Source organism: Methanoregula sp. (assembly GCF_041663825.1).
Classification (GTDB): Archaea; Halobacteriota; Methanomicrobia; order Methanomicrobiales; family Methanospirillaceae; genus Methanoregula.
This window is the reverse complement of sequence record NZ_JBAYLY010000001.1, coordinates 1-55386: the sequence shown is the minus strand read 5'-3', so window position 1 is coordinate 55386 and position 55386 is coordinate 1. Positions and strand designations below refer to the sequence as shown.

The following is a 55386-nucleotide window of genomic DNA, read 5'->3' as shown; positions in this document are numbered from 1 at the left end:
CCTGAATCCCTGCAAGTTCCTGATGGTCACCGTCATCATCGCGCTCCTCATGATCATATCCCCGGCCAGCGCTGATACTATTCACGCGCTTACGGTCCCTGCCGGGAAATACCCCCTCCCGCCATTGCAGGTCAATGACTCGATGGAGCCGGTGATCCTGAATCAGGAACTCAGTACCGTAAACGATACTGGCATCTATGTAATCCCGGCTGGTTCCATCATCCTCATGTCAGATGACGGGATCAACAGGGTCTTCGATGCAAACGGCACGCAGTTTTTGGCCGTGTACGATACCGGGGCACACCACACGCACACCGTCCCAAACGGCGCCTTTGTCGATAGCGAAGGAAATATCACATACATTCTCTCCGGTAATCAGCTTGTGATGACGATCATCGATGCGACCGCGACGGGCATCGCACAGCCCACACCTCAGACGGTGACCGCATCGTTCTCGCCGATGTCGGCAACCCAAGGAGATGCTCCGCTGAAAGTTACGTTTTCGGATTATTCACAGGGAGCGATCACGGACTGGAACTGGTCGTTTGGCGACGGGAGCCTGTCCAGCGAACGAAGTCCTGTCCACACGTATCGGGCCAACGGTACCTACAATGTGACACTTGCTGTCAGCGGACCGTCCGGACACAATACGTTCACCTACCCGGATTGTATTACGGTCGGCCCCCTCCCCCCGCTGGCCCGGATTGGCGTTGATCCCCAACGTGCTGATTATGCACCGCTCACCGTTATCCTCACCGACACGTCCATGGGCGACATCACAGGATGGTCATGGGATTTCGGTGACGGAAGTACCTCAACGGAGCAAAACCCGGTGCATACCTATTCAAAGACGGGGAATTATTCCGTGCTCTTGACCGTTACCGGGCCGGCCGGGAAAAACACCCTGGAAGAGCCGGTCTTCATTCTTGTCGGCCCGTTTGAACCTGTTGCATACTTTGAAGCGATCTACACATCGCAGCATGCACCGTGCAGTGTCGAATTCCTGCAATACTCTGAGGGTACGATCACCCAATGGTTATGGGATTTCGGCGACGGGACAACATCCACGCAGGAAAAACCGTTCCATACCTACCTGCATGACGGAAACTATACCGTGAACCTGACCGTCACCGGTCCGGCCGGGACGAGCACCAGAAGCCGGCCATCGTTTATCCATGTCGGAGAACCGTTTTTTATCCAGGCAGATCCTGTCGGCATCCATTCGGTGGGGGACACATTTGCTATCACCGGGACAACAAATCTTCCTTTGGGGGAAGACCTGGAATATGCTGTTCTTACCAGTACTTTTAACCCGGGCGGTCCGCAGTTCGGGAACCCGAGCAACCAGACCGGGACAACCCGGGTTGTCCGGGGAAATGCCTCAAATGGCAGTTGGTCGTTTGTGGTAGATTCCGCAGGATTCCGACCCGACGAATATCTTGTGAATCTTCATTCGTCCACGTACACGGATGTAGAAGGAAACACCTTGGTCACACTTGTCAAGGGAAAATACTCTGCCCCTGCTCCCTCAGCCACGCCCCGGCAGACCCCCGGTGAGGATGTAACGGAACCTGTCAATGTGACACCCTCCCCCTCCGGAACGCACCCGGTACCACTCTTCCCGACACAGGTACTGTTCTCTGTGCCCTGCGCCGCGGTACTTTTCCTTGCAGGAAATGGGAGGAGAGGCTGATGACGGCGGCCGGATCGAACAGGTACGCAGCGGGCCCCGGATATTTTCCTCTCATGCTTATCGTTGTGTGCGTCGCAGCACTCGTTGCAATTGCTCCGGTCACCGGTGCGCCGCTTGCAAACCTGACGCTGGTGCCCTTAAACGCTACGTGGGACCCAACCGTTTCGCTCCCGGTGTACGTTTCCGGTGAACCCCTCGTGGTAAATGTCACGCTGGTCAATACCGGTCCCGACCCGATCACCGTCATGGGATACCCTCCGAAAGCCGGCATACATTACCGGAATGCCAACCCGTTCCGGACATTTGGCCGTTCGCACCAGACCCTCGTGCTGGAACCGGGGCAGTCGTTATCATCACAGGTTACCTGGGATCAAAAAGATGCCGGTGGTTCCCCGGTCGATCCGGGGCGCTATACGGTTGCGATATATTACCTGTTCAGCGAGAACGCGAGCGGCTCGTGGGATGCATCGCACCTGAATACCGTATCTTCTTCGACCGATGTTATGATCCTGCCCCGGGGCGGGGCATATCAGGGAATGGTTGCCGTGAATGAATCCCTGACCCAGGAAAATGTTACGGCCATATTTGAATCGGTCTCGTTCTCCAATGTTTCGTGGACAGCGAGCGTACTTATCCAGTTTCCCGATAATGAAACGTACGACCGGCTGTCGACGTGTAACCGTTCGTGGCTTGAGTATTGGTTCATCGCACGATATGGGTCAGATTACTCCCTCGATGCCACGACACCCCGGACGTTTTTTGACACAAGCGCCGACTGCGGGCTGCCCGGCGCGGAACGATTTGTTTTCACGGGAGAACCTGTACCGGCAGATGTACAGAATATCTCCCTCAATATTACTACTGAATGGATAGATCCCTCCCTCACTACCTTCTCCACCAATACCTGGAACTATCGCGTGAACCTGTCCGCGCCACAATCTTCCCCGGATTTGACGTCCACGCGGCATCCCTCGCCTCTTCCTGCGATCCTCCCCATCCTTTCCGCAGGGCTGGCGGTTGCAATGTATGCAGCGATGCGTTCACGCAGGAGGCCGTAACATGGCACAAAAAAGCCTGCAGGAAACTATCCTGGCTGTCCTCTCCGCGTACCTGGCGCTCTTCCTCTTCCTTGACGCGCTGATGTCCTCCTTTGCCTTTCTCATCAACTGGGAGGCATGGTTTTTTGGGATCAAACTCGACGGGTGGCCGGCGGGGCTGTATCTGGCCGCAACTGCGCTTGCTGCAGTATTTCTTGTCGTCCTGCTCCTGAAATACCCGCACAGGTCGTTTGCGATCTGCACGGTATCCGTCCTGTATTTTGCCTTCGTGTACATCATGCCGGTCTTTTCCCGGCAGAAAAACCTGAAGAGCGATCTTGGCTGGACGGTCTTCTGGATAGAACTAGTCCTCTATATTGTCATCCCGTCGGTTATTCTCGGGGTCTCTGCGTTACTGGGTCGGACAAAAAGCGGTGAGTCTACATGAAAGTGTCTGGCCGGGAAGATACCCTTACGTGGGTTGTTCTCATCATCGGGATCGTCATGTTCCTCGCACTGGCGTATGCAACAGCGATTCTGTGGAATGGGGCAAACCCAGTACCGTAGATAAAAAAACTGGCAGATTCCCCGGCTCATGAGACCTTACGTCCCGGGGGATCGTTTCTCCGACGGAGGGCCGAAACACAGCGATCCCGTATGACCGGTCTCCAGTGGAAGCGCCGTCCACGCCACTCAAAAAGTTTTGTTTAATCGCGTATTTTTCCAAAATATCCATTTTAATCTGGATTCAGACCTGCACTATAGCGGGCTTCTGTTGGCAGGGTTTTTTGAGAGGTCCTGGGGGTCATCTGAGCGGGAGATCGGCCGCCCGGAGGCCGCTATGAGCGTTTTTTAATTTTACGTCGGAAAAATTGATCTGGCTGTCGTTGGATCGACGGTGACCCTTTGGTGGGAGACGCTTCTGGGGGTTCTGCCCTCTGTCAGCGTGGGCGTCCCCCGGCTAGCGATGATGCCGTATTACCTGTATTCAGATATCCCCGGCACAGGTAATTCCGAGGCATCGCATACGCCCCCGCTCCCTTTGGGGGCAGGGCTGGCGTAAGGGGGGTTCGCATGAAACGAGAAAACCTGCCGAGTGCAGGCTGTCCGGGCCTCCATCCCATCAGAATCAGATTGCTCCAAAAATTTTCCGGCAATTTGGATTTTTGTCCGGAAAAATACGGGCGTACAAACTTTCGTCCGGAATTTTTTTGGATTTTTCAGATTTCGAACCGGAAAAAATCTGGCCGAAAAAATTTCACGCCAAATTTTTTTGTGATTTTCAACTTTCGAGCCGAAAATTTTTGGCCGAAAAAAATTTCAAACCGTGCGGGCGGGACGTGATCGACCGAAAAAATTTTCGGGCATAGCGCACGCTCTGTCGGAAAGATCTCCTAAAAGGTTTTTTTTTCCGGATTTCGCGGAGATTATTTGGTCGTTTCCGGTAAACAAACGGACGAGAGATCGTAAATACCATAAGGGCCCCAGAGAGTTTCATATGCGGATGCCCAAGACCTACGGGAGATGAGATGCAGCTACAACCGGTATTTTGCGGAGCGGGCCTTGCTGGGATCGACTCTCTTCATCGTCCCTGAGCCATGGCAGACTGCTGCTGAAAATGACACCACGGTGTAACGGGAATCATACAGAGAAAATGTATCCGGGGGAATGAAATGGAGAAGAAATGGATGATGGCAGGAATTGCTCTGGCATGCGTTGTTGCAGGTGCCGCAATCATTCTGGTATCTTTGATGAATACTGCGACACCCGCGGTTCCGACATCGGCTCAACCAACCTCTACGGCTGCTGTATCGGTAACCGGTTCCCCGCAGGATCCCGGATCCGTATGCAACCTTTCCGCTTCCGGTCCCCGGATTCTTGTCCCGACCAATACCTCCGTCCCGATCCGGGACCCGATGCCCGGCAACAGGTACTCCTTTGACAGGGACGATTCAGGTAAAACGATCGTGCTCGGGACCGGAGATGTGGTTGAAATTAACCTTGGGTTTGCCCCGTCACTTGCCATGCGCTGGGTCGTCCCGGTCTCCGGGTGCGGGATCGAGCTGGTAAATGACGGTGTCTGGTACACAGGCGGCGATTTTTGGAATAACACCGGCTTTTACCGGGCCCGGTACCGGGCGGTCAGCCCCGGGACATCCGTTATAAACGGGAAATTAGTCCTCAAACCCGATGAAGCCGGGGATCTCCGGTTCAATCTTACCATGATCGTGAAGTAGGGGCGGTGCAGCATGATGATATTGTCTGGAATGAATGGAATCCGTTTATCATGAAAACGTTTGCACTTGTTTTCATTCTCGTCATCGTAACCGCGGTAATTTTCGGAACGGTATCTGCGGCAAACACTACGCCAATCTATCCCGGCATGGGCGGGGCGCCAAAAGAAATTCTCACGAACATGTACCCGACCGTGAAGGACAATACCGAAATCATGGGATTTATCCGGGAATGCGGTGTCGGTTCCTGGCATGAAGAACAGATGGATGCAGAGTATAAATCCGCCCATCTTGCCCCGGCAAATTCCTGCGGGAAACAACTGGTCTTCTCGATCCGGAAGTCCGTGGGGCGCGGAGATCCGTTGCAAATTGCCAGCGTCTGGATCATCGGGGCCAACGAGACCTGGTCGCATTCGATGGAGCCGGTGTATCATTCCCAGTTTACCGGAGATCGCACTGCCCCGCTGCCCCCGGGAGGTACCGGTGATGTGACGAATATTTTTGTGGCGGGTATCGTCATTGCCTTTGCAATTATTGGCGTTGGATATATCGCGATACACCACAGGAGGTCATAAGATGGAGAAGAAACGTGTCCGGGAAATCCTGATGGGGATACTCTCCACGTACATGGTGCTCTTCCTCTTCCTTGACGCACTGATAACCTCCTTTGCATTTCTCATCAACAGGGAGGCATGGTTTTTCGGGATCAAACTCGACGGCTGGCCGGCAGGGTTGTACCTGGCCGCAACTGCGCTTGCTGCAGTATTTCTTGTCGTCCTGATTATCGGGATCCTCCTGTTCCTCGCTCTGGCATATGCAACGGTGATCCTTTGGAATGCGGCAAATCCCATACCGAAAATTCCCACGCACATTTCGACCGGAACCACGGGCGAACACACTATCCGGAACAATCCGGAAACGATCTTTTTGACTCTCCGGCCGGAGGATCCAGCGGCTCCGATACTTCAGGAAAATTTTGGAGGAATATGATGAAACAAAACAAACAGTTGTTACTTGTCATCGTGCTGCTGCTTATCGCAAGTCTCTTCGTAGTCATGATCCTTGCACCGTCACTCCAGGGATACAGAGGGAAAGTCACTGCTGTATCGTGCTCAGATAAACCCCTCAATATCACCGTATGGCGGTGCCAGGGATTTTTCGACCAGCTCGAAAACCCGGTGGTCCTGTATGAGAACGGCCGGTGGTCACTTGAGGATGCGGGAACCATCAACAGTCCCATCAGGTTTACCGATAAACAGGAATGCCGTAACATTCCGCCCCGCGAAGTCGAATATACCCCGAATGTCAGTATCGAGGGGGAGAACATCAGTTTCGACCTGCTCGTTTCAAACCCCATGGGAACGGACCTTGCAGAAGTCCCGTACACGGTCGAGACCCGGGTTGAACCGAGAACCAGTTCGTGGGACCGGGCATATCACGGGCGCGATGCCTTTGTTGCTATGGAAAACTTTACGCTCTATAATTTTTCCTCCGGCGAGATCCGGGAAGTCCGCGTACACGCCCGGCTCGCGGTACCTCCCATAAACCAGTCCGTGAAAGAACTGATCGTCGTCATCCCCGGCCCGGAAGCAAGAGCAGCCGATGGCTCCGTCATCCGGAAGGATATGGACCACGAAGGGGACCTCATGGTAGTTATCCAGTCACCGGATACCGTTTTACAGGATCCGTCACCTGTCCGCACACAACGCCCGCTCACCGATGCGCCCGGGGCCCCGGCATGGGTGGAAGAGGACAGGAGGATCGTGCAGGCATTCCTTGAAAACCCGGATGCAACAGTGGTATACGAACGCAACGAAACGGACAGCCGTATCGGGAATTACCACATCTACCAGACGGATGAGGGCGAAATATACGTGAATGATCAATCCCGCCGGGTCGACCGGGCAGGATTCTACGAATCGGTATCTCCCACAAAAAAAGTAATGATCGATCAGGACCGGGCAGAAACCATTGCACGATCGTACGCGGTAAAGAACTACCCGGGTTTTTCCACGCGGAACATGGTACTGACCGAAGCAAAGCTGCTGGATCACGGTGACGCAGGAAAAGAGTATTCGTTTGCCTGGCAGGAGCAGGTCTTTGGGGTATCCAACGGCAACTTTGTTTTGATCAGCGTCTCACCGGGGCACGGCGAAATCCTCTCCTACCTCTCGCGGGACCGGACCGCCCCGGAAATAACGGAGCCGAAGATCGCAAAAGAACAGGCAATCGACACGGCCGTGAAGTATTTCACGAACGTTAACGAACTTTCCGACACAACTGGCCTGGAGGTCTCTGCAAAAGTTTCGGTGGTGCCGTTCCTGCAGGACCGGGTGATGTGGATCGTGGATCTCCATATCGATCTGCCCGACGACCTCCGCGGCCACCGGGGCGGGCAGGTCTATCTCGATGCAGAAACCGGCGATGTGGCACTGTATAATCCCTGCCAGTAAAGGTCGCTTCCATGGATGAAAAAACAAAAAATGGCGACACCCGGTATCCCCAGATGATCCCTGTTACATTCGTTTCTGGTCCGCCGGGGGATTCCAGCTGCGGTACCCGGTCATGCAGGATCCGGATCGAGGCTCCCGGATCGATCCAGACCCTGTCTGGGGAAAGAGACTCCCCCTGAGCGACATTCCATAAAAGAGAGCACGCGGGTTCGCCTGCAGCTCGCAACGTCAGATTCGTTGACCCTAAACCACCCTTGCGCCGCTGTTATTTTCCCCGCACGAAACGGCAGGAGATTCCTCTCTAAAACTCCCCGTCCTGCTCAAGCTCCTTCCGTACCGTATCGCCAGTTCCGCCTTGTACAGTTCCCGGCCAAGATATCCCGCATGATCGAGCAGCGAAACATGCCCCTGCGATAAAAGAGTAAAGAGCACGTCCTGCCACCGGGTCCCCCGCACCGCCTTCCCGTTGATCACCGCGACGATCTGGTCCCCCTCGATCCCGATCCGGAAGTTCCCTTTCGGGTCGTAGATGATCTCGTCCGGCATCCGCCCGGCAGTAATCGCCGTTTCATACTCGAGCGGCGGTTCGCGCCGGCGCCGCTTTTCTTTGAGCACCAGCAGGTCGATCCCGAGATCCTTGGGATACGGCCGGTCCCGGGCGAGCACCATCATCTCGGTTGACTTCCGCATCTCCCGGATCGAGCCCTGGGTCTTGTCCGAATGCTCGCTTGAGAAGATCACGGACGCCCCGACTTCTTTTGCCATGCCGGCAAGCAGGGCATTTGTCCCGACCGAGTCCGCATCGAGGAGTTCGACCACGTTTCCCGCGCCAAAGAAAAGCGGGCAGCCATAGTCTTTGAACTGCCCAAGCGAAGTGACGAGACCCGAACCGACCGGCTGGAGGAGGGGATCGGCGACGATGCAGTTGATCCCGGCCCGGCGTGCCTTTGCGATATTGGCGTTGAGGGTTTTCCCGCCCGGCACCACGACCGCCGCCGCCCCGGCCCGAGCCACATCCTTTCCCACCTTCGGGATATTGGTCTCCTGGAGCGAGAGCACGAGATCGGCCCGGGAGAGTGCCGCCCGGATCAGGTCAGGATCCTGCGTGTCCACCGCGAGCGGGCCGTCGATCTCCTCAAGTCCGGAGAACACCCGTTTCACGTCATCGGGTGTCGCATCGAAGCCAAAGCCAAGGTCGACTATATCCGCTCCCTCGGAAAAATACTGCTCGACACGGCCCCCGATATCCTCCACCCGGTGGGCGTCCATGATCTCGGCGAGCACTTTCATCCGGGAGTTCCCGCCGATCTTTGTCCCCCGGATCACAAACTCCGGCTCTGCATCCCTTTCCGCGGCCACAACAAGGGCCATCGCATCCTTTGCCTTTCCTGCACGAAGGAAATCCTCGGCAGGTACCGTGCGCGAGAGCGGGGTTTTCCCCACGAGCGGGAGGATCCATGCAAGGTCTGCTGCGTGCCGGGGCCCCCGGTACACGGGCACCCCGGTCTCGCGCTCGACTGCTTCAAACGAGACGGTACACATCCCGGACACGACGACTGCATCATACGCGCCCTTCGCGATCAGCTCCCGGAGCGCCCGGGGTGTAAGAAACGAGGCGATCTTCCCGGTCACCACCACGTCGGCGTCGAAGCCGGCGGCCGTCCGGCGCACCGTTTCTGCGGTCGCGGCACCGGTGGGGAGGAGGATACGCATAAGCTCCCTTAATACCAGAGAGATAAAAATACTAGTGATCAGATGCTGACCTGCGACCTGCACGTACATACCAATTTTTCCAAAGACGGCGAGAGCAGTGTCGAAGATATTCTCCGGCAGGCAGAGGCGGTGGGATTAGACGCGATCGCGATCACCGACCACGACTGCGTGGACGGGGCAAAGAAAGCGCTCACGATCAAGACGTCCGTGCTCGTGATCCCGGGGATCGAGGTCTCGACCCTCCAGGGGCACCTGCTGGTCCTGGGCGTGACCGAAGTGATTCCCGCAGGACTTGACGTCCGCGAGACGGTCAGGATCGCAAAAACCATGGGCGCACTCGTGATCCTCCCCCACCCGTACCACATGTGGCGTCACGGGGTTGCCCGGAAGATCAAGGCCGCAATTACTATCGTGGACGCGGTCGAGGCATTCAACAGCCGGTACATTGTCGGCTCGGCCAACCGGAAGGCAGGACGGATCGCACAACGGCTGGCGAAGCCCTGTGTCGGGGGAAGCGATGCGCACAACGTGCGCTTCGTGGGATACGGGAGAACGTTTGTCGAAGCAGAGCCGGAGATGCAGGCCATCTTTACGGCCATCCGGGAGGGGCGGGTTTCCTGCGGCGGGAGAAAGACGCCCCTGCGCACCTACACCCGCCAGTCGCTGAACAACACATGGAGAAAACTCAAACGGCTGACCCGGCGGTTCCGCGTCCGGTAAGGCTTGCATTCCGGGTCTCGTATCTCGGCACCCGGTTCTATGGCTCCCAGCAGCAGGAGTCCAGCCGCACGGTCGAAGGTGAGTTTATCGCCGCGTGCCGGCGCCTCGATCTTTTTTCCGACTGGCGGACGGCCGGTTTCTGTTCTGCCGGACGGACCGACCGGGGGGTGCATGCCTGCGGGCAGGTCATCGCATTCTCCACGTCGTACCCGGACCGGGCACGCCGGGCCATCAACCAGCAGCTCCCGCTCGATGTCTGGTGTACGGCAGCGGCTGAAGTCGGGGAGACCTTCCACCCCCGGTTCGATGCCCGGTCGCGCACGTACCGGTACTATTATGCCGGGCCGCCAGAAGATCCGCAGGCAATGGCAGTGGCTGCCCGGGAGTTTTTGGGCGAGCACAACTTCTCGAACCTTGCCCGGGTGGGTGACAAGAACCCGTGGCGGAAGATCCTTGACATCAAGATCGGGACCGAAGGCCGGTTCACGTACCTCGAAGTGAAAGCCGAGAGTTTCCTCTGGCACCAGGTGCGGTGCATGGCGGCGGCGCTCTATTCTGTTGGCAGTGGCGAGCAGGATAAGGACGGGATCCGGTTACTGCTGAGTGAGAGCGTGAGCCGGCCGATCCAGCCGGCGCCGGCGGAAGGGCTTGTGCTCTGGGACACCGACTGCGGACTCTCGTGGGTGCCGATCGAAAAAAGCGACCGCAGCGGCACGTACTGCGCCGAGCTCCGGCGCCACCACGCGCTCATGGAGCAGGTGTGCCGGGTGCTCAGGCCGGATCAGCCGTAGACAATTACGGATTTTTAAATTCCCGGGCACATCCGCTTGCGACGGCCGCCTCGCTCACGGCCCCGGCGACAGCCTTGACCACACCCCGGTTTAAGACCCGGGGCAGGATGCAGTCCTTCCGGGGGCGCTTCACGTAATTTGCGAGGGCGTGGGCAGCCGCGAATTTCATCTCATCGGAGATCCGGGTCGCACACACGTCAAGAGCGCCCCGGAAGATGCCGGGGAAGGCGAGCGCGTAGTTGATCTGGTTCGGGTAATCGCTCCGTGCCGTGCCGACCACGGCCGCCCCGGCGAGGAGTGCGTCTTTTGGCAGGATCTCCGGGATCGGGCTCGCGAGCGCAAAGATGATCGGGTCGTCTGCCATCGTGCGGATCATGGCCGGCGTCACGATCCCCGGCACCGAGACGCCGATGCAGACATCCGCACCTTCCATCGCATCGGCAAGCGTGCCGGTCCGCCCGGTTTTATTCGTCTCGTCCCCGATGATGAACTTGTACTTGTTGGCGTACAGCCCTTCGCGGTCCCGGTGGACAATCCCCTGCGTGTCGCAGACGATGATGTCGTTTACGCTCGGGAAGAGGTCAGGGTCGTAGCCGATGTGCCGGAGCATGCGGGTGATGGCAAAGCCGGCCGCCCCGGCCCCGCAGATGACGACGTTCAAATCCCCGAACTGTTTTTTTGTCACCCGGCAGGCGTTTAAGAGTGCGGCGAGCACGACCACGGCCGTCCCGTGCTGGTCGTCGTGCATCACCGGGATCCCGATACCCTGGAGTGCCTCCTCGATCTCGAAGCACCGGGGGGCCGCGATGTCTTCGAGCGCGATCCCGCCAAAGACCGGCGCGATGTTTTTTATGTCGTCGGCAAGGCCCGGGTGGGATTTCTCAAAACAGATCGGAAAGGCATCGATGCCGGCGAGTTTCTTGAAAAGGAGTGCCTTTCCTTCCATCGCGGGGATCGCGGCGTAGCCCCCGATGTTCCCGAGCGAGAGGACGCGGGAGCCGTCCGAGACGATCGCGATCGTGTTTGCCTTGAGCGTGTATTTCCAGGCCAGTTCCTTGTCTTTTGCGATCTCCCGTGAGACCGCCCCGACCCCGGGGGTATAGGCAAGCGAGAGGTCGTGCCGGTTTTTCAGACGGACTTTTGAATGGACCTCGATCTTGCCGTGATATTTCTCGTGGAACGCGAGCGAGTCCGCGTAGATGTTCTCCCGCTTCTTTTTTGGTCCGGTCATTATTGCCACGTCCCGAATAGTTCAATGGTGGGAGCGGGGCATGATGAATGTTTTGAAAAAAGTATCTTTGCCCATGAATGCAACCGTAATAAAAAAAGTGTGTGCTTCTTCACGGGTAGTGATGTGAAGAAACCCAGGTGCTTGCATTGCAGGTCCGGCTGTCTGCATCGATGACCATGCCGGATCGAATGGAGACGATCTCGCCGCTCATGATGCCGGCGTACAGTTTACCGGTCGGGTCGGGAACATACTGGTCGTTCTCATCAAAGATTTTGGGGCCGGGTGTAACCTCTTTGGGAGGATACCGTTCTCCCCAGTAATAGGGTTGGCTCCAGACTTGTTTGAGTAGTTTGGGATCTACGTTTGCTTTGATCAGATCCAGATTCTCTTGTGTATAGGCAATTTGTTCAAGTTGCCCGATAGTGATGTTCTCTCCCCAGTGTTCATTGAGCCATTTCTGGCCTTCCTCCGTGTACGTGCCGGAGATTTCAAATGCGTTTACGGAAGGTGCGACAACTACCAGCAGGACAAGGAGTCCGGCCAGTACCGGTAGGTTCAGGTAAGGTTTCATTCGTTTTCTTCCCTAGAGCCGATTGGGGGTCAGATCAATCGGCGTTTTTGCGTGTTCATTTCGGGGACCCGTGCAGAGGTTGATGCGTATAGTCCACCGATCTGAACGGGGGAGTATCAGCAGGGCGGTAAATACGTTTTATTCCAAAACTGTCTACACAGCGTGCATCGTATGCATGGGTAAAGTAAGAACAACCGGTCGTGTACTTCAATCACAAAAAATCGGAAAATAAAATGAAGGCCGGTCACTGCCTCTTCTTCATGACGGCATAACCGGCAACACCGGTTGCAAGGGCCGATACGATCGCGACCGGATCCACCGGACTGCCCGGGGGAGTGGTGGCTGCCTGCTTCGCGGTACCCGGGATCTGCGTAGTGCTCTGCACAGGTGTCGTCGGCGTCACAATCGGCAGCGTGCCATTGAGCGTGGTCGCAAAGAATGACATCGGGCTGTACCGGCCCCAGATGACGAGATCCCCTTTCACATCGGTGATAAAGGCGATCTTTGAACCGAATTCGTTGAAAGAACCGGTTTTGATGTTGTAGGTCCGGATCACGCCGGTATCTGTTGTATTGTAATCTACAGAGGGTTGTTTCAGGTATACAACCATATCCCCGGAAATAAACGGGCTGTCGGGAGCTCCGATCGATTCGATCGCTGTCGTTTTGCCGGTCGAAAGGCTGGTCAGCTGGATGGTATCCCCTACAGATATAAGATCGGGATGCCCTGTTGAGGTATCGGGATCGTTTGTGGCGATGTCCCAGACAACCCTATCGCCGGAGATATCACCGTATCCCCATGTTTTTATTGATTTGCTCTCCGGGATAATGTAATCGGTTCCCTTGGAGATCGTGTACACATGGATCTCTCGCCCGGGTTCCTTATCGACCCGTTCGCACCCCCACATGATCCGGTCGCCGTCAATGGCAAGGCCATGGATCCAGTCGCGGGAGGTGAAGAGGGTCGTAACCGAACCTGTGGACTTCGTATAGAGAATGAGTTTCCTGTCGCTTACGCCTCCCCTCATCACGACACGGTCCCCGTAGGCAACAATTTTTGTAACCTGTTGCTGCGGGCCATCGGTTACGTAGATAAGCCGTTTTTCCCCTGTAGTAAGATTATATTCATAAACGGTTTCATTCCGGAAATATCCCGGTTCTGCCGGGTCATAGAGTGAGTAGTAGAGGGAGCCCTCGGACAGTGTGAGGGCATCGTACTGTCGCTGGTCGTTTGTGACAGAAACACTTTTGTAAAAGGATCCATCTGTGTTATACAACTTCAGATCTGTGGAACCGCTCGCTGCTGTTGCAATGAGGTGTCCGTCCGTGACAACAAACCCCGGATACATCACCGATCCGCTGGTGGGGATCTTTATATCCGTTGATGCGGCACTGACGGGAGTCAGGATGGAAACCATAAGGAGTATAAAAACCATTACAATCAAAAAGTGCGATTCATTCATTTCATTCAACGATAAATTCATGGTGTTTCACTTCCATTCCTGCCGGTCAGGGCTTCCGCCCGGTCGGCAGACTTTGTTGTCCGGGTCTGTGAAGCATCCCGGATCATGATCCCCGGGATTTCCCGACCTGAACGGATAACCCTCATCATCTCATTAAATACGTTTTATTCCAAAACCGTCTACACATCGCGCATCATTTTTTTGGTGAGCCTGCATGAAAGGAACGGGATAACGGAACCCCGATAAACCGGATCACTGGAATTTCCCGGCACGTGCGATGAAAAAAGTGATACGTAGACGATTTTGGAACAATCTTTTTATAAAGATATACTAAATGGAGGATTGTCTGTAGTGATCCCGGGGATAACCGGCAAATGGATCGTGGCCCGATGAAAAAGCATCATGTTACCTGCGGTGTGTTCATTCTTGCAGCATTCTTAATAACCACAGCCATGGCGTTTGAGATATCCGGGACGTACACGGAGGAAGGCCAGAAATGGCTCAACGATCACTGGGGCGAGAATATCACCATCGGGCAGGTTGAACAAATTGCCTATACACAAGAGAATCTGGATCTGATCAAAGCAAACGTCGATCCAAAACTGCTCGAACACATCTGGAGCCAGCCCTACTACTGGGGCAGCCGGACTCCCTGGGGGACGGATGACTATCCTGAATGCCCTCACGGTGCCAATGTCTGGGACGAAACCGACCGACCGGTAAATATCAGGAACCTGAATGTATCGCAGAAACTGGACATGGGTCTGGAAAATGCAGTTACGGATAAAAGCGGGTGCAGGATCGTCGGGTACATGGATCAATCCGTAACGCAGGGAGAGATGAAATCCTTCCACCGGGTGATGCCCAAAGATCTCGACCGGTTCACGTACGATCTGTACTGGCAGGACCAGAACAGCTCCATGAAACTGACAATCTTTGCACCCGACGGGAAGATGGGGCCGTACTACGATGAGAGCGACGGTCGGAAAAACGGCAGGATCTATGTCCAGATCTCCCGGCTGAATGGTATCTCAGCCGGAGACTGGTATGCGGTGGTCGAAGGAGAGCACGTTAAAGGGACGCAGCAGTTCATGCTGCTCGCGGTGTGATTGATGGAGAGGAGACCGTAAATGAGAAAATTGTATGGATCCAGTATCGTCCTGCTGGTGTTCCTGCTGATTATAACAGAAGGCGTGGGAGCTGTCGAAACCGGTGGCTATGTTGTCCAGCCGGCCTACGGACTCTACCCGGAGTACAGCGAGCTCTATTTCACACCGCATTCAGCGGACACGGTGCTCCTCAACGATCCGGCCCCGACGCCGATCAGCCTTGCCGATCTGCCGCCCGGCGTGCTTCTCCTTCTTGGGATCGCGGCGCTGACCCCGTGCGTCATCTGCCTTGGCAAGTACCTGTCGGCCACACAATTCACTCTTGTCGGCGGTTTCAGGCGCGTGACAAAGAAAAATATCTTAACAACCCGGTCGCGCGAGACGATCTTCCAGTACGTCAGGGAACACCCGGGCGCGCACCTGCACGACATAAAAGAAGCAACCGGTTTCACGTACAAGAATCTTATTTACCATATCAGAGTCCTGATGAATTTTGGGGCGGTCACTTCAGTTGAATGCAAAAAATCGGAGGGATATTTTGAAAATTCCGGTAAATTCACAAGGGATGAGCAGGCTATAATGCTCCACCTTAAACAACCCCGTGAGAGAAAGATCCTGGAGATTATCGATCAGCACCCGGGAATCTCCAGAAAAGAGATTGGCCTGCTTGCGGGGATCTCCGGTCCTTCGGTGAGCTGGCATATGGCAGGCCTGTTGAACGACCGGATCATCGAACAACGGCGGGAAGGAACTATTACCCGGCATTATATCCCAGATGCGATGCGGAACCTCTACGAGGCACGGATTACAGGGGCTGCTGCGAACTAGAAAATCTCACGGTTCCTAACAATTTTCTCTCTTCTTCCAATACCCGTTTTTGTGCCAGTCTGAACTACAGTCCGGTTTTATCCCGGCATCCCCATCCCGAATGTCATATCGATCCACGAGCAGATCGCGTCCCTGACCCGCCGGTACCCGTCAAGGATCTCCTCATCGGTGCCCGGGGTGAGGTGAGGGTCAGGAAATCCGTGGTGGATTGTTTTTTTCGCGGACGGGACGACCGGGCAGACCGCACGGGCGTTGTCGCAGAGCGTGACCGCGAGATCGAGCGTGACGCCGTCAAATGTTGCGAGCGACTTTGGCTGGTGACCGGAGATATCGATCCCGACCTCCTTCATTGCCTCGATCGCACGGGTGCTCACCCTCCCGGCGGGGCGGAAGCCGGCCGAGAACGCCTCGTATTTGTCGCCATACTTTGCCCGCAGGTAGCCCTCCGCCATCTGGGAGCGGGCCGCGTTTGCGGTGCAGACAAAAAGGATGCGGGGCCTGTTCATGTTCCTCACTCTCAAAATGGACTGCCGCCCTTAAACAGTTTCTCCCGGGAACTGGGGAGTAAAAAAGGACTGCCGAACGGTAATCCCGGCTCATTCCCGCTTTGTGCCGGTCACCAGGTAGAAGGTCAGCGAGGAAAAGAACCGCCCGGCTGCACCGGCCTGTGCCTGCTCTCCTGCCCAGAATTCTGCCTCGCGGGAATCAAGGACACCGGCCTCGACCGCCAGCGTGAGGGTCGTCTCAAGATCAAAGACCCTCCTCGCCAGCGCGAGGTCGGTGATGACAAGACAACGGGGTGTGACAGTGACCCCTTCGAGCCCTGCATCCGAGAACGCCGCAGGAAGCGTACGGCCCGCCCATCCGTTCGGGATATGGTCGCACCAGAAGTTGAGGATCTTCCGGGCAACCTCGCGTTTCCCGGGCCAGAGAACAAACGTCTCCCAGTCGGGCTCGAACACAACAATCTTTCCGGAGGGCCGGGTCACCCGGGCCATCTCCTTTAAGACCGCAAAGATATCGCTGGTATGCTGGAGCACCCGGTCTGTCCGGACCGCATCAAACGATCCGTCCGCAAAGGCAAGGTGGGATGCATCCGAGAGTACGTAGCCGGGGCGGGGACTTTTCGGGCTGTTTTTTTCCTGCGCTGATGCAAGCATGGTGCGGCTGACATCAATCCCTATCACCCTGCCTCCCGGCCCGGCGATGCCTGCTAGTGCTGTTGCATCGACACCGTTCCCGCAGCCGATCTCAAGGACCGCGGAACCCGGGCGGATCCCCAGTGCCTCGTAACTGCGGCGCTTGCAGTCCTTAAAAAACGGCATCGAATGGATGAGGTCGAGGTAGGTCACAAAGGAGCCGGAGTCCCCGGCAGCATCAACACCGGCAAATCCTGAGGCAAATGAGTCCATGGTATTCACGACGAATTATTTTGACTGCAACTGTTGTCGTTTTGGCATTTCAAAATTTGGAGAGCCCCTGTTTTTTCCGTAACTGTTCGATCCTCAGAAGAGCCTTCTGTTTTGCTACCCGCTCGCTGTCATCGCCGGGTTCAGCCCAGGGCTGCGTGACATTCCAGGTGAGTTTACCGCTGAAAGGCGGTTCCGGGAATGCACCCGGATCAGAGAGTTTCTGCCCCCGGAATTCTACCGGGTTTTCCTGGATGCAGGACCAGACTGCTTTTTTTAAGACGGTCTCTTCCTGGAACTGGCAGTCTACGAGAGTGACCTGGCTGCGGAAACGGTCGATGTACTCCTGCGGGACATTGTACAGCGTCGGGCTTAAGGCATCGGTACCAACGATGCGTTTCTTTTTGTCAACGCCGTTTTTCATGAAAGCCTTAATCGCAGCACCGGTATGGTGCCCGTCAGATTCCGGTCCTCCAAGGATAAGATACCGGATGTTTGTGTCCGCAACAATGTTGCAGATGATCTTTTCAATCCCAATGTTTGCGGTCTGGACGGTGCCGGAGATCGCCGCCCCGGACTCCACACCTGCTCGGACCAGCTGGACGATCCACGGTGGAATATTCTCCGCTTCCGTGTTCAGGATGATCGCAACTGCCACCGGTGAGAAATCATTTCCCCTCAGATACCTGCCTTCTTCCGGGGGATAGTCCGGATGCGGTTGTACTTTAAGCATGGAATCCCCCGAAGGTCCGGTCAGTCCTGTGCATGATTTCGTCCCGTACCTGACGGAACCGGGCGGGGTTGTGGGCACAGAGAAAAAGGACGCTCTCTTTTTTGTCATGGTGCGTTACCTGTGCAGGTATCATCCCGGCCGTTGTACCAGCGGTTCTTCAGCCACAACGCCACGTTGACAAGCCCGATCATCACCGGCACTTCAACGAGCGGGCCGATCACCGTTGCAAATGCGACAAGAGACCCGATCCCGAATACCCCGATGGCGACCGCAATCGCGAGCTCGAAGTTGTTGGACGCTGCGGTAAACGAGAGCGTCGTGGATTTTTTGTAATCCACGCCCATGCGGTGCGCCATCCAGAAACTCACCATGAACATAATGATAAAGTAGCAGACAAGCGGGATTGCCACGCGGACAACGTCGAAGGGGACGCTCACGATGTATTCGCCTTTGAGCGCGAACATGACGATGATCGTAAAGAGCAGGGCGACAAGCGTGATCGGCGAAATTTTCGGGATGAACGTCTGCTCGTACCATGCCTTTGATTTTACCCGGAGCAGTGCGAAGCGGGTAGAGATCCCGGCGATAAACGGGATGCCGAGGTAGATGAACACGCTCACCGCGATCTCTGCCATGGTCACATTTACCACGGTGCCGGAAGCGACGCCGAGAATCTGCGGAAGGAGCGTGACAAAGAAGTACGCGTAGACCGCGTAGAAGAAGACCTGGAAGATCGAGTTCAGGCCCACAATTGCCGCACAGTACTCGCAGTCGCCGCCGGCGAGATCGTTCCAGACGATCACCATCGCGATGCACCGGGCGATCCCGACAAGGATGAGGCCGTACATCAGGAGCGGCTGGTCGCGCAAGAAGATCACGGCGAGCGCGAACATGAGCACCGGCCCGACGATCCAGTTCTGCACGAGCGAGAGGCCGAGGACTTTTGTGTCCCGGAACACGTTCCTTAATTCCTCGTACCGGACTTTTGCGAGCGGCGGGTACATCATGAGGATGAGTCCTAGGGCTATCGGGATCGAGGTCGTTCCTACCGAGAGGCCGGTGATCAGGACCGGTACTGCGGGCAGGAAGTACCCGAGTGCAATCCCCACGGCCATCGCAAGGAAGATCCAGAGTGTCAGGTAGGAATCAAGAAAGGAGAGGTGTTTAATTTCAGCCATCGTCATCCCGGCCCTTTCCTTTCCCTTCGCAGGAGCAGTGCTCTTCTTCGTGCGACTCCCCGCCGCAGCACGAGCCGGACTCTCCCCCGCAGCTGCACTCTGTATCCATATCCTTTCCCCGGAGCGCAGCCCCGATCATCGCCCATGCGCACCCGACACCGCTCTGGACTTCGATGGCCTGCACCGGGCAGTTCTTCGCGCACGCTCCGCATTCCATGCAGGCCCGGGGGCTTACGAGCTCCGCATGATCTTTTCCTTCGGCAAAGACCCGGTGCGGGCAGACCTGCGTGCAGCGCCGGCAGTTGATGCATTTTTCCGGGAAATACCGGAGCGAGTTTACCGTGTACGCGTCAAACATCAGGCCACCCCTGTGAGCCGGAGGACGCCAAGCGTGATCCCGAGGATTGTCCCGGCGCCGGCCATGAGTACCATCACTGGAACGTACCGGAAGATCTCTTTTTTCACGCCCGTGCGGGATGTGAACGTGGTCGAGCCGGTGAAGTTGAGGGCGAGGTACGCGACAACGGCCGGGATGATGAGGAACGGGACGAGCACCGCGATGACCTGTGCGATGCCGGAGAAGCCGGGTGCCCGGACAAACGTCACCGCGAACGGGATCGCGACAAGGGCTCCGAGGATGAAGCCTTTCATGGAGAAATCCTGCGTCGGGATATATGGGAGGAGCGCCGGGAAGAGCACGGTCCCTGCGAGCACGGCGGCAATCGCAGCGAGCCCCGCGACCGGGCCGGCAAGGAAGTACAGCACGACTGTCACGGCAATCATGGGCAGGAGCGTGTGCACCAGTTCCATGGGGCAGAGGACGAGCCGGTCGGCAAGCGGGAACCGGACGGTACGCATCTCTGGTGTTGCCGTGTGGGTGGCGAGGTATGCCGGGAGATCCCGGGCCCGGACCGGGCCGTACTCGACCGAGAAGCCGGAGTAACGGGCAACCTCATGGGCCGAAACCCCAGGTGCGCCGAGCTGGGGGAGGATGATTTTGCGGTGCGCAACAACTTCGGAAAGCCCGGTCACCGCAATACGCCGGATCAGTTCCCCGGTGCCGAACGTGCCTTTCCCGGCAGCGCACCAGACATTGATGCCCTTTGTATCCAGCACGAGGATCCATGCGTCCCTGCCGGCAAGCGCCGACCGGAGCGCGTCGAAACTGAGCGTATAGTTTGCGGAGGCAAAGACCGGTGAATCCTTGTCCGGGTTGCCGAGCCGGTACAGGCCCGGCGGAACGATCCGGCCCATCCGGTTGACGCCCCACCGGGCAAGGAAGTGGCCCCACCGGTCTTTTCCGGTGATTGCGGATGTGGTGGTGCGGATCGCCGGCGCTGGTGCCGGGCCGTTATTCCCGGAGCAGCAGCATGGCGCAGCCGGTTTTTGTGCGGTGTTCCCGCAGCAGGATTTCTCTGGTTGTTCCATGTCAGGCACTTCATTTCAAATTTTATTGAAACATTATCCGCGGGTCAATGGTATATATGTTGGCATTTCATAATAATTTGAAATGAAATCTTCCGGAAGATCCTGCTGCGGTACGGGAAAACCCCTCAATAAGAAACGGGCAGCCACATCCGATATCGGCTTTGAAGCGATCGAGCGCCTCGGCGGTGAGGAGGTGCTCTCGCGGGCGGTTCCGGGTGAAGACGAACTGGCCGCGATGAGCCGGCGGTACCATGCCCTCTCCGACCCGTTGCGGCTCACGATCCTTTTCCTTCTCCGGGACCAGCCGCTCTGCGTCTGCGTTATCAACCGGTTCATGCACATTTCTGATTCAAAACTTTCCTACCATCTCACGGTTTTAAAAGAGAGCGGGCTTATCGAAGGCGAGTGCAGGGGGAACTGGATCTTCTACAGCATCACCGATCATGGGAACAAGGCGCTGAAGTACACGGAACGCATGGGAAAATGATGTGAGCAAATCAATAAGTTTATTTCTTATTGTCTTCCAAATGTGTTTCACATGTGTTTGCGGAGACACAAATGAATGACAAAAAACGAGTCCAAGTTGTATTTACTCCGGGGCAGTGGGAGTTAATTTCACAATTGAGAGGAGAATTTGGCGAGGGTGATGCAGATATTGTCAGGAATATTGTATTAGCCTGGCTCGCAGAGAAATCCCTTATCTCAACAACCGTCAAACAACGCATGGGAAATAATGGGAATAATGAGGAAAAATTATGAAATCTATCCCAAATCAGAACCAATCATTAGACCGTTTTATTGGTGATACGATTTCGGAAAAGATCACTCCCTCGATAAATGGAAACAATCATTCAAGTTTTTCTGATCCTGCTTTCGCCAGTAATAAGACACAACCAATTCATCGCTGGGTTCCATGGATTGCAGGTTTTTCGAAAGAATTTGTCAATGACTCCATTAACAGGTACATCGATGGCACCGGTACAATATTAGATCCTTTTGCAGGGGTCGGAACTACTCTCGTTGAATCACACATAACGGGAAACGACTCGATTGGGTTTGAGATTAATCCCTATGCATTCTTCTCTTGCAAAACAAAAATCAACAGTCTCCAGATCGATGAAGGAAAGTTCAATGATGAGATTGAAAAGTTTTCATCGTTTTATCTGAAAAATCTAAATTCAAAATATCAGGTCCGCAGCAAAGTGCCGCAGGGATTTAAGACAAAAATTGATTTCTATAGCCCGAAGGTTCTTCACAAAGTCCTGATTTTAATGGACTTTGTCGAGACCATTGAAGACCAGAATATCGCGGATTTGTTTAAACTGGCTTTTACCTCGACTATGGTGAAATATTCAAATTATTCATATGAGCCAAGTTTAGGTACCCGCAGAGGTTCAGGTAAAGCGGATATCGAAGATTATGATGTCCGAGCAGTTACCGTACAAAAACTTATGGAATTTTTAAAGGATATCGCATGGATTAAGAAAACCGTCTCCAACCAGAGAGTTCCAACGTCGAGGATAATTAATGACTCATTTTTTAATTATAAAGATCATCTCTCAAAGAAAACTGTTGATCTAATCATTACATCACCGCCTTATCTGAACAATTACCACTACAACAGGAATACACGGCCCCAAATATTCTGGCTCGGATTCGCACATGGTCCGGCTGATCTGAAACCACTTGAAGAATCAAATTTCGGGAATTTTTGGCAGACCGTGAGAGGCAAAGAGAAAATAGACCTCATCTTTGATGTCCCCGATATCGATTTGGTTGAAAAAGTTGAACTGATTAGGAAAATTAACCCCGAGAAAGGAGTTTACGGGGGAAGTGGCTGGGCAAATTACGCTGTGTCGTATTTCAATGACTGCTATAAATTTTCGAAGGGAATTGAATATACCTTGAAAAAAGGTGGGACTGCTCTTGTCGTAATAGGGAACAGCATATTACAGGGTGTAACGATTCCGACTGACGAGTATTTTGCAAAAATCGCAGAAACCGTCGGCCTCGAAATTGTTGAAATTCATATCCCACGATCCAAAAGAATCGGTAATAGCATTATCCAGTCAAACGTCAGGGTGTCAAAACCGACAAAAGGGCACCAGCTGTACGAGGCTATTGTTGAATTGAAAAAATCATAGATTTTTAGTATAGTCTGAAATTTTTTCCTTGATCTCTTCGAGATTCAATTCCTCTCCCGTCAGTTTATCGGCAAAATATCTGCCCGTATGAAGAGTGTCCCATTCAGATCTGCTTTGTCCATACCTTCCGGATCCTGGGTGATGGATGCCGAATCCTGATACGCACGAATTCCAGAGTGGCGCATACTGACGAATCAAAGCGGATTCGAGCGGAACGATCAAATCCACCTCATTATCTCTGAGAATCGCAAATCGGCACTTGAAATCTTTAATGTCCAAATTTGAAGCGCATCCGATACTTTTCGTATGCTCTTCCAATCTTTTGAACAGAGTTTGCTCAACCGATGTTTTCGTTCTCGCGGTCCTGGATCCTTTTGGTACTGCTTTCCCGACGTAAATAGGAAAATACTTTTTCACGGATTTCGCTTTTTTATTGATATTTGCGATCGGCCGATACTCTTTGAAAGTACCAAAATAATACAAGGCATAGACTCCGGCATCACTGAAATGTTCAGTGAGGGGCAAATCGATCATCTGTCTTGTTGTGAAAAAATCAATCGCTTCTTGAATAACGCTTGTTTCCAAAATATTGGGGAGGATGTAATCCTTATAATCAAGCATAATATTCTTAGAATATCTTGTTCTTAATTAGGTTTTCATGATTGTTTTTAGTACCCTATTGGTTTTGTTCATAGTGGGATACCAACTAATCCAGATGGAGATTACCGGTCATCGTGATCACATGCCCGTCCGTCGGATGCACACCAAATCTGTCGGGTGGTTGCGGATAATAAGGCGCAATAAAACCGGGGTCGGGAACTATCCTTGCTGTTTTTTTGTTGCCCGGTGATATTCGGCCAGCACCGCGGCAGCGTACTCGTCCGCGATAGCCGGTGGGATGTAATTGTTCTCCCGGATCCGGCGCATGAGTTCTGCACATAATCCCGTTCAATCGTTGACGTGGGCACGCCCAACTCACGGGCCCGTTCCTTGATCTCGCGTTCGGGAATCATTTAAAGGGACTCCGGCAGGACGATATCGTGATTGATGACGAGCCGCCATTTCGGATCGTTCGTTCCCTTCGCTGGCATCGTCGGGTCGAGCAGCAGGTATTTTTTTGACGGGGGGAGCGGGAGATTGACCGGGATATCCATCCTCTCGCACAGGTACCCGAGCCTGCGGATCACGGCGAAATTGTCAATTTTAAGCGCATAGTTTCTGAGCTGGTTGTAATCAAGTGACCCGGTTTTTAACGCCTTGGCTGTTTCGATGATCCCCCCGGCATAATGAGGCTTGTCCAGGCAGTCGATGATAGTCTTCTCCCTGTCCGTGATGCTGATGGGCGTTTCTTCGATCCATTCCTTACGGACGCCGAAAAACTTCTCTTCCTTTACCCGCACTATCTGGTAATTCACGCCAAAGATCTCCCTATGGCTCTTCTTCTTGCGTGCCGGGGTCTGGACAAAGACCGTGCCGGGGATCTGCTCGGTGAGCCCGTAGTGGTGCAGGGCGCTCCAGTACGATATGGCAAAGGGCTCGACAAGATAGGAGGCGATAACAAATTCGTGGAGTGTGTATTTCCCCTTCTCGCTTCCGAGCGGGATGATCAGATATTTGCCTTTCTCAATCCGCTCGATGAACCCTTTCTCCTCCATGCGGGAGAGGATGACCGAGAGGATCTCTTTTTTGATATGGGTTTTCTGGTATACCTGGGCAAATGAAAATACCGGGTTCTCCTTTGCCATGGCCTTCAGGATCTCGATTGTCATAACCCGCTCCTTCTCCCAAATTCCTCATTAGGTACACCAACCTTAACGTTTATGTTAATTTTGGTGTACGGGAGGGGGATTCTGGCAGGGCAGGACTGTTAACTTCGCAGCGGATCTGGTGAGATCCTCTTGTGAGACAATCCTGCCTTATCCCCCATTATCCTCACGTCTCACAATAAACCTCATCAGGCAACGGCAGGTTTTTTTTAAGGCGGCTCCCCCCTCTTTTTACCTCACCTCCGTCGGAGAAAACGAGCCTCATATTCGCGTTCCGGTGGCCTTTTTCCAGGCCGGATGACCTGGAATACGTGGCAAAAACCGGGGCTGTAGAAAGGCCATTAATGGCCGTTTGGCGAGGGGCAAACCTGCCGTATTTTGGCAAAACAAGCAAGAATATGGTGTATTCTCCACAGGAACTGAAAAGAGCGGATTATCGGAGTTTTTTTGGTAGGGGCCGACATGCCGGGAACGGAAACGGAGCCCGTATAGGGCTTATTTTCATCCCTTCGAGAATACCCCCCATAAAGGAGGGCGATTTATCCTCACGTGTATATGCTCCCTGTATCTCCTGCATATTTTTGAGGAAACTGGGCAGTGAAACGGGTATTTATTCGTGAGAAAAGGATTCCTGTTTTTTTGTTGCCCGGTGGTACTCGGCCAGCAGCGCCGCAGCGTACTCATCCGCAATGGCCGGCGGGATGTAATTGTTCTCCCGGATCCGGCGCATGAGTTCTGCACTGATCTCCGCATCACCGACAAGCCCCCGGGCCTGAACCGCTGCAAAGGCCGCATCGAGGCCGGTGATTCCGACCGTTTTTCCCGCGACCGTGAGCTGCCGGGTGCCAAAGAGAGCGTCGGCCACACAGGGACAAAGCGTGTTGTTGTCCATCGTTTACTGCCGTCCTGTCGATCTCTTGTACGCCGCCGCAGCCGCTACGAATTTTTTGCAGAACGCGTCGGTGAAATACGCGTGAGTGTATGCCCCGATGGTGGAATATTCAGTCATCCCGTCATTGCCATCCCCTATGCCGGTGCCATGTCCGAGCCGTATCGCAAAGCGTGCCTCCGGATCGCACTCGACCTTCGAGTAATGGAACTCGTGGCCCCGGATCGCTACCGTGCCGGTCCAGAGACCGGGCCGGCTCCCGAACGCGCCATTCACGTACCCGAGAGCCGCCAGTTTTTTTGTCATGACGGCCCGGCCGGGGAGGACACCGGCCATTGTGTATTCCTTTCCCTCGGTTTCAAGCGATCCGCAGAGGTACATGAGCCCGCCGCACTCGCCATAGATCGGCATGCCCGCCGCTGCCTGTTCGCGGATGAACTGCCGGCACCGTGAGTGTTCGAGCGCTTCTGCGTGCAGCTCGGGATACCCGCCGCCGATATAGATTGCATCCACATCCGGCTTCGTATCTGCCATCGGTGAAAAGAACCGGAGTTCTGCCCCGGCCCGGGCGAGCCGGTCGAGGTTGTCCTGGTAGTAGAAGCAGAACGCAGCGTCGCGTGCGACCCCGATCACCGGCCGGTGCCGGGCCGCAGGTTTGTTTTTTGCGGGACTCGCCGGGACACTGAGCGGCGGGGCGGCCCTGGCGATCCCGAGGATCCGGTCGATGTCGCACGTTTCGGCGAGCACCCGGCCATAGGTCTGCATCGCCGGCGACTCGGACGCCATCACGAGGCCGAGGTGCCGGCTCTTTACCTCGCTCTCCAGCTGCCGGGGCACCCAGCCGAGCGCCGGGACAAATTCCTCTTCGGCAATCATCTGCCGGTGCCGGTCGCTCCCGATTTTGTTGTAGATGATGCCGGCGATCTTCACCCGGGGGTCGAAGTCCCGGAATCCCTTCACTACCGCATGGATGCTGCGCGAGACCGCATGCACGTCCACGACAAGGAGAACTGGCGCCTTGAGGATCCGGGCCACGTGTGCGGCGCTTGCGGTATCGGAACCTTCCCGCCCGTCAAAGAGGCCCATTGCCCCCTCGATCACCGCAATATCCGCGCCGGCAGATGCATCGGCAAACGTCCGACGGATCCCGGCCTCACCCATCATGCAGAAATCGAGGTTTCGTGACGGCCGGCCGCAGATGAGCGTGTGGTGCGAGGGGTCGATAAAATCCGGGCCGGTCTTGAACGGCTGCACAATTAAGCCCCGGGCCACGAGTGCCGCCATCAGGCCGCTCGCGATCGTAGTCTTACCGCAGCCGCTGTGCGTGCCCGCGATCAGGATCCGGGGGATCTCTGCCTGCATGATCATCTCGTTTACTTCTTTATGGGTATAATCTGTCGTTTGCAGACTTATCCAGGAGACCGTTCCCTTTGGTTTTCAAGCGAGGAAAGGTATGCTACACTCTTCTCGTACGCTTCGATATTGGAGCACTCGATGACCCGGGACGCGGATGCCGGCAGGAGCGGGAGGAGTGTAGCAAAATCGATCGTGCCGGTCCCGCACGCGGCATGGTCGTCGTTTTTCCCGCAGTTGTCGTGGAGGTGCACGTGGCAGGGCCGGCTGGTGTGTGCGAACTCCTCAAGGGCATGGTTGATGCTTGCATGGCCGACATCGAGTACGAACCCGATATCCCGGCGTTCGAGTTCCGGCAGGAAGTCGGGCTGCCGGAAGTGGAGGCACTCCCACGCGCCCATGTTCTCTATCCCGATCCGCACATCGTGCTCCTGCTGGATCGCACAGATGGCGTCAAGCGAGAGGAGCAGTGCGTCGTATGAGAGCGCCTGCATGTTCGCCCACGGAAAGTAGCCCGGATGTACCACGAGCGTTGAAGCGTGGATGCTGTCACAGATCCCACAGAGATCCTCGATGACAGCAAGGCCAGCCATGCGGATGCAGTCGTTCGTGCTCGCGATGTTGAGATCGGATATCGGGGCATGGACAGAGTACTGCGCGTCAACGGACTGGCAGGCCTCATGGTACCGGAAGAGATCGTGGAACCCCTCCGAGATGATCTCGATCCGGTCGGTTTTTTCCCGGACTAGCGCGAGCCCATCAGAGAGGGGCCTGTCAAGACAGCAGAGTGTGGAGCAACCGTAGCGCGATGTCGTCATAGGAGTATGATCGATAGCATATTCGCTGTTGTCAGGCTTGAGTGTTTTCAAAAAAAACCCGCATGAAGTCAAAGATTTCGCACCAAAGCAATGAAAATTTTGCACTCCAAACTCGAATTTCCATTTGCCTGCTCTATCGACTGAAGTTTTCAAAATTTTCATGACAAATATTGATGAGAATGGAGCAGCTCCCGGTGGGTCCAACTTCATTCGCCCAGGTTGGGGCTGGCAACGGCAATCTGTGTTACACCGTCACCCGCCGGAACATCTGCATGCAGATTACGATCACGACCCCGCCAAAAACGATGAGCAGCCCGATCTGCATGAACGGGAGAACCCCGGTCTCTGCTGCACGGACCGCATCGATCGCGTAGCTCAACGGATTGAGATGAGCGATCGTCCGCAGCCATGCCGGCATCACATCATAGGGCATCAGTGCGCTTGAGGTGAAGAAGAGCGGCATGACAATCATCGTGTTGAACGCCGCGTACGAGTCATGGTCGCTGAGGTAGAGTGCAATCGTCGTCGCGCACGCTGACATTAAAAATCCGAAGAGCAGGAGGATCAGGTAGATCATCCCGTACTGGGCCGGTGAGAGGATGGTCGCGCCGATGAGAACAGCGATGACAAGGATGATCGTTGCCTGGATCGCGCCCCGGATCGTAATAAAGAGGATCTTCCCGAGAAGGATGCTCTCCCGGGGCGAGGGGAGGGCGAGAAATTTGTTTAAGAAGCCAAGAATTTTGTCAAACATCAGAAGCGTCCCGCCGTTGAGCGAGGACGAGAGCATGGTCATCACCAGAATGCCCGGCACGATGAAGTCCAGGTAGTTCCCGGTAAACGTGACCGGCAGGGCAAGGCCGACAAAGATCAGCCAGGCTGCCGGCATGACAAGCATGGACACGACCGAGACCGGGCTCCGTGACCACTTGATCATGTCCCTTGTTATATATTCCCGGATACCCTTCATTTCCGCCTCCGTAACATTGTCCTGAACTGCTGGAAATCAAAATGCCCGGGCTCCTCGGCCGTCCCCACCGCATGGAGGAAGACATCGTCAAGCGTCGGCTCCCGCATGGAAAGGGACGTGACCTTAACCCCCTGCGCTTCCAGCGCCCGGGTGAGAAGGGGCATCGCCTCCCGCCCGTTGTCCGCGGCAAACGTGATCTCGTCATCCAGCCGGCCGACAAGGTGGACGCCGGGAATATCTACCGGACCCGGGGTGCCGGAGACCCTGACCGTAATCACATCTTTTTCCAGCTGTGCCTTTAACGCGGCCGGCGTATCGAGCGCCGCAATCGCGCCACGGCTGATGATCCCGACCCGGTCGCAGAACTGGTCGGCCTCGTCCATGTAGTGCGTGGTGACAAAGATCGTCATGCCGTTCTTCCGCAGCATTCTGATGTGCTCCCAGATCTTTTTTCTTGCCGCCACATCGAGCCCGATGGTGGGTTCGTCCAGGAAGAGGACTTCGGGCTCATGCACGAGCGCCTGCGCGAGTTCGAGCCGCCGTCGCATCCCGCCCGAGTACGTCCGGATCAGGTCGTCGGCCCTATCAGACAGTTCCATGATCGCGAGCACTTCGTCGGTCTTATCTTTCGGGTTTTTTATCCCGTAGAGCCGGGCAAAGAGGAGGACATTCTCCCGCCCGGTCAGCTTGATGTCGACGGCCATATCCTGCGGTACGTAACTTATGCTTTTTCGTACGGCCTCTCCCTCCCGCACGACATCGTGCCCGCAGATAGCAGCGCTCCCCTCGGTCGGCCGGAGCAGGGTCGTGAGCATGAGAACCGATGTCGTCTTCCCGGAGCCATTCGGCCCAAGGAGCGCGAAGATCTCGTTATTCACCGAGAGCGTCAGATGGTCCACTGCGCAGAGTTTGTCGTAATATTTTGTCAGGCCGACGGTCTCGATTGCGTTCACCATCATCCCTTCCTGGAACCGGTGTTCCGCATCCGGATCGGACAGCCGGGAAGATCCTCTGCCCCTCGTTTTGAGACCCAGACAAGGAGCGGGATTAAGTGCCCCCGCAGTTCCCGGCCGTCACCGGTCAGCGAGTACTGCGTTGTGGGTGGCGAGGTCGGCAGGCATTTCCGGTCCACAAGCCCGATCCGCTCCAGGTTTTTCAAGGTGTCCGAGAGCGACTTCGGGCTGATGTCGTCGAGTTCGTTCTTTAATTCATTGAAGCCTTTCGATCCTTCGTTCCCGAGAATCGCGATGATCAAAAGCGCCCATTTTTTGGCGATGACATCGAGCAGCCCGAAAAGCGGGCAGAAACAGATCTCATTCTCCGGCTCTTGTGGTTTCTTCATGGATACTACCTGTCCCTGCCGTAACGTTCCGGCTTATTACCTATAAAATTGATACTACCTGCAAACAGGATACTCTTTAGTCCGGCCGCCCTGCTGGAGTGAAAATACCATGGACGATCACGATCACGCACACAAAAAACCGCTGAAACTTGCCATCGTTCTTACGGCAATAATATTTGTTGCCGAAGTGATCGGCGGCCTGCTCTCCGGATCCCTTTCCCTTCTGGGCGATTCCGCCCACATGCTCCAGGATGTCGTCGCGCTCATGCTCTCGCTGGGCGCCATGATCATTGCCGAACGGCTGCCGACACCCACAAAGACCTTCGGCTACCACCGGGTCGAGATCGCGGCTGCCGTTGTAAACGGCCTGCTCCTGATCGGGGTCAGCGGTATCATCATCTGGGAAGCGATCGACCGGTTTTCCCATCCCAATCCGGTCAACAGCACAATGATGCTCGTAGTTGCGGTCATCGGGCTTGCTGCCAACATCGCGTCTGCATACTTCCTGCATGGTAGCCACGATCTCAATGTTAAGAGTGCGTTCCTGCACGTCATTGGCGACACCCTCTCCTCGGTGGCCGTGATCGCGGCCGGGGTCTGGATCGCTTTTACCGGCCAGACGTTTGTCGATCCGCTGCTCGGTCTCATCATCGCGGTCGTGATCCTCGTCTCTTCCATATCGATCTTACACGACGCGTTCCGGATCCTCCTCCAGTTCGCGCCAAAGGATATTGCGGTCGGGGATGTGATCGCGGCGATGGAATCCGTGCCCGGAGTATCCGGTGTCCACAACGTCCACTTCTGGACGCTTTGCTCGAACATCAACGTGCTCGACGCCCACGTGTACTGCTGCGAGACCGATCCCGATACCCTTGAACAGATCAAGGCGGAGCTCAAGCACCGGCTCGAACCGTTCAGGATCGGGCATTCGACACTGGAGTTTGAGTGCCGGGAATGCGAGGACTGCCGGGTGCTCCGGGAACTGCATGACTGATACGGGAATCTCTCTCTTTTATGAAAATATTAAAGTTTTTACACAATTAGTGCTATAAAAATAAAAATACTTATTAACTGGGCCGGCCCATGTTCCCTGTGGAGATGTCCCCCGACTAAGAACGGAGATCTCCTTACCCTTCGACAAGGTATCGCCCCGGGCTTGGTGCTGTTTGTCCGTTATAAAAAACCGGGATCATTGGGGAATGATCCCGGAAAACAGCAGGCAGGTAATGAAAATGAAACAGACATTGTATGATGGCAGCCGTAAGACGACCGTCAATACGCGGTATGACGAGTGTCTTTATCTTGCAGCTCGGCCGGTCTCTGACGCATCTGAGGCAAAGGTAACCGGAAAAGATCTCTACATGCATGTATCAGCCGATCCGGATAAGAGGATCACGTACTATCTCCATCTCTGGTCCAACAGCAGGACCGTCAAAGAAAAGATTATCCCGCTGCCGGCCTCAATGGCAGACCGGTTTTTAAAGAGCAGGGGTCTTCTCTGCAATCTCTTCCCGAAAAACGATCCCGTTGCCCAGCTCTACTCATGGGGATACGGGATCGCAGAAGAGTTCTGATTTTTTTATTGCACACCTCTTTTTTTGTGCGGTTATTCCATGTATGCCCGCAGAAAATTCCGGAATTGCGGGATGAATCCTGTGACGATGAATGCCCGATAAAAAAAAGAATTTGATCCCGCTTATGCGGTTACGTTTGCCGCCTTGCAGCCCTCACCACGGAAGAGCGCCCATTCCTCACAGGTGGTGCCGTTCGTAAAGGTGCACATGCCGTACTGGCCGGCCGCGCTGTCCTTGATATCGACTTTACCGCCGATGTTCACGCAGTTGACGGATGCAGGGTTTGCCATGCCGGTCTGATTTGCCGGAGCGCCGGTTGGTGCCACACTTACTTCAGCGCCGGCCTTGCAGCCTTCGCCGCGGAAGAGCGCCCATTCCTCACAGGTCGTACCGTTTGTAAAGGTACACATGCCGTACTGGCTGCCGTCAGAGTTAGTCTTGATCTCGGTTGTCCCGCCGATGTTGCCGCAGTTGACCGAGGCCGGGTTTGCCATACCGGCCTGTCCCGCTGGCGATACCTGTGCGGCGGGAGTTGTGGTTGTTACCGATGCCTGCGTGGACGACTGGGTACAACCGGCGACGATAAGGCCGGCGCCGAGACAGAGACCCAGGATAAGGAATACAAAAACTTTTGAAACCATGATATTGACCGGATAGATTATTACCGGCCCGCATTAAAAAAAGATCGGACTGATGATGACGGAGACCATCTGTTCGACGGCCCGGCTCACGGCCCTGTTGCGTTTTTCATTTCAGCGACATATCCCCTGAGTTTCTTTTCCATCGCGGCAGGATTACCAAGATTCTTTTCCACAATATCCACAATTGCACTCCCGACAATCACGCCATCGGCCCCGGCCTTCCGGCAGATCGCTGCATGTTCGGGGGTCGAGATCCCAAACCCGAGAGCGAGCGGGAGACTCGTGTGGTTCCTTACGCGGGCAAGGAGTTCAAGTGCTTCGGGTGAAACGGTACGGCGTGCGCCCGTGACCCCGAGCACCGCGACGAGGTACAGGTACCCGCGTGCCCGGCTCACGATCGTGTCCATACGTTCACCGATCGTGGTCTGCGTGATCAGGAAGATCGGGTCGATCCCGTACTTCTGTGCGACCGCGACAACCTCATCGGATTCCTCGACCGGCATGTCGGCCACGAGAATCCCGTCCACGCCGGCCTCGTGTGCCTCGCGGTAGAATTTGTCGATCCCCCGCCGGTAGATCGTGTTGTAATACGTGAGGAACACGATCGGGACTTCTGAATATGCCCGGACCTCCCGGACGATGGCAAAGATTGTATCGGGCTTGGTGCCGGCCGCAAGCGCCCGGTCGTCCGCCCGCTGGATGGTGGGGCCGTCTGCCACCGGGTCCGATAACGGCACGCCGAATTCAAGGATGTCGGTCCCGCCATCGATGAGCGCCTTTGCGATGCGGACGGATGTCTCCTTGTCCGGATCCCCGGCCACGGCAAACCCGATGAAGGCGGTAGTACCTTTTTTCTCAAAAACGGATTCAATGCGTCCCATCATGCCGCCTCCGTGGCCGGTGCGATCCCGGCGACATCCTTGTCGCCCCGGCCTGACAGGTTGATGATCACCACATCACCCTTATCGAACCGGTCCCGGTTTTTCAGGACATACGCGACCGCATGCGAAGATTCGAGCGCCGGGATGATCCCTTCCTTCTTTGAGAGATACCGGAACGCGTCCAGCACGTCCGGGTCCTGCACGGCATGGTATGAAACCCGGTGCGAGTCCTTGAGCATTGCATGCTCGGGGCCCACGCCCGGGTAATCGAGGCCGGCTGCGACGCTGTGCGTGGGAAGCACTTGGCCGTCCCTGTCCTGCAACAGGTACGAGAGCGTGCCGTGCAGCACGCCGGGGTCCCCGGCGCAGAGCGTTGCGGAGTGCTCCGGCGTGTCAAGCCCTTTTCCCGCGGCCTCGATGCCGATCAGCTCCACGTCATCGGCAAGGAACGGGTGGAAGATCCCGATCGCGTTCGACCCACCACCAACGCAGGCGACAATCGCGTCCGGCATCTTTCCCTCTTTTTTCTGGATCTGTTCGCGTGCCTCGCGCCCGATCACAGACTGGAAATCCCGGACGATTGAGGGGAACGGGTGCGGGCCGACGACCGATCCGATCAGGTAGTGGGTGTCGTTTACGTTAGCCACCCAGTCGCGGAGCGCCTCGTTTGTCGCATCCTTGAGTGTCTTTGTCCCGCATGTCACCGGGTGGACGGTCGCGCCCATCAGTTCCATGCGGAAGACGTTGAGCGCCTGCCGTTTCGTATCGACTTCGCCCATGAAGACATCAACCTTAAACCCGAGAGCAGCCCCGGCAATCGCGGTTGCGACCCCGTGCTGGCCGGCGCCGGTCTCGGCGATCAGCCGCTTCTTTCCCATCCGTTTTGCAAGGAGCGCCTGGCCGAGCGTATTATTGAGCTTGTGCGAACCGCCGTGCACGAGATCTTCGCGCTTCAGGTAGACTTTGAAGCCAAGGTCCCGGGACATATTTTCGCAGAACGTGAGTGGCGTGGGCCTCCCCGCGTATTCCGACTGGTACGCGGCAAGTTCGCGCCCGAATGCCGGGTCGTGCGTTGCTTTTGTGTACGCGTCTTCGAGTTCGATGAGTGCGTTCATCAGGGTTTCCGGGACATACTGCCAGCCGTACTTCCCGAACCGTCCTTTTCCTGTCATAATGCCTCCCGTGCAGCGGCAATGAACGCTGCAATTTTTGTGTGATCTTTTATTCCCGGCTCTGTCTCGACGCCGCTTGCGACATCGACCGCGTAGGGCCGGCACTCCCGTATCGCATCTCCCACATTTTCGGGGTTGAGCCCGCCGGCCAGAATGACCGGCACCGCTGAGGTTTTTACCACTTCGCGGGCAAATGCCCGGTCGAACAGCCGGCCAGCGCCCATGCTTTCGTCCACGATCACCGCGCTGCACTCAGTGGGCACCTTGTCCCCGCGCCCGATCACCCGGAGCACCCGTACGCCCGGAGGTTTTTCGAAAACAAACGGGTGCGAGATCTGGATAGCGTCCGGTTTGAGCGCGAGAATTTTTTCGAGATCGGATTTTGATTCTGTGTGCGTGACAACGACCCGGGTCACAAACGGCCCGAGCGCACCAAAAATTTCCCGGGCCCGGGATTCTGAGACCGAGCGGCGAGAGGTCGGCGAGCACATGACGACCCCGATCGCGTCGGCCCCGGCCTTTTCCGCGAATACTGCATCCTCAACTCTCGTTATCCCACAGATCTTTACGCGCACACGAACTCCTCCAGTTTTTTATCGGGCCTCTTGTCGGCCATGATCGACGACCCGATCAAAAACGCATCGCAGTATGGCCGGAGTTCACGGATATCGTCAGCTGAACGCATACCGCTTTCCGATACAACCAGCCGGTTGTTCTCCCGTAATTTTTTCGAAAGGTTCCGGGTCGTGGACCGATCGATGGTCATGGTAGTGAGGTCCCGGTTATTGATCCCGACGAGCTGCGCACGTGTCGAAAGGGCGCACTCGATCTCCCGGGAGTTCCTCACTTCCACGAGCGGTTCAAGGCCGGCTCCATATACGGCATCGACAAATGCCGGCAGCCGGTCTCCAAGAACGCCCGCTATGAGGAGCACCGCGTCCGCCCCGAGCGATTTTGTCTCATCAATCTGGCGCATGTCGATGACAAAATCCTTCCGCAGCACCGGCACGCTGACCGCTTCCTTGACCCGGGCGATATCCGCGCCCGACCCGCCAAAGAAGTACGGCTCGGTAAGAACAGAGATCCCGACACACCCGCCATCCGCAAGAACGCCGGCCATCATTGCCATGTCTACGTTCCTGCGGATAACCCCGCCGGATGGCGAAGCACACTTGATCTCCGCAATCACCGGGTTCTTTTTTTCTGCCGAACGGATGGCCGCTTCAAGGCTTGCATGCCGGAACCCGACCGGCTCCGGGAATGTCGCGGGGAGTTTCTCCACCCGTTTTTTTGTCCGTTCAAGTATTTCGTCAAGGATCATGCCGCACCCCGTGTTGCAGTAATAAGTGCATCCAGTTTCCCGTTTGCTTTCCCGGAATCGATGGACACTGCCGCGAGCCGGATCCCTTCTGCAAGTGTCCCGGCCCGGCCGCCGACATAGATCGCAGCGCCGGCGTTCATGAGCACGACATCGCGTGCGGCGCCTTTTTTTCCGGCAAGAACGGCGCGGATGATGCGTGCGTTCTCCTCCGGGTCGCCGCCCAGAAGTTCGGCCCGAGCGGCACGGGCAAGGCCGAACTGCTCCGGTGAAATGATGTACTTCTTCATGTTCCCACGATCAAGTTCTGTGACGTTTGTCTCGCCCGTGACCGTGATCTCGTCAAGCCCGCTGCCGTACACAACCATCGCCCGGGAAACGCCGAGCAGGTGCAGCACTTCCGCGACGGTTCCGGTGAGGTTTTCTGCGTAGACCCCGAGCACCTGCGCATCAGCCCCGGCCGGGTTTGCGAGCGGGCCAAGGAGGTTAAAGACCGTCCTGCACCCGAGCTCCTGGCGAGCGGCCATCACATGCTTCATGGCCGGATGGTGGCTGGGCGCAAAGAGAAAGACCATCCCGGTATCCCGGAGAATTTTTGCCTGGGCTGCCGGGTCAATTCCGATCGTAACCCCAAGCGCAGAGAGCACATCGGCCGATCCGCACCGGCTGCTCACGCCCCGGTTGCCGTGCTTGACGACCGGGACACCGGCTCCTGCCGCGACAAAGGCGGCGGCGGTGCTGATGTTGAAGGTCTGTGAGCCGTCGCCCCCGGTCCCGCAGGTATCGACGAGCGTCCCGGCAACGTTCGGGCTGACACGGATCGCATGCTCCCGCATCACCCGGGCAAACGCGGCGATCTCTTCCGGGGTCTCGCCTTTCATCCGGAGCCCGGCAAGGAATCCGCCGATCTGCGCCTGCGTTGCCTGGCCGGTCATGATCGTATCCATGACGGCGGCCGCTTCTTCCGGTGCAAGGTCCCTCATCCCCATCACGGCGGCAATCGCCTCTTTCATGGTCATGCCCCCACCGTCCGCTGTCCGAACAGGAAATTTTTCATGAGCGCATCGCCATCGTGCGAGAGTATGCTCTCCGGGTGGAACTGCACGCCTTCGATCGGGTACTTCGTATGCCGCACACCCATCACAAAACCGTCATCGGTACTTTCTGCGGTGACGACCAGTTCCGGGGGGAGCGTGTCCCGTTGCGCCACGAGCGAATGGTAGCGGGTGGCGATAAACGGGGAGGGCAGGCCTTCGTATACGCCCTTCCCGTCGCTTGTGATCTCCGAAGTCTTGCCATGCATCAGGTGCCCGGACCGGACGACCCGGCCGCCAAACGCGGTGCAGATGGCCTGGTGTCCGAGGCAGACACCAAGGGTCGGGATCGTCCGGCTCATCGTGTCAAGGACTTCGAGGCAGACCCCGGAATCCTCCGGTGTCCCGGGTCCGGGCGAGAGGATGATCCGGTCGCACCGGATCTTTTTGAGTGCTTCAAGAGGCGTGTCGCAGGTTGCGACAACCGGCCGGGCCCCTAATTTTCCTACCTGCTGGTACAGGTTGAACGTGAAACTGTCGAAGCAGTCCACGATGAGAACGGTCGGGGAGTTCATGGCACAACCCCTGCCTGTTCGATTGCCCGCATCATCGCTGCGGCCTTGTTCTCGGTCTCGGTCCACTCGTTCTCGGGCACCGAATCCGCCACGATCCCGGCGCCGGCCTGGATGGAGGCCCGGCCGTTTTTCACCATCACGGTCCGGATCGCGATGGCGAATTCGAGGTTCCGGTCGAAACCGACATACCCGACTGCCCCCGCATAAAGCCCGCGTGCGTCCGGTTCGGTTTCGCGGATGATCTGCATCGCCCGGATCTTCGGGGCGCCCGAGACCGTCCCGGCCGGGAAGCAGGATTTGAGTGCATCATAACAGTCGAGATGGTCCATGAGCGTCCCCTGCACGGTCGAGACCATGTGCTGGACGTGGGAAAATGTCTCGATGCCCATGAACTCGGTGACCTCGACCGAGCCGAATTTGCAGACCCGGCCGACATCGTTTCTCGCGAGATCGACAAGCATCGTGTGCTCGGCCCGCTCCTTCTTGTCGAGCAGCATCTCCTGTGCGAACCTTTTATCCTCGCTCCTGTCCTGGCCCCGGGGCCGGGTGCCGGCAATCGGGACGGTCGTCACGCGTCGTCTCTCCACCCGCACGAGCATCTCGGGGCTTGCACCGATCACCTGCTCGTCCCCGAAATCGAGGAAGTACATGTACGGGCTCGGGTTGATCGTCCGGAGCGCCGCGTAGATGGGGAAGGGATCTGACGCGACCTCACATTCCATCCTCCGCGAGAGCACGGCCTGGAAAATATCCCCGGCCACGATGTGCTCTTTGATCTCTTCGATCGCATGCATGAACGCTTCGCGGCCGGTGTTGTCCGTGACCGCTGGAGTATTCCCGGATTTTGGGAAATTCTTAGAAATTTTATTTCCGGTTTGTCCCGGGGCGCCCGGTGTTTTCGGCGTTTCTTTGATCGATGCGATCTGTCCGGCCAGCTCCGCGATGTGTGCGGCACAGCGCCGGTATTCCGTGGCCGGGTCGGTGTCGTAGGTCAGAAAAGGGCTGGAGAAGATGAAAAGTTTTCGTTCCAGGTGATCGAAGACAATGCAGTCTTTCGTGAGCATGAACCGGGCATCAGGCGTTTCCTGATGAGTACTGTTCCGGTGATCCGGGACCTGCCCGAAAAGGGAATGCACGATATCGTAGGAGAAGTACCCGACCATCCCGCCAAAGAATCGCGGGGCTTTGAGGTTGATGTAATTGAACCGTGAGAGGATGGACCGGATCTTATCGACCGGGTTTTTCCCTTCCGGTTCCCGGGCGATGGCGACAAACGCGTCGCTGCCGGTCACGGTTACTTCACGGCCGATTGTTATCACGCACGCGGGATCGAGCCCCACGTACGAGTACCGTGCGATCTTCTCGCTGCCTTCCATGGATTCTAAGAGGAACCCGTTTCCCGCCCGGGTTGTTAAGAAAACATCGAGCGGGGAGCACCGGGGCAGCGGCAGCTCGGCGCAAAGCGGGATCACGAGCGGCTTTGGCTGGTCGCTTGTCGCGGTCAGGTATTCATCGGGTCCAAGATTCAGGTTCAGTGTGTTTTGAATTATATCCGTCTCCATCCCATCGGCATCACCAACTGCTGGGTTTTGTAACTACCCAGGCAGGAACGAGGTGTGAAAGTTCCTGCCCCGGGACGGCACAGGTACGAGCAGTCCTGCACGGATCAGGAACGATCCTGCTGACTGCCGGTATAAATGCTTAGACTTGGTTGTTATTGTACATATTTATACATTGTTGATATTTTATGTAAAATGATGCACACCAATTTCTGAACAATGTCCCGTAAAAATTTCTAAAAAAGATAACCGGCAGACCGGATCGCGCAGGGAACGGGCGGTCTTTTTAGTGACCAGTCACTCCACCCTGACACCCTTGTCCTTGAGCGCCTCTGCTTTCTTTTTCGAGCATGCTTCGCACCGGAACTCGGGCGCCGGATCGGTGCTCTTGTCGTAGTCCCCGGACCGGACGAGCCGGTAGCCCCGGGCGATTGTGCCGCAGTCTACGCAACGGATATTCTCTTTGACCTCCCATTGTGCCGCAAGCGACTGGGACGTGAAGATGAACGGGTCGACTCAAGAAGAAGATCAGGCCGCCGATCAGGTTTGCAACGATCGCGGCGACGATCTGGCCCATTGCAGCAAGAAGAATGCCGACACCTGCAAGGATGGGGGTACTGGCCTGCCACCGGAGCAGGTAGAGTGCGTACCGCTTGAAATTGATCCGCATATCCTATCCATCGTGCAGGAACGGCAAAGGAATTTTTGCCCGTGGGGATTTTGCACGAGGACTTTATACCCTGCCGCCAAATAGTAGAAAATACACTTGATGTGAGTATTTTATGTGGCCAAACAAGCAGCACTCGCTCGGGTGGGTCTTTGTCTCGCGGATGATCGGGATCATCTGTTTTCTGATCATCGTTGTACTGGCAAACATCCTGACCTATTACGTCAACAGCCCGCTCTACCACTCGGGTGTCGATTTCCTGAACCTGAACTTCTGGCTGCTGCTCCTCATCGGGATCATCATCTTTGTCGCGGATATCTTCGGGGCGTTTCCCTTTCCCTTGAACCTACCGGCCCCGGTCATCAAGGCGATCGGCAGCGTCTTTATCATCGCGTTCGTGCTCCGGGTCTTCGAATGGGTCGACTCGACCACCGGGAACAACATCTACCATTACTTCTGGCTGCTCTCGTTTGTAATCGTGCCAATTGTCTTTATCATCGTGCTTCTGGCCGGGTACTACGAGATCATCTGCGATCTCTGGGCCAAAGCGAAGCTCCGCGATCAGTCTGATGTGGAAGTCGCCGGGGAAACCGTTTCTGCAACCGGTTCGCCGGCGGTCACATCCCCCAAATCATGGGAGGATATCGGTGCCGAGTTACGGCTGATGCTGTACGATCTTCTCCACCGGTTCCGCGCAGAGATCCGGAAAAATTAACGAGGATGTAGAAAAACCCTTTTTTTGCTCAGGAAGGTTCGACAAGTGTTGGAGGTTGCAAGCGGGGTGCGCATCACGGCAGATGACATCACTTCCCCGTTCCCAGGATCCGATCAGCACAGGCTGGCCGCTTACTTGTGTGACAAAGGCAAGAAAAAACAAACGGTGTGAGGGGGAGACCTTCCCGGACGAGACACCTTCCAGTTGATGCCGGTAATTCCGGCACCCGAACCCTCATGATCAGCAGTAGCATCGTACTACCTCAATTTTAGAGAGGCTTTTCGGGAAACCCCTGCGAGCATTCCGGGGGAATCCCCAAAATAAAAAATATCCCGAAACCCGACCTTGGTTTCAGGATTGGAAATCCATCCAGTCCATATTTGATCCCATATTTGTCGAAATAGGATTTTCAACAGGTGGAGCCCGGGGCTCGGTAAGACACTCCTCCGGTTGAGGTACTTCAGTCCTGATGGCCACTTGTCTGCGCTGGTCCATTAACACCGCTATCATATCGCGGTCAAGAGAGGTATCATCCGGTGTAAGGATGCGCTTGAGTGTATAGAGTTCAGAGACATACTCGCCGGCGCTCACTTCGTGCGCGACACCCAGATCCACCGGCATAAGGCGGACGATCCCAAGAATTTCCTCCTTGGATTTCACGGATATATACCCTATAACCCGGTAGGATTCAAGCATGATCTCGAGACGATCCTGTCCGAATTTTTTAACCACCTTGTCCGTCCAGGTAAATAACCGGTACACTTTCTGGAGATTGGGTTTCTCGGGAGGTGCAGGAAACGGGAGCTGTTGCAGGGAGGGGGGGAACAGCGTGTCCCCTTTTGCAGGGGGAACCCGTTCGCCCGAAGATGTATTGCCATCAAGAACCGGCCCGGTAACCGGCACAGCTTTTTCCGCAGGAGATCCTTTATTCGGGCCGGTCTCCTCCGCTGTTTTTACTACGTCGATTTGGGATTCACGGGCCTCAAGGGCCGCCTCCCGTGCTTCAAGGGCAGCTTTCTTTGCCTCCACCACATCGGAATTCCTTGCTGCGGGAAATGCATTCCCAAATGCGTACTGGGCCGGGGGGGTTTGAAATTCGGTCATACGCTCCCGAAGGTCAAGCAGGAGACGTTTAATGGAGGTCTTAATAAGATTGACCTCCTGCTCCAGGTTCCTTAACTTGATTGCCGGATCATCATCCGATGCAACAGTAACATAGTTATCAACCTGGGTCTGATCTATTGCCATATGCGATCCAAATTTTGTTTTGTTTTTTTGTTAATAAATATTTCTCTTTTAATCTGGCGATTAATTGGGGGGATTATTGGATTGGGATAAGTATTCTCCGATTTTTTTGGTTTTTACGAGGAGGGCACCCAAGTGATTTATGTCAAAAATAATTCATATCACTTATCACCTTACCCACCCGATAGACTGTCATGGACCTGATCATCGTACGTATCCGGCAGGATCTCGAAGCGCAGGCCGATCCGCAGATCCAGAAAACTTCCCAACGGTTTTTCAAGGAAGAGATCTGCTGCTACGGCGTGAAAACAGCGACCGTCATGGCGATTGCAAAAAAATACTGGAAAGAGATTAAAGACCGTGACAGGCAGAATATTTTTGCACTCTGCGAGGAGCTTTACCGGTCCGGCTATATAGAGGAGACCTTTATCGTCTCGCACTGGGCGCATGCCCTCTCCGACCGGTTCGACAAAAAGGATCTCTCCGTTTTCCGGCGCTGGATCGATTCTTACATCACCAACTGGGCCTCGTGCGACGGGTTCTGCAACCATGCTCTGGGTGATTTTTTTGAACGGTACCCCGAATGTATCGGGAAACTTAAGGTCTGGGCGCAGTCAAAAAACCGCTGGATGCGGCGGGCGGCGGCAGTCTCCCTGATCGTCCCGGCTAAACACGGGAAGTTTCTCTCCGAAGCCATGGAAATTGCCGACCTCCTCCTGACCGATTCCGATGATCTGGTGCAGAAAGGGTACGGCTGGCTCCTCAAAGAGGCGAGCCGTAAGCATACAGATGAGGTCTTCGCGTATGTCATGCGCAACAAAAAGGTCATGCCCCGGACGGCGCTGCGGTACGCAATCGAGCTGATGCCAAAGGATCTCAAAGCAGAGGCGATGAGAAAAGACTGACGGTAAAGCAGCTCTGCAGGCACGGTGCATAACTGCGAAAATATCCGCAATTATCGCCAGATTTAATGTTCATGCCTTCCCACACTCTGCCATGAAACGCCGAACCCTGAGTATTCTTACCCTTGTTTCTTCCCTCGCCATCCTTCTCGTGCTCGTGGCGGGATGCACCACGACCCCTTCAGCGCAGGCAGGACAGGGATCCGGAAACATCTCACCAACAGTAACCGCCACTCCGGCCGGTTCCACCACCAACACGAGCTCCGCTGCCAGCGTCGCAGAAGCGAACAACCGGTTCTCTGCGAGCCTGTACCACCAGCTCGCAGCGGGAGATGCCACACATAACCTCTTCTTCTCGCCGTTCTCCATCTCATCAGCCCTTGCCATCACGTACGAGGGGGCACGCGGGACTACCGCAGACGAGATCCGGTCCGTGTTCTTCTTCCCGGCAAACCAGACCGTTATGCGGGAGGGGTATGCCGCGGAAAACGCTGCGATCAATGCGGGCGATGCAGGGTATACCCTGAGTACCGCAAATGCCCTCTGGGCAGAGAAGACCTACGTTTTTCTCCCTGCATACACCGCGACCGCGCAGCAGTACTACGGGGCCAATACGACAAACCTGGACTTTGTTAACCAGCCCGAGGCCTCCCGCAAGACGATCAACTCCTGGGTAGCCGACAAGACAAACAATAAAATCCTGGACCTGCTGCCCGAAGGATCCATCGATGCCCTCACAAGGCTCGTGATCACAAACGCCGTCTATTTCAAGGGCACCTGGGAGAAGCAGTTCGATGCAAACCAGACCGCCGACGCCCCGTTTACCACTCCTGACGGCTCACAGGTCACGGTAAAAATGATGCAGCAGACCGGTGAGGACGCCACCTACCCGTACGCGGCGACCGCGGACCTCCAGATGATCTCGCTGCCCTACACGGCAAAGGAGGGGAAGGGGCTCTCCATGGTGATCCTCCTCCCCAGAGGAAACAGTCTCTCCGCAGCGGTTCCGTACCTTGATCCGGCCAACCTTTCAGCGCTGGAGCAGTCCGCATTCTCCCGCCAGGTGAAGGTATACATCCCGAAGTTCAAGGTCGAGACGCAGTACTCCCTCCCGGGGACGCTTGCCGCCATGGGAATGCCCACGGCCTTCTCCGGCAATGCGGATTTCTCGGGGATGGACGGGACAAAGGACCTGTACATCAGCGATGTCGTCCACAAGGCCTACATCGAGACAAACGAGGAGGGCACAGAAGCGGCTGCGGCAACAGGTGTGGTCATGAAATCCCTGGCAGTAGCTCCCGGCTATGAAGAACCGGTACCCGTCTTCCGGGCGGATCACCCGTTCCTCTTCCTGATACAGGACAACGACACCGGCACCATCCTCTTTACCGGGCGGATTACCAACCCGAACGGCACATAACGTCCCCTGATCCGGCCACCCCGGCAGGGGAGGTCCCCCTTATTTTTCCAGGCCGGATACCAGATCTTTTTCCCTGATGGTCACGATCCGCGCCCCTTCATCCTCGTACAACAGGGCCCTGCCCCTGATACCGTTCAGCCTGCACGAGGTAATCAGGTTCCCGGTCATGACGTGGATCACCGGGCCTGTCTCCGGATCAGCCATCTCGCCGGGCCGGGGCTCCCGGGCGAGGACAAAATCCTCGTGGTTTTTCAAGGCTAAAAGAAGCATCTCCTGGATATCCTCTGCCGGGAAAACCCGTGAATTCTTCCGGCGCTGAACCCTTCCCGCCATGCAGGAACATACCCTGGCCGGGCATAAAATGGTTTCACCGGGAATGGTTTTGCACCTAAACCCTGCTCTGCACCTAAACAAAAGACTTACACCAAACATCTAGTTGGGTGAAATTCCGATTATCCTAATCAGGGCCGGAATCAGCAGGGAATTTGTGGATTAACACCAGATGAGATGACAGGAGTTCCAATTTATCTGATGGGGAAGCGGCGGGAAACAATGTTCGGGCTGGCGATTTGAAGGTAAAAATAGTTATTCGGTTATTTCAAAATTTTCTATTTCTATAATGTGATGATCTCGTTTGCCCCTTTTCAGAACACCTTTTATTTTGACTGTTTTTCTTGAACTATGTGCTTTTAATGCTTTTTTATAGTCATCTTCGTCAAGGGTTAATTTTGCTCGAACTATCTCCCCTCCGGGAACCAATGCAGTAACTCCTATTTGACCTTTGTTGAACTCATACTCTTTCTCGCTTATCATATGATCTTTCAATTGGACAACTTGGGCATAGTAGACTTGTAATCCACTCTCTGATTCTGGAGTAAATACTTCTGCAACTCTCTCAATTTCTTTAAAGCAGTCGTTATTGATTGAAACGATTTGACGAACATTCTCTTTTGGGGGTTCAATTAACCAGTCGGACTTAATATCTAGACTTAATTTTTCATATTTAGGTCGCATTTCTGTTAAGGCGACATACAATTTTGAGTTAATAATTATATCTTCTTTTAATGGATACATCAATTTTTCAGTTTTATCATTTGAAATAGCATCGACGATATGATTTAATGATTTCATTAACTGGGTCGTAACTTTTCGAGTGAAAGTATTTTCTGGTTTATCATCCCACTTAAGGAAGTTAATTGATTTATTATCTTTTTTAAATAGTGGACAGATCAATGGAACAGAGTAACTTCCAAATTCAGTCTGCCCAATTCTGCATTGTTCGATTAACGAGGCAACACCTTTTAGATGAGTGTATTTTTTACGCTCTGGTTTTTCTATAACAAACGCCGAAGCTAGTAATATATCTAAAGCTCCTGAGTACAACGCAGCTCCCGATTTTAATGGAGCGGTGCCATCTTTGGTCTCTTCCCCATGCAATCTAAATCTAATTATGTCCGATGGATGATCCATTTTTAAATTAGTTACAATCTCCAAAGCATTTCGTTTTTCAATTATAGCAATAGACCCAATTGTGTCATTTAATAATAATGAATAATCCGAAAACTCGCGTCGTAATGGAATCTTTATCTGGAGGTTTTTATCATCTTTATTTCGGTATATAGAAATTACGTCATTTCCAAAATCTTTGAAATAATTTTTCTTTGTACTTATGTAACCTTCAACATTATCCGGCTTTATTGAGCGTAGAATTTTATCCATGGAGGAATTTCGCATAATATCAATCGCACCCATTGGGGATTTCCTCCATCCTTGCAACTTTATAGATTAAATCCTTAATTTGATCCGGTGAAAATATATGGTCACGGGAAATTTTGATAATTCTACTCCCTTGACTTACCGGGCAATTTTTGACAGAATGCCAATATGCGCATTTTCTTGCAATTAATTCATTCTCTGAATGATCTACCCACTGATCGAAATCTTCTGGAAGCACAAAAAGAACAAATAATATCAAGGAATGGTTGGGTTCTCGTAATTCTTCATATGTCGCTTTATCAAGACTGTAGTGAATGTATCGGTGATTGTCGTCCGGTTGGTGTTGTGCTTGCCTTGTAGATTTAGCTTGTATCCTCAACTCTGGATGGGTGTCATGGATACCATCCTCATAATTAATAGAGGCAAATATCCTTCCATCGATTTTTTTTCCATCAACGTATGGGTGATTTGTGGATTCCCATGCGCAACCGGCATAGGATACAACTGCATGAATGTAAGCTAGACTTAATTGGTGTTGAATTTCGGTTAAATCGAGCATATTTCTCACGGATGTAATCACAAACAGGCAATGTGATTTATTAATAGCCGTGTATTTTCGAGGGCTATTATCTTTTTGTTTTGAATTTCTACTGATCATTATGCTCATCAACTTTTAATTTGACAAGACCGCGTTTCCCGAGATCTATGATATTGGGATTGGTAATGTTACTCTCAACCAGTAATCCAGACTTTGTTTTTTAGGGGGTTCAGACCATCTGCAATTTGTCTGACCTTGGATGGTGTAATCTCTCGGATTCTCGAATGTAGCTCTTTAGCTTCTCTGTAGTAAATGAACAGTCTCCATATGGCAGTTTGATTATTGCCATAAGTAACGCTTTGATTGATGGTTGATTATAACATTATCCCCCACTACACGCTTGCACCTAAAGTCCGGTGTCTACACCCAACGTCAGATCAAAAGATGACATTGGGTGCAAAGTCACCGGGAATACTCCATCCCGCAACCGGTTCACCAGACGTTAAGATTCTAAAAAAGATCAGATCCCAATATTTTTCAGGAACCGGTCGTGGAGCCGGAGACCCCCGCCAAGCTCAGGGTGGAAGGCGAGCGCCATGTACCTGCCTTTCTCAGCCGCAACAATGCCCTGATCCAGTGTCGCAAGCACCTGCACATCCGCCCCGGCCGCGGTCACAACAGGGGCCCGGATAAAGATCGCATGGAAGGGGCCACCGTCAAGCCCCGTGACCGGGATATCGGCCTCAAATGACTCCCTCTGCCGGCCAAATGCGTTCCGGTCCACGGTCATGTCCATGAGGCCGAGCGTGTGCACCCGGGGGTCGGCAACCGAGGTCGCCATCAGCACCATGCCGGCGCAGGTCGCAAAGATCCCGCCCTTAAAAGTGCGGATCGGCTCGTAGAGGCCGTTCTTGTCGATCAGCCGGGAGATGGTGGTGGACTCCCCGCCGGGGATCGCAAGCGCTGCGCAGCCCGATAGATCCGCCGGGCTCCTGACCTCGACAACGGCCGATGCCTTCCCGCAGCCCCGTCCTTTGAGCGCCGCAGAAAAGGCGTCGATGTGTTCGCTCACGTCCCCCTGGAGCGCAAGCACGCCGATCTTAACGTCCACGGGTCTGCAACACCTCATCGGCCCTGAGTGTGTGGACATCGAGGCCCGGCATCGCGTCGCCAAGGCCCGTGCTGACCTTCGCGATTACCTTTGCATCGTTGAAGTGGTTGACCGCTTCCACGATCGCCTTTGCCATCTTCTCCGGTTCCGAGGACTTGAAGATCCCTGACCCGACAAAGACACCGTCAGCCCCGAGCTGTATCATCAGCGCAGCATCCGAGGGGGTGGCAATACCGCCGGCCGAGAAGTTTACGACCGGGAGCCGGCCGCGGGTGGCGCACTCGATGACGAGCTCTGCCGGGGCCTCGATGCTCCGGGCATAGCTGATCCGTTCCTGCTCGTCCATGCCCTGCACCTTTCTGATATCGCCCATGATTGCATGCATGTGGCGCACGGCTTCGACGACGTTTCCGGTCCCTGCTTCACCCTTGGTACGGATCATCGCTGCACCTTCATTTACCCGGCGCAGCGCCTCGCCAAGGTTCCGCGCACCGCAGACAAACGGGACCTTGAACTGCTTCTTATCGATATGGAATTCCTCGTCCGCGGGGGTGAGCACTTCGCTCTCATCAATCATGTCGACGCCGAGTACTTCGAGCACCTGCGCCTCGACAAAGTGGCCTATCCTGACCTTTCCCATGACGGGAATCGAAACCGCATCGATGATCTCCTGGACCTTTTGGGGGTCTGCCATCCGGGCGACTCCGCCCTGCTTTCTGATATCGGATGGCACCCGCTCAAGCGACATGACTGCGACTGCACCGGCTGCCTCGGCAATCTTTGCCTGCTCGGCATTCACCACATCCATGATCACGCCCCCCTTCTGCATGGATGCAAAGCCGCGCTTGAGAAGCTCAGTGCCAAATCTCAGTTCTTCTAATTTCATATACCAGTACTATGGATCAACCATGCCAATAAAATAAGTGTAGCTGCAGTTATTGCCGCAAACGATAGTGTGACTGCCCTGACAGCACTGAGAATTGCCGGGCCGCCTGCTTCAAGCGACCGTTCCCCGTTTCCGATTGTATAGACTCCCGGTTTGTCAAAACAGATTCCGCAGCCCCCGGCCATCGCCGCCATCACGATACCGCCGTTGAAGCCCGGGCGTTTCTTCCCGTCCCGGCGCATCACCTGCCACGCGGAAGAGAACGTTCCCTGCGTGACAAAGTATGCAAGTAAGAAGAGAGTCGTGACCCGGGCCGGGATATAGTTGAGGAGATCATCCATCCGGGCGGAGCACCAGCCGAGCCGGGCCCGCTCGTCCCGGTACCCGAGCATCGCATCCATCGTGTTTGCTGCACGGAAAACCGCCGCCCCAACAAGCCCGAGGCTAAAGAGGGAGAGCAGCGCGAAGTAAAAGAGAGGGGAGACGATGCTGTCGGTGAGGTTCTCGGTCATGGACTCGTACGCGGCAGACCGGATGTGTTCGGCATCGAGCTGTGCCGTCTCCCGGGAGACCATCAGTTTCACCCGTTCGCGGCCTGCCTCCACGCCGTTTTCAAGAGCGGCAACCACCCCGAGCACGTGCTCTTCAAGCGATCGCCAGGCAAAACAGCACTTGAGCAGGAACGGTGCCCCGATAAGAAAGACCAGCCACGGGGCGTACGTCCCGAACAGGAAGAACGGGAGACCAAAGATGCAGACCGTCACCAGCCAGAAGAACATACCGGCCGCACGCTGGACGCGGGGGGAATAGCGCGAGGGCTGACCCCACCAGCCGATGAACCGGCCAAGCAGCGCGACCGGGTGGTATGCCGAGTGCGGATCGCCGATGAGCCGGTCGACGGCAAGCGCGAGGAAGAGAACTGCGCCGGCAAGGATCAGGTCTGTCGGTACCATACGAACAGTGCACCGACAATAAGGACAATGAATGCCGCGATGTTGAGGAACTCGATCTTGGTGTAGTACCAGGTGCTGTACAGGACAAGACCAATCGCCATCGCCACCATCAGGAGGTGCGGCCTGCCGTGGGCTTTGGGCTGGACGGGGGGTTCTTTCTCCAGAACCTCTTCTCCCCGGCTGGGTTTTACGATGACTTCGACCCGCAGGGCGGCCTTCATCGCGCCATAACCGGCGATGATGTCGATATCAAAAAAGCCCGGGGCGCAATCCTTCCGTAACGGTATACCGAGCATTACTTCATCGATCACGTACATGTTCTCGTGGAAAAAATCCGTGAACATGCCGGCATTGGAGGTCGATGCCGTGATATGGATGGGAGCACCCCGGTTCACGAACCTGACCTTAAGGGTGCTCCCGCACTCGACATGCGCATTCTCCTTTGGAACTTCGATGGAGTTGATGCTCGACCGGTTGAGATAGACCTCGGTCATTGCACCGTCTCCGGCCGGAATATCCGTAACCGCCAGAAGTTCAAATGGCAGCAGGGATTTCATGGTATCACCGGTTATTTGGGAGTCTGGGGAAGGAGATTGGGGATCCCCTCATGGATGGGATAATCCACATGACAGGCAGCGCAGTTCAGGTTGCCTTCAAGGATCTCTTTTTCATCTTCTGTATCTACCCGGAGCACGAGGTCGCCTTTGCAGACCGGGCAGCAGAGGATGTCCATGAGCGAACGTTTCATGCGTATTCTTTCCTGATATCGATAATCTGGGTGAGTTCCGGCCCGGTGGAGATGAGCGTGACGGGGCAGCCGATGTCATCTTCCGCGGTTTTTAAGAAGTCCTTTGCCTTTTTGGTGAGCTTGCTGTACTCGGTGAGCCCGAAACAGGCCTTGTCGATATGATCGATCCCGGTAATTGCTGCCTGCGTGCAGCCGTTGATCATGGCAGAGTACCCGGCCATCTGCCCGTCCCAGCCGCCAATCCGGCGCTTCCGGTGGGTGACCGTGCCGAACTCCTGGATGCCCATTGCATCCGACTTCTGGGAGGTCATTTCCGTGGAGAACGGACCTTCGCCCACCCGGGTCGGGTAGGCCTTGAAGACGACGATGACATCGTCAATTTTTGTGGGGCCGACACCGTTGTCCGCAGCGATCTGGGAGGCGGAGGTGTCCTTGCTCGTGACAAACGGGTAGGTCCCGTAATAGAGTGAGATCCCGAACCCCTGGGTCCCTTCGAGAAGAACGGTCTGGCCGTTCTTTATCGCGGTGTTGAGGGCGAGGGGGACATCCATCAGGTACTCGGCAAGCTCCGGGACGTCCTTTGCCTGCGGGGAGGTTCTCATCACCCGGTCGGAGTTGGCCGGCCCGCACCCGGAGCCGGTGCTGCCGATCTTCTTTGAAAGGAATGCGCTGCCCTTGTCACGGGCGATATGGTCCTCGGTGATAATACCGCAGCGCTTATCGACAAAGATCCGGCCCTGGACTCCCAGTGTCTCGACCTCGTGCTTGAGGACACGGGGGTCGACAAGAACCCCGCTGCCGATACAGAGTTTCGCTTTTTTATAGACAAAGCCGGATGGCACCATCCGGACACTGTATTCATGGTCGCCGACCTGAACCGTGTGACCGGCGTTCGGACCGACACCACCGCGGGAGATGATAACAGGTTCATCCGCATGAGCGATGTGGGCAACGATCTTGCCCTTCCCCTCATCTCCAAAAAATCCACCTACGATAATAGTACAGCTCATTGGAGTATCACATACTGTAGGGCGGGTAGGGCAATAAAGTCTGCCCTGAGTGATACTGCTGGATGAATCATGACTGCTATAAAAAGAGCGTTTGGGGAAGAACCGGATCGTTAAATTGGGGGGGACCGGCCAGCTTTTCCCGGCCTTCTCCCCGGGTTACAAACCGTTGACGAAGGTTTCCATCCGGCTTAACGCCTCGGTGAGGTCTTTTCTTGAGACCGCATAGGCGCAGCGGAGGTGATAGTCCCCGCCCTTCCCAAAGACGCTGCCCGGCACCACGGCAACCCGCTGTTCCTTAAGCAGCCGCTCGGCAAACTCCACATCGGAGAGCCCGGTCCCTTTCACCGAGGGGAACGCGTAGAATGCCCCTTCGGGCACGTGGCAGGAGAGACCGATCTTGTTGAGACCGGCAACGAACATGTTGCGCCGGAGCCGGTACTCGTTCACCATGCTGGCCTTCTCATCCTCGGCCGAGCGGAGTGCTTCGAGCGCCCCGACCTGCCCCATCACCGGGGCGCAGAGCATCACGTACTGGTGGATCTTGAGCGCCGCATCGCAGAGCTCCTTTGGCGCACAGAGGAATCCCACCCGCCAGCCGGTCATCGCATAGGCCTTCGAGAACCCGTTTAAGGTAATCGTCCGTTCCCGGAGATTCTTTACCGTGGCAGCGGCGACGTGGGAGGACTCATAGGTGAGTTCGGAATAGACCTCGTCGCTGATGAGCAGGAGATCCCGGTCGGTCACGATATCCGCGATGGGTTCGAGATCCTCCTTGTTCATAATCGCACCCGTCGGGTTGTTGGGGAAGTTGATGATCAGGGCCTTTGTCCTGCCCGTGATCTTTTCCTGGAGCTTGTCCGGGTTGAGCCGGAAATGATTCTTTTCAGTACATTCCACCGATACGGGAATACCCCCGGCAAGTGTGACGCACGGCGCATAGGAGACGTAACTGGGCTCGGCGATCAGTACTTCGTCGCCGGGGTTAACGATAGCGCGGATCGCGATGTCAAGCGCCTCGGACACGCCGGTGGTGATCACCATCTCCTCATCGGCCGAGTAGTTGAGCTGGTAGCGGCTCGCGAGGTGGGCCGAGAGCGCATCGCGGAGCGTCTGGAGCCCCCGGTTCGAGGTATAGGAGGTTACACCCTGTTCGATGGAATAGATCCCGGACTCGCAGATGTTCCACGGGGTCCTGAAATCGGGCTCACCGACACCAAGGGAGATCACGTCCTCCATCGTGAGAACCAGATCAAAAAATTTCCGGATTCCTGATGGTGGGATCTGCTGCGCACGTTCAGAGACAAATGTTCTCAAATCAGCTCACCTTTTTAAAACGAGTAGGGGAGGCGTTCGGTTTCCTGCTGCTCAAAGAGGGTGTTGCCATTCTCCTTGTAGGACTTCATGACAATGTGCGTTGCCGTCTCGCGGATCCGGTCCATCGGGGCGACATGCTCGGAGACAAACCGGGATACTTCCTGCATGTCCTTCCCGCTTACCATCAGCTGGAGATCATAGGTACCGGTGATAAGGCGGAGCGTCCGCACCTGTTTGAACCGGGAGAGCCGTTCGGCAATCCGGTCGTACCCGAAATCCCGCTCGGGGCTCACTTTGAGCTCAAGGATGGACAAGACCTCGCTGTGCCCTGCTTTTTCCCAGTTGATGACGGTTGTGTACTTGCGGATAATCTTGTTTTCCTCAAGAACGTGTATCCGTGCCTCTACCTCTACCGGGGTAAGGTTGGTCATCGACCCGATTTCCTGCGCAGACAGCCGGCTGTTCTCCTCAAGAATCCGGAGGAGTTCGAGATCCTTATCATCCATCTCACGTCACTCCACTGTTATTTTAAAACCATTTGGACTCTATCGGATTTATAGTGGGCTCTTTTAATCCGGTGAGCCGTGGATCCTTGAGCACAACCTCACGAATCTTGTCGGTATTGGCATCAAACCACATCTCTTTCGTGCGCCCGTACCGGCCCCGGCTCACGACCCGGGTATTGATCACACCCAGCATGTTGAGCTCCGAGATGAGATCGGTGATCCGGCGATGGGTGAGGATATCGAGCTGGATGGAGGGGGCAATAGCCTGATAGATGCGGGAGACCTCCCCGCTGGTAAAAACGGAACGGTTGTTGTGTTCCAGCGTCAGCATGGAAAAGAGGATCAGCTTGCTCTGGGTGGGGAGCGTCGCGATACACTCGATCATACTGTCGGTCTCGATCTTCGCCTGGGCCTGTTTTACGTGCTCTTCGGTCACCTGCTTTGACTCGTCCCGGTCGGCAAGTTCCCCGGAGATCCGGAGAAGGTCTAAGGCCCGGCGCGCATCCCCGTGCTCCTGTGCAGCGAGAGCCGAGCAGAGCGGAATGACCCCTTCGGCAATGGCACCGTCAATAAATGCACCGGCGGCGCGCTGGGCAAGGATATCAACGAGCTGCGGCGCGTTGTACGGGGGAAAAACAATCTCCTCTTCCGAAAGAGAGGAGAGGACCCGGGGGTCAAGGAAGTCCTTGAAGCTGAGATCGTTGGATATCCCGATAATGCTGACCTTGGAGTTCTTGAGATCGGAGTTGATCCGGGTCAGGTTGTACAGGGTATCGTCACCGCTCTTTTTGACCAGCTTGTCGATCTCGTCGAGCACAATGACGAGCACGCCACCGCCAGCTTCAAGCTGGTTCTTGAGCTCGGAGTACACCTGGTCCGTGGGCCACCCGGTCATTGGGATGTGGAGCCGGGTCTTGTCGCTCGATGCTTCTTCAAAACCATCGATACACTTGGCGATCTGGGCAAGGACCCGGTACTGTGTATCGATCACTTCGCAGTTGAGGTGGACAATCCGGCAGGTTGTCCCCATCGTGCTGCTGACTTTCTCGAGTTCCGAACCGACGTACCGTACGCTTGCAGTCTTTCCGGTTCCCGTTTTTCCGTAAATGAGAATATTTGACGGGGTTTCGTTCCTGAGAGAAGGGGCAAGAATCGAGGCGATCGTATCGATCTGGGGCTGACGGTGGGGGAGTATCTGCGGCCGGTACGAGTGCCGGAGCACTTCTCGGTCTCGGAATATCCGGTTATTGGATAAATATTTTATAAATAGTCCGGTTGAGGGGTCTTCTGTTTCAGGCATGATTACTCGTGGAGCTGAGTCTTAGCCGGATGAGATTAAAAAAGCACGTGGTTCGTTCCCTTTATAAACCCCTTCGTTTCCACTGGAAAGACCAGGCAAAGTGCTTTAAAAGGAGAATAACCCGAAATTATTGCGATTCATGTTTTTTTATTTTTATCTTTGATTTACTTATTCGAATAATCTTCGTAAAAGAGATCCGGATTTCTCCGCCGCAAATGGAAGATAACAGGGACCCCCCTTTGTTTCGTGTGGAAAGTTTGAAAGATACCTTACCGATTTGTTAATCTTTCAAAAGAAAATAGTCATCTTCAATCTGATTTTTGATCTATTTAAGATGATTGAAATGATTCCGGCAGTGGTACTGGTAAAGGAAGAGACAACATCCCGGATGCTACCTGTGTCATTTGACATCATCGGGGAAACAGACTACGAGAACCGCCCAAATAACAAGATAAGGTATCAAAGTGCCGGGTCTGCCATGTTATCATACCCAATTGGATGCAAAACAAGCCGGAGGAAGGATAAAATCTCCACTGGAAATGAAGGGGTAGCCTTATTTTTATAAAAAGAGTTCAAAAAAGCGAGATATCAACGGATCTTACACTTCTATTAATGAGTAATCTCCACTACATTTATCATTATGAAACAGGAACACGTCCAACCCGTCCCAATAACCGGTGCAGTGATCACCGTTTCCACAACCCGAACACAGGAAACAGACTCCAGCGGGAAGACCATCCAGGCGATCCTTGCCGAAGCAAAGATCCCGGTCCGGCATTATGCAGTGATTCCCGACCAGATCGAAGCCATCCGGCTCGAGCTGTACCAGGCTCTCAAAACCTGCAATTGTATCATCATTGATGGCGGTACCGGTCTGACGCACGATGACTGTACCATAGAGGCGGTCACGCCCCTCCTGGAAAAGAAGATCGATGGCTTCGGAGAACTCTTCCGGATGAAAAGCTTTGACGAGATCGGGACTTCCACGATGCTCTCCCGGGCCATCGCCGGAACAATCCGTGGCCGGGTGGTCTTCTGCATACCTGGTTCCACCCCGGCAGTAACTCTCGCCACGAAAACGCTCATCGTCCCGGAGATTGCCCACATCCTCTCCCACGCAAATAAATAACCCTCTTTTTTCGACTTCGTGCCCGAAACGGGGAGACCGGCTCTGGTGAAATCCCCTGTGTAAATTACCATGAAGGGTGTCTTTCTGCAATAGCGGCAATATACCCAAAAATTGTAAAGGGTTTCACCAGACCCGGGACATCGGGAACATCAGGAAACCGACGGGTGTCTCAAAAACCGTTCAGGCAAAGCGACGAGTACCTTTACATTTGTGATGGGTTGACCCAAGTACTCACTTGGAGGGTGTTCGGGGTGATGGCGAAGATTCCAAGCTGTTTTTAAGTGCTTCTTGGTCTGGTATCTGGTATCATCAGCAGAATTTTTTGCGGAGAACATCCCGGAGATTAATACCTCTCAAAACAGGCAGCAACCCCTCCCGGAAATGCGGGATCGCATGTGAACCCCGCCGTTCGAACGTACGCTGGAAGCGTGTTTTCCTGCCTCCAGTCTGGGTTATAAAATACGGACAGCCAAGGCACTAGTGTCATGTCAATAATGTAATGTCGTAAAATATTTGATGCATTAGTTTCATATTCCACATGAGGAAGTTGGATATGACGAAATACATCGTAACCCTTTCCGAAGACGAACGCAAAAAACT

At 55.0% G+C, this 55386-nt stretch carries 63 protein-coding genes (1 of these 63 only partly in view); 24 read left to right on the top strand and 39 right to left on the bottom strand.

Annotation, left to right across the window (positions count from 1 at the left end; translation table 11 throughout):
* The 9 genes from WCX19_RS00315 to WCX19_RS00275 all read left to right on the top strand — a co-directional run.
* Positions 1 to 1693: the 3' portion of a PKD domain-containing protein gene (locus tag WCX19_RS00315; protein WP_373003237.1), read on the top strand. The gene continues 17 nt to the left of window position 1, outside the view; 1693 of the gene's 1710 nt are visible here — the last part of the coding sequence; its start codon lies off the left edge, out of view; its stop codon occupies positions 1691 to 1693.
* Complete coding sequence (locus WCX19_RS00310) at positions 1693 to 2751, top strand: DUF4232 domain-containing protein (protein ID WP_373003235.1); 1059 nt, start codon at positions 1693 to 1695, stop codon at positions 2749 to 2751. Before WCX19_RS00315 ends, WCX19_RS00310 begins: the two co-directional genes overlap by 1 nt.
* Position 2752: 1 nt before the next feature.
* On the top strand, positions 2753 to 3178 hold the full coding sequence (locus tag WCX19_RS00305) for a hypothetical protein (RefSeq protein WP_373003232.1): 426 nt from the start codon (positions 2753 to 2755) through the stop codon (positions 3176 to 3178).
* Positions 3175 to 3297, top strand: a complete 123-nt coding sequence (locus WCX19_RS00300; protein WP_373003229.1) for a hypothetical protein — start codon at positions 3175 to 3177, stop codon at positions 3295 to 3297. Before WCX19_RS00305 ends, WCX19_RS00300 begins: the two co-directional genes overlap by 4 nt.
* Positions 3298 to 3804: 507 nt before the next feature.
* Positions 3805 to 4074, top strand: a complete 270-nt coding sequence (locus WCX19_RS00295; RefSeq protein WP_373003226.1) for a hypothetical protein — start codon at positions 3805 to 3807, stop codon at positions 4072 to 4074.
* Between the two features lie 329 nt (positions 4075 to 4403).
* The gene (locus WCX19_RS00290; RefSeq protein ID WP_373003223.1) at positions 4404 to 4967 is read left to right on the top strand and encodes a hypothetical protein; all 564 of its coding nucleotides are present in this window, start codon (positions 4404 to 4406) and stop codon (positions 4965 to 4967) included.
* Positions 4968 to 5017: 50 nt separating this feature from the next.
* Complete coding sequence (locus tag WCX19_RS00285) at positions 5018 to 5539, top strand: hypothetical protein (protein ID WP_373003220.1); 522 nt, start codon at positions 5018 to 5020, stop codon at positions 5537 to 5539.
* Position 5540: 1 nt separating this feature from the next.
* The gene (locus WCX19_RS00280; protein ID WP_373003217.1) at positions 5541 to 5954 is read left to right on the top strand and encodes a hypothetical protein; all 414 of its coding nucleotides are present in this window, start codon (positions 5541 to 5543) and stop codon (positions 5952 to 5954) included.
* Positions 5951 to 7417 (top strand): hypothetical protein, encoded by a 1467-nt coding sequence (locus tag WCX19_RS00275; RefSeq protein ID WP_373003214.1) that lies wholly within the window; start codon positions 5951 to 5953, stop codon positions 7415 to 7417. Before WCX19_RS00280 ends, WCX19_RS00275 begins: the two co-directional genes overlap by 4 nt.
* 243 nt (positions 7418 to 7660) lie before the next feature.
* On the opposite strand, the gene WCX19_RS00270 is transcribed toward WCX19_RS00275, so the two are convergent.
* A complete protein-coding gene (locus tag WCX19_RS00270; protein ID WP_373003211.1) occupies positions 7661 to 9130 on the bottom strand; it encodes a dihydropteroate synthase-like protein in 1470 nt (489 codons plus the stop codon).
* A gap of 42 nt (positions 9131 to 9172) precedes the next feature.
* On the opposite strand from WCX19_RS00270, the gene WCX19_RS00265 reads away from it, so the two are divergent.
* On the top strand, positions 9173 to 9850 hold the full coding sequence (locus tag WCX19_RS00265; RefSeq protein WP_373003208.1) for a CehA/McbA family metallohydrolase: 678 nt from the start codon (positions 9173 to 9175) through the stop codon (positions 9848 to 9850).
* Positions 9805 to 10641 (top strand): tRNA pseudouridine(38-40) synthase TruA, encoded by an 837-nt coding sequence (gene truA / locus WCX19_RS00260; protein ID WP_373003205.1) that lies wholly within the window; start codon positions 9805 to 9807, stop codon positions 10639 to 10641. Before WCX19_RS00265 ends, truA begins: the two co-directional genes overlap by 46 nt.
* 4 nt (positions 10642 to 10645) lie before the next feature.
* Here the strand turns inward: truA and WCX19_RS00255 are convergent, their stop codons facing one another.
* From WCX19_RS00255 to WCX19_RS00245, 3 genes are all read right to left on the bottom strand, one after another.
* Positions 10646 to 11872 carry an NADP-dependent malic enzyme gene (locus WCX19_RS00255; RefSeq protein ID WP_373003203.1) on the bottom strand — a complete coding sequence of 409 codons (1227 nt, stop codon included), beginning with the start codon at positions 11870 to 11872 and terminating at the stop codon, positions 10646 to 10648.
* 109 nt (positions 11873 to 11981) lie between these two features.
* Entirely contained in the window at positions 11982 to 12443 is a 462-nt protein-coding gene (locus tag WCX19_RS00250; RefSeq protein ID WP_373003200.1) for a hypothetical protein, read from the bottom strand.
* A 244-nt stretch (positions 12444 to 12687) separates the two neighbouring features.
* Positions 12688 to 13860 (bottom strand): hypothetical protein, encoded by a 1173-nt coding sequence (locus tag WCX19_RS00245; RefSeq protein ID WP_373003197.1) that lies wholly within the window; start codon positions 13858 to 13860, stop codon positions 12688 to 12690.
* A gap of 434 nt (positions 13861 to 14294) precedes the next feature.
* On the opposite strand from WCX19_RS00245, the gene WCX19_RS00240 reads away from it, so the two are divergent.
* Complete coding sequence (locus WCX19_RS00240; RefSeq protein ID WP_373003194.1) at positions 14295 to 15014, top strand: hypothetical protein; 720 nt, start codon at positions 14295 to 14297, stop codon at positions 15012 to 15014.
* Positions 15015 to 15035: 21 nt separating this feature from the next.
* Complete coding sequence (locus tag WCX19_RS00235) at positions 15036 to 15842, top strand: winged helix-turn-helix transcriptional regulator (protein ID WP_373003191.1); 807 nt, start codon at positions 15036 to 15038, stop codon at positions 15840 to 15842.
* A 77-nt stretch (positions 15843 to 15919) separates the two neighbouring features.
* Here the strand turns inward: WCX19_RS00235 and WCX19_RS00230 are convergent, their stop codons facing one another.
* The 6 genes from WCX19_RS00230 to hgcA all read right to left on the bottom strand — a co-directional run bounded on the left by WCX19_RS00230 (position 15920) and on the right by hgcA (position 20590).
* Entirely contained in the window at positions 15920 to 16348 is a 429-nt protein-coding gene (locus WCX19_RS00230; RefSeq protein WP_373003188.1) for an arsenate reductase ArsC, read from the bottom strand.
* Positions 16349 to 16438: 90 nt separating this feature from the next.
* The gene (locus WCX19_RS00225; protein WP_373003185.1) at positions 16439 to 17254 is read right to left on the bottom strand and encodes a methyltransferase domain-containing protein; all 816 of its coding nucleotides are present in this window, start codon (positions 17252 to 17254) and stop codon (positions 16439 to 16441) included.
* A 49-nt stretch (positions 17255 to 17303) separates the two neighbouring features.
* Positions 17304 to 18092: a tetrahydromethanopterin S-methyltransferase subunit A gene (locus WCX19_RS00220; RefSeq protein WP_373003182.1), complete on the bottom strand. Its 789-nt coding sequence runs from the start codon at positions 18090 to 18092 to the stop codon at positions 17304 to 17306.
* Positions 18089 to 19162, bottom strand: a complete 1074-nt coding sequence (arsB, locus tag WCX19_RS00215) for an ACR3 family arsenite efflux transporter (RefSeq protein ID WP_373003179.1) — start codon at positions 19160 to 19162, stop codon at positions 18089 to 18091. Before arsB ends, WCX19_RS00220 begins: the two co-directional genes overlap by 4 nt.
* A complete protein-coding gene (gene hgcB, locus WCX19_RS00210; protein ID WP_373003176.1) occupies positions 19155 to 19520 on the bottom strand; it encodes a mercury methylation ferredoxin HgcB in 366 nt (121 codons plus the stop codon). The genes arsB and hgcB overlap by 8 nt, the downstream gene beginning before the upstream one ends.
* Positions 19520 to 20590, bottom strand: a complete 1071-nt coding sequence (gene hgcA / locus WCX19_RS00205; RefSeq protein WP_373003173.1) for a mercury methylation corrinoid protein HgcA — start codon at positions 20588 to 20590, stop codon at positions 19520 to 19522. The genes hgcB and hgcA overlap by 1 nt, the downstream gene beginning before the upstream one ends.
* A gap of 82 nt (positions 20591 to 20672) precedes the next feature.
* On the opposite strand from hgcA, the gene WCX19_RS00200 reads away from it, so the two are divergent.
* From WCX19_RS00200 to WCX19_RS00190, 3 genes are all read left to right on the top strand, one after another.
* A complete protein-coding gene (locus WCX19_RS00200; RefSeq protein ID WP_373003170.1) occupies positions 20673 to 21077 on the top strand; it encodes an ArsR/SmtB family transcription factor in 405 nt (134 codons plus the stop codon).
* Between the two features lie 71 nt (positions 21078 to 21148).
* Entirely contained in the window at positions 21149 to 21349 is a 201-nt protein-coding gene (locus tag WCX19_RS00195) for a hypothetical protein (protein WP_373003167.1), read from the top strand.
* Positions 21346 to 22734: a DNA methyltransferase gene (locus WCX19_RS00190; protein WP_373003164.1), complete on the top strand. Its 1389-nt coding sequence runs from the start codon at positions 21346 to 21348 to the stop codon at positions 22732 to 22734. Before WCX19_RS00195 ends, WCX19_RS00190 begins: the two co-directional genes overlap by 4 nt.
* Here WCX19_RS00190 and WCX19_RS00185 read toward each other — a convergent pair.
* The 8 genes from WCX19_RS00185 to WCX19_RS00150 form a co-directional block, all read right to left on the bottom strand.
* Positions 22729 to 23355 (bottom strand): Eco29kI family restriction endonuclease, encoded by a 627-nt coding sequence (locus WCX19_RS00185; protein ID WP_373003161.1) that lies wholly within the window; start codon positions 23353 to 23355, stop codon positions 22729 to 22731. The two genes, WCX19_RS00190 and WCX19_RS00185, sit on opposite strands and share 6 nt — an antisense overlap.
* 392 nt (positions 23356 to 23747) lie before the next feature.
* On the bottom strand, positions 23748 to 24503 hold the full coding sequence (locus WCX19_RS00180; protein WP_373003158.1) for a hypothetical protein: 756 nt from the start codon (positions 24501 to 24503) through the stop codon (positions 23748 to 23750).
* 607 nt (positions 24504 to 25110) lie between these two features.
* Complete coding sequence (locus WCX19_RS00175; RefSeq protein ID WP_373003156.1) at positions 25111 to 25392, bottom strand: hypothetical protein; 282 nt, start codon at positions 25390 to 25392, stop codon at positions 25111 to 25113.
* 3 nt (positions 25393 to 25395) lie between these two features.
* Positions 25396 to 26751, bottom strand: a complete 1356-nt coding sequence (locus tag WCX19_RS00170; RefSeq protein WP_373003153.1) for a cobyrinate a,c-diamide synthase — start codon at positions 26749 to 26751, stop codon at positions 25396 to 25398.
* Between the two features lie 47 nt (positions 26752 to 26798).
* Positions 26799 to 27611 carry a sugar phosphate isomerase/epimerase family protein gene (locus tag WCX19_RS00165; protein ID WP_373003150.1) on the bottom strand — a complete coding sequence of 271 codons (813 nt, stop codon included), beginning with the start codon at positions 27609 to 27611 and terminating at the stop codon, positions 26799 to 26801.
* A gap of 193 nt (positions 27612 to 27804) precedes the next feature.
* On the bottom strand, positions 27805 to 28530 hold the full coding sequence (locus WCX19_RS00160) for an ABC transporter permease (RefSeq protein WP_373003147.1): 726 nt from the start codon (positions 28528 to 28530) through the stop codon (positions 27805 to 27807).
* Positions 28527 to 29483, bottom strand: coding sequence for an ATP-binding cassette domain-containing protein (locus WCX19_RS00155; protein ID WP_373003672.1), 957 nt, complete (start codon positions 29481 to 29483; stop codon positions 28527 to 28529). Before WCX19_RS00155 ends, WCX19_RS00160 begins: the two co-directional genes overlap by 4 nt.
* Before the next feature lie 2 nt (positions 29484 to 29485).
* Positions 29486 to 29872, bottom strand: a complete 387-nt coding sequence (locus WCX19_RS00150) for a winged helix-turn-helix transcriptional regulator (RefSeq protein ID WP_373003144.1) — start codon at positions 29870 to 29872, stop codon at positions 29486 to 29488.
* Positions 29873 to 29981: 109 nt separating this feature from the next.
* Between WCX19_RS00150 and WCX19_RS00145 the strand changes: the two genes are divergently transcribed.
* Both WCX19_RS00145 and WCX19_RS00140 read left to right on the top strand, forming a co-directional pair.
* Entirely contained in the window at positions 29982 to 30866 is an 885-nt protein-coding gene (locus WCX19_RS00145; RefSeq protein ID WP_373003140.1) for a cation diffusion facilitator family transporter, read from the top strand.
* 238 nt (positions 30867 to 31104) lie between these two features.
* Positions 31105 to 31446 carry a hypothetical protein gene (locus tag WCX19_RS00140; protein WP_373003137.1) on the top strand — a complete coding sequence of 114 codons (342 nt, stop codon included), beginning with the start codon at positions 31105 to 31107 and terminating at the stop codon, positions 31444 to 31446.
* Positions 31447 to 31568: 122 nt separating this feature from the next.
* Here the strand turns inward: WCX19_RS00140 and WCX19_RS00135 are convergent, their stop codons facing one another.
* The 8 genes from WCX19_RS00135 to trpE form a co-directional block, all read right to left on the bottom strand.
* The gene (locus tag WCX19_RS00135) at positions 31569 to 32087 is read right to left on the bottom strand and encodes a DUF333 domain-containing protein (protein ID WP_373003134.1); all 519 of its coding nucleotides are present in this window, start codon (positions 32085 to 32087) and stop codon (positions 31569 to 31571) included.
* 86 nt (positions 32088 to 32173) lie between these two features.
* Positions 32174 to 32971 (bottom strand): tryptophan synthase subunit alpha, encoded by a 798-nt coding sequence (gene trpA, locus WCX19_RS00130; protein WP_373003130.1) that lies wholly within the window; start codon positions 32969 to 32971, stop codon positions 32174 to 32176.
* Positions 32968 to 34140, bottom strand: coding sequence for a tryptophan synthase subunit beta (gene trpB, locus WCX19_RS00125; RefSeq protein ID WP_373003127.1), 1173 nt, complete (start codon positions 34138 to 34140; stop codon positions 32968 to 32970). The genes trpA and trpB overlap by 4 nt, the downstream gene beginning before the upstream one ends.
* A complete protein-coding gene (locus WCX19_RS00120) occupies positions 34137 to 34715 on the bottom strand; it encodes a phosphoribosylanthranilate isomerase (protein ID WP_373003124.1) in 579 nt (192 codons plus the stop codon). Before WCX19_RS00120 ends, trpB begins: the two co-directional genes overlap by 4 nt.
* A complete protein-coding gene (locus tag WCX19_RS00115; RefSeq protein ID WP_373003121.1) occupies positions 34706 to 35461 on the bottom strand; it encodes an indole-3-glycerol-phosphate synthase in 756 nt (251 codons plus the stop codon). The genes WCX19_RS00120 and WCX19_RS00115 overlap by 10 nt, the downstream gene beginning before the upstream one ends.
* Complete coding sequence (gene trpD / locus WCX19_RS00110) at positions 35458 to 36477, bottom strand: anthranilate phosphoribosyltransferase (protein WP_373003118.1); 1020 nt, start codon at positions 36475 to 36477, stop codon at positions 35458 to 35460. Before trpD ends, WCX19_RS00115 begins: the two co-directional genes overlap by 4 nt.
* Positions 36474 to 37067, bottom strand: a complete 594-nt coding sequence (locus tag WCX19_RS00105) for an aminodeoxychorismate/anthranilate synthase component II (RefSeq protein ID WP_373003115.1) — start codon at positions 37065 to 37067, stop codon at positions 36474 to 36476. Before WCX19_RS00105 ends, trpD begins: the two co-directional genes overlap by 4 nt.
* A complete protein-coding gene (trpE, locus tag WCX19_RS00100; protein WP_373003112.1) occupies positions 37064 to 38629 on the bottom strand; it encodes an anthranilate synthase component I in 1566 nt (521 codons plus the stop codon). The genes WCX19_RS00105 and trpE overlap by 4 nt, the downstream gene beginning before the upstream one ends.
* A gap of 460 nt (positions 38630 to 39089) precedes the next feature.
* On the opposite strand from trpE, the gene WCX19_RS00095 reads away from it, so the two are divergent.
* Together WCX19_RS00095 and WCX19_RS00090 are read left to right on the top strand one after the other, a co-directional pair.
* Entirely contained in the window at positions 39090 to 39380 is a 291-nt protein-coding gene (locus WCX19_RS00095) for a hypothetical protein (RefSeq protein WP_373003109.1), read from the top strand.
* A gap of 28 nt (positions 39381 to 39408) precedes the next feature.
* Positions 39409 to 40008, top strand: a complete 600-nt coding sequence (locus WCX19_RS00090) for a hypothetical protein (protein WP_373003106.1) — start codon at positions 39409 to 39411, stop codon at positions 40006 to 40008.
* Positions 40009 to 40359: 351 nt separating this feature from the next.
* Here the strand turns inward: WCX19_RS00090 and WCX19_RS00085 are convergent, their stop codons facing one another.
* Entirely contained in the window at positions 40360 to 41256 is an 897-nt protein-coding gene (locus WCX19_RS00085) for a hypothetical protein (protein ID WP_373003103.1), read from the bottom strand.
* 191 nt (positions 41257 to 41447) lie between these two features.
* Between WCX19_RS00085 and WCX19_RS00080 the strand changes: the two genes are divergently transcribed.
* Together WCX19_RS00080 and WCX19_RS00075 are read left to right on the top strand one after the other, a co-directional pair.
* Complete coding sequence (locus WCX19_RS00080) at positions 41448 to 42158, top strand: DNA alkylation repair protein (RefSeq protein ID WP_373003100.1); 711 nt, start codon at positions 41448 to 41450, stop codon at positions 42156 to 42158.
* A gap of 91 nt (positions 42159 to 42249) precedes the next feature.
* Complete coding sequence (locus tag WCX19_RS00075; protein ID WP_373003098.1) at positions 42250 to 43575, top strand: serpin family protein; 1326 nt, start codon at positions 42250 to 42252, stop codon at positions 43573 to 43575.
* 39 nt (positions 43576 to 43614) lie between these two features.
* On the opposite strand, the gene WCX19_RS00070 is transcribed toward WCX19_RS00075, so the two are convergent.
* The 12 genes from WCX19_RS00070 to WCX19_RS00015 all read right to left on the bottom strand — a co-directional run bounded on the left by WCX19_RS00070 (position 43615) and on the right by WCX19_RS00015 (position 53657).
* On the bottom strand, positions 43615 to 43908 hold the full coding sequence (locus WCX19_RS00070) for a hypothetical protein (protein ID WP_373003094.1): 294 nt from the start codon (positions 43906 to 43908) through the stop codon (positions 43615 to 43617).
* Between the two features lie 252 nt (positions 43909 to 44160).
* Positions 44161 to 45327: a hypothetical protein gene (locus tag WCX19_RS00065; protein WP_373003091.1), complete on the bottom strand. Its 1167-nt coding sequence runs from the start codon at positions 45325 to 45327 to the stop codon at positions 44161 to 44163.
* Entirely contained in the window at positions 45314 to 45850 is a 537-nt protein-coding gene (locus WCX19_RS00060; protein ID WP_373003088.1) for a DUF4365 domain-containing protein, read from the bottom strand. The genes WCX19_RS00065 and WCX19_RS00060 overlap by 14 nt, the downstream gene beginning before the upstream one ends.
* Positions 45851 to 46349: 499 nt before the next feature.
* The gene (gene pdxT / locus WCX19_RS00055) at positions 46350 to 46940 is read right to left on the bottom strand and encodes a pyridoxal 5'-phosphate synthase glutaminase subunit PdxT (RefSeq protein WP_373003085.1); all 591 of its coding nucleotides are present in this window, start codon (positions 46938 to 46940) and stop codon (positions 46350 to 46352) included.
* On the bottom strand, positions 46930 to 47826 hold the full coding sequence (gene pdxS, locus WCX19_RS00050) for a pyridoxal 5'-phosphate synthase lyase subunit PdxS (protein WP_373003082.1): 897 nt from the start codon (positions 47824 to 47826) through the stop codon (positions 46930 to 46932). The genes pdxT and pdxS overlap by 11 nt, the downstream gene beginning before the upstream one ends.
* Complete coding sequence (gene cbiB / locus WCX19_RS00045) at positions 47823 to 48779, bottom strand: adenosylcobinamide-phosphate synthase CbiB (protein ID WP_373003078.1); 957 nt, start codon at positions 48777 to 48779, stop codon at positions 47823 to 47825. The genes pdxS and cbiB overlap by 4 nt, the downstream gene beginning before the upstream one ends.
* Positions 48761 to 49336 (bottom strand): hypothetical protein, encoded by a 576-nt coding sequence (locus WCX19_RS00040; protein ID WP_373003075.1) that lies wholly within the window; start codon positions 49334 to 49336, stop codon positions 48761 to 48763. Before WCX19_RS00040 ends, cbiB begins: the two co-directional genes overlap by 19 nt.
* Positions 49337 to 49347: 11 nt before the next feature.
* Positions 49348 to 49527, bottom strand: coding sequence for a methytransferase partner Trm112 (locus WCX19_RS00035; protein ID WP_292424233.1), 180 nt, complete (start codon positions 49525 to 49527; stop codon positions 49348 to 49350).
* Positions 49524 to 50537 (bottom strand): adenylosuccinate synthetase, encoded by a 1014-nt coding sequence (locus WCX19_RS00030; RefSeq protein ID WP_373003072.1) that lies wholly within the window; start codon positions 50535 to 50537, stop codon positions 49524 to 49526. The genes WCX19_RS00035 and WCX19_RS00030 overlap by 4 nt, the downstream gene beginning before the upstream one ends.
* A gap of 156 nt (positions 50538 to 50693) precedes the next feature.
* The gene (locus WCX19_RS00025; RefSeq protein ID WP_373003069.1) at positions 50694 to 51851 is read right to left on the bottom strand and encodes an aminotransferase class I/II-fold pyridoxal phosphate-dependent enzyme; all 1158 of its coding nucleotides are present in this window, start codon (positions 51849 to 51851) and stop codon (positions 50694 to 50696) included.
* A gap of 14 nt (positions 51852 to 51865) precedes the next feature.
* Complete coding sequence (locus WCX19_RS00020; RefSeq protein ID WP_373003066.1) at positions 51866 to 52357, bottom strand: Lrp/AsnC family transcriptional regulator; 492 nt, start codon at positions 52355 to 52357, stop codon at positions 51866 to 51868.
* Positions 52358 to 52379: 22 nt separating this feature from the next.
* Positions 52380 to 53657: an ORC1-type DNA replication protein gene (locus WCX19_RS00015; RefSeq protein WP_373003063.1), complete on the bottom strand. Its 1278-nt coding sequence runs from the start codon at positions 53655 to 53657 to the stop codon at positions 52380 to 52382.
* 334 nt (positions 53658 to 53991) lie between these two features.
* Between WCX19_RS00015 and WCX19_RS00010 the strand changes: the two genes are divergently transcribed.
* Together WCX19_RS00010 and WCX19_RS00005 are read left to right on the top strand one after the other, a co-directional pair.
* The gene (locus tag WCX19_RS00010) at positions 53992 to 54222 is read left to right on the top strand and encodes a hypothetical protein (protein ID WP_373003061.1); all 231 of its coding nucleotides are present in this window, start codon (positions 53992 to 53994) and stop codon (positions 54220 to 54222) included.
* 75 nt (positions 54223 to 54297) lie between these two features.
* Positions 54298 to 54786, top strand: coding sequence for a molybdenum cofactor biosynthesis protein B (locus WCX19_RS00005; RefSeq protein WP_373003058.1), 489 nt, complete (start codon positions 54298 to 54300; stop codon positions 54784 to 54786).
* Positions 54787 to 55386: the final 600 nt, after the last annotated feature.

Excerpts from the sequence above, each read along its gene's own strand:
- WCX19_RS00310 (WP_373003235.1), top strand. The coding sequence starts at position 1,693 with ATGACGGCGGCCGGATCGAACAGGTACGCAGCGGGCCCCGGATATTTT.
- WCX19_RS00305 (WP_373003232.1), top strand. The coding sequence starts at position 2,753 with ATGGCACAAAAAAGCCTGCAGGAAACTATCCTGGCTGTCCTCTCCGCG.
- WCX19_RS00300 (WP_373003229.1), top strand. The coding sequence starts at position 3,175 with ATGAAAGTGTCTGGCCGGGAAGATACCCTTACGTGGGTTGTTCTCATC.
- WCX19_RS00295 (WP_373003226.1), top strand. The coding sequence starts at position 3,805 with ATGAAACGAGAAAACCTGCCGAGTGCAGGCTGTCCGGGCCTCCATCCC.
- WCX19_RS00290 (WP_373003223.1), top strand. The coding sequence starts at position 4,404 with ATGGAGAAGAAATGGATGATGGCAGGAATTGCTCTGGCATGCGTTGTT.
- WCX19_RS00285 (WP_373003220.1), top strand. The coding sequence starts at position 5,018 with ATGAAAACGTTTGCACTTGTTTTCATTCTCGTCATCGTAACCGCGGTA.
- WCX19_RS00280 (WP_373003217.1), top strand. The coding sequence starts at position 5,541 with ATGGAGAAGAAACGTGTCCGGGAAATCCTGATGGGGATACTCTCCACG.
- WCX19_RS00275 (WP_373003214.1), top strand. The coding sequence starts at position 5,951 with ATGATGAAACAAAACAAACAGTTGTTACTTGTCATCGTGCTGCTGCTT.
- WCX19_RS00270 (WP_373003211.1), bottom strand. The coding sequence starts at position 9,130 with ATGCGTATCCTCCTCCCCACCGGTGCCGCGACCGCAGAAACGGTGCGC.
- WCX19_RS00265 (WP_373003208.1), top strand. The coding sequence starts at position 9,173 with ATGCTGACCTGCGACCTGCACGTACATACCAATTTTTCCAAAGACGGC.
- truA (WP_373003205.1), top strand. The coding sequence starts at position 9,805 with ATGGAGAAAACTCAAACGGCTGACCCGGCGGTTCCGCGTCCGGTAAGG.
- WCX19_RS00255 (WP_373003203.1), bottom strand. The coding sequence starts at position 11,872 with ATGACCGGACCAAAAAAGAAGCGGGAGAACATCTACGCGGACTCGCTC.
- WCX19_RS00250 (WP_373003200.1), bottom strand. The coding sequence starts at position 12,443 with ATGAAACCTTACCTGAACCTACCGGTACTGGCCGGACTCCTTGTCCTG.
- WCX19_RS00245 (WP_373003197.1), bottom strand. The coding sequence starts at position 13,860 with ATGGTTTCCATCCTGACTCCCGTCAGTGCCGCATCAACGGATATAAAG.
- WCX19_RS00240 (WP_373003194.1), top strand. The coding sequence starts at position 14,295 with ATGAAAAAGCATCATGTTACCTGCGGTGTGTTCATTCTTGCAGCATTC.
- WCX19_RS00235 (WP_373003191.1), top strand. The coding sequence starts at position 15,036 with ATGAGAAAATTGTATGGATCCAGTATCGTCCTGCTGGTGTTCCTGCTG.
- WCX19_RS00230 (WP_373003188.1), bottom strand. The coding sequence starts at position 16,348 with ATGAACAGGCCCCGCATCCTTTTTGTCTGCACCGCAAACGCGGCCCGC.
- WCX19_RS00225 (WP_373003185.1), bottom strand. The coding sequence starts at position 17,254 with ATGGACTCATTTGCCTCAGGATTTGCCGGTGTTGATGCTGCCGGGGAC.
- WCX19_RS00220 (WP_373003182.1), bottom strand. The coding sequence starts at position 18,092 with ATGACAAAAAAGAGAGCGTCCTTTTTCTCTGTGCCCACAACCCCGCCC.
- arsB (WP_373003179.1), bottom strand. The coding sequence starts at position 19,162 with ATGGCTGAAATTAAACACCTCTCCTTTCTTGATTCCTACCTGACACTC.
- hgcB (WP_373003176.1), bottom strand. The coding sequence starts at position 19,520 with ATGTTTGACGCGTACACGGTAAACTCGCTCCGGTATTTCCCGGAAAAA.
- hgcA (WP_373003173.1), bottom strand. The coding sequence starts at position 20,590 with ATGGAACAACCAGAGAAATCCTGCTGCGGGAACACCGCACAAAAACCG.
- WCX19_RS00200 (WP_373003170.1), top strand. The coding sequence starts at position 20,673 with ATGAAATCTTCCGGAAGATCCTGCTGCGGTACGGGAAAACCCCTCAAT.
- WCX19_RS00195 (WP_373003167.1), top strand. The coding sequence starts at position 21,149 with ATGAATGACAAAAAACGAGTCCAAGTTGTATTTACTCCGGGGCAGTGG.
- WCX19_RS00190 (WP_373003164.1), top strand. The coding sequence starts at position 21,346 with ATGAAATCTATCCCAAATCAGAACCAATCATTAGACCGTTTTATTGGT.
- WCX19_RS00185 (WP_373003161.1), bottom strand. The coding sequence starts at position 23,355 with ATGCTTGATTATAAGGATTACATCCTCCCCAATATTTTGGAAACAAGC.
- WCX19_RS00180 (WP_373003158.1), bottom strand. The coding sequence starts at position 24,503 with ATGACAATCGAGATCCTGAAGGCCATGGCAAAGGAGAACCCGGTATTT.
- WCX19_RS00175 (WP_373003156.1), bottom strand. The coding sequence starts at position 25,392 with ATGGACAACAACACGCTTTGTCCCTGTGTGGCCGACGCTCTCTTTGGC.
- WCX19_RS00170 (WP_373003153.1), bottom strand. The coding sequence starts at position 26,751 with ATGCAGGCAGAGATCCCCCGGATCCTGATCGCGGGCACGCACAGCGGC.
- WCX19_RS00160 (WP_373003147.1), bottom strand. The coding sequence starts at position 28,530 with ATGAAGGGTATCCGGGAATATATAACAAGGGACATGATCAAGTGGTCA.
- WCX19_RS00150 (WP_373003144.1), bottom strand. The coding sequence starts at position 29,872 with ATGAAGAAACCACAAGAGCCGGAGAATGAGATCTGTTTCTGCCCGCTT.
- WCX19_RS00145 (WP_373003140.1), top strand. The coding sequence starts at position 29,982 with ATGGACGATCACGATCACGCACACAAAAAACCGCTGAAACTTGCCATC.
- WCX19_RS00140 (WP_373003137.1), top strand. The coding sequence starts at position 31,105 with ATGAAACAGACATTGTATGATGGCAGCCGTAAGACGACCGTCAATACG.
- WCX19_RS00135 (WP_373003134.1), bottom strand. The coding sequence starts at position 32,087 with ATGGTTTCAAAAGTTTTTGTATTCCTTATCCTGGGTCTCTGTCTCGGC.
- trpA (WP_373003130.1), bottom strand. The coding sequence starts at position 32,971 with ATGATGGGACGCATTGAATCCGTTTTTGAGAAAAAAGGTACTACCGCC.
- trpB (WP_373003127.1), bottom strand. The coding sequence starts at position 34,140 with ATGACAGGAAAAGGACGGTTCGGGAAGTACGGCTGGCAGTATGTCCCG.
- WCX19_RS00115 (WP_373003121.1), bottom strand. The coding sequence starts at position 35,461 with ATGATCCTTGACGAAATACTTGAACGGACAAAAAAACGGGTGGAGAAA.
- trpD (WP_373003118.1), bottom strand. The coding sequence starts at position 36,477 with ATGACCATGAAAGAGGCGATTGCCGCCGTGATGGGGATGAGGGACCTT.
- WCX19_RS00105 (WP_373003115.1), bottom strand. The coding sequence starts at position 37,067 with ATGAACTCCCCGACCGTTCTCATCGTGGACTGCTTCGACAGTTTCACG.
- trpE (WP_373003112.1), bottom strand. The coding sequence starts at position 38,629 with ATGGAGACGGATATAATTCAAAACACACTGAACCTGAATCTTGGACCC.
- WCX19_RS00090 (WP_373003106.1), top strand. The coding sequence starts at position 39,409 with ATGTGGCCAAACAAGCAGCACTCGCTCGGGTGGGTCTTTGTCTCGCGG.
- WCX19_RS00085 (WP_373003103.1), bottom strand. The coding sequence starts at position 41,256 with ATGGCAATAGATCAGACCCAGGTTGATAACTATGTTACTGTTGCATCG.
- WCX19_RS00080 (WP_373003100.1), top strand. The coding sequence starts at position 41,448 with ATGGACCTGATCATCGTACGTATCCGGCAGGATCTCGAAGCGCAGGCC.
- WCX19_RS00075 (WP_373003098.1), top strand. The coding sequence starts at position 42,250 with ATGAAACGCCGAACCCTGAGTATTCTTACCCTTGTTTCTTCCCTCGCC.
- WCX19_RS00070 (WP_373003094.1), bottom strand. The coding sequence starts at position 43,908 with ATGGCGGGAAGGGTTCAGCGCCGGAAGAATTCACGGGTTTTCCCGGCA.
- WCX19_RS00065 (WP_373003091.1), bottom strand. The coding sequence starts at position 45,327 with ATGGGTGCGATTGATATTATGCGAAATTCCTCCATGGATAAAATTCTA.
- WCX19_RS00060 (WP_373003088.1), bottom strand. The coding sequence starts at position 45,850 with ATGCTCGATTTAACCGAAATTCAACACCAATTAAGTCTAGCTTACATT.
- pdxS (WP_373003082.1), bottom strand. The coding sequence starts at position 47,826 with ATGAAATTAGAAGAACTGAGATTTGGCACTGAGCTTCTCAAGCGCGGC.
- cbiB (WP_373003078.1), bottom strand. The coding sequence starts at position 48,779 with ATGGTACCGACAGACCTGATCCTTGCCGGCGCAGTTCTCTTCCTCGCG.
- WCX19_RS00040 (WP_373003075.1), bottom strand. The coding sequence starts at position 49,336 with ATGAAATCCCTGCTGCCATTTGAACTTCTGGCGGTTACGGATATTCCG.
- WCX19_RS00035 (WP_292424233.1), bottom strand. The coding sequence starts at position 49,527 with ATGAAACGTTCGCTCATGGACATCCTCTGCTGCCCGGTCTGCAAAGGC.
- WCX19_RS00030 (WP_373003072.1), bottom strand. The coding sequence starts at position 50,537 with ATGAGCTGTACTATTATCGTAGGTGGATTTTTTGGAGATGAGGGGAAG.
- WCX19_RS00020 (WP_373003066.1), bottom strand. The coding sequence starts at position 52,357 with ATGGATGATAAGGATCTCGAACTCCTCCGGATTCTTGAGGAGAACAGC.
- WCX19_RS00015 (WP_373003063.1), bottom strand. The coding sequence starts at position 53,657 with ATGCCTGAAACAGAAGACCCCTCAACCGGACTATTTATAAAATATTTA.
- WCX19_RS00010 (WP_373003061.1), top strand. The coding sequence starts at position 53,992 with ATGATTGAAATGATTCCGGCAGTGGTACTGGTAAAGGAAGAGACAACA.
- WCX19_RS00005 (WP_373003058.1), top strand. The coding sequence starts at position 54,298 with ATGAAACAGGAACACGTCCAACCCGTCCCAATAACCGGTGCAGTGATC.